Origin of the sequence: Herminiimonas aquatilis, assembly GCF_042665175.1 — a bacterium.
In the GTDB taxonomy this organism is placed as follows: Bacteria; Pseudomonadota; Gammaproteobacteria; order Burkholderiales; family Burkholderiaceae_D; genus Oxalicibacterium; species Oxalicibacterium aquatilis.
In genome coordinates, this window is the sequence record NZ_JBHTCC010000003.1 from 173,015 (window position 1) to 230,685 (window position 57,671).

The 57,671-nt window shown below is 53.1% G+C and carries 54 protein-coding genes (2 of these 54 running past the window's edge); 44 read left to right on the top strand and 10 right to left on the bottom strand.

The features are described from left to right. The 3 genes in view from ligA to def are tightly spaced (each overlapping or abutting the next) and all read left to right on the top strand, a layout consistent with a single transcriptional unit that may run on beyond the window. A protein-coding gene (gene ligA, locus ACFQO0_RS13255; protein WP_382235389.1) for an NAD-dependent DNA ligase LigA crosses the window boundary here: on the top strand, positions 1-68 show its end. The gene continues 2,035 nt to the left of window position 1, outside the view; 68 of the gene's 2,103 nt are visible here — the last part of the coding sequence; the start codon falls outside the window, past its left edge; its stop codon occupies positions 66-68. Beyond that, positions 55-930, top strand: coding sequence for a UTP--glucose-1-phosphate uridylyltransferase GalU (gene galU, locus ACFQO0_RS13260; protein ID WP_382235391.1), 876 nt, complete (start codon positions 55-57; stop codon positions 928-930). Before ligA ends, galU begins: the two co-directional genes overlap by 14 nt. Next, positions 927-1,463, top strand: coding sequence for a peptide deformylase (def, locus tag ACFQO0_RS13265; protein ID WP_382235393.1), 537 nt, complete (start codon positions 927-929; stop codon positions 1,461-1,463). The genes galU and def overlap by 4 nt, the downstream gene beginning before the upstream one ends. A gap of 55 nt (positions 1,464-1,518) precedes the next feature. Here def and ACFQO0_RS13270 read toward each other — a convergent pair whose 3' ends face one another. From ACFQO0_RS13270 to map, 3 genes are all read right to left on the bottom strand, one after another. Further along, positions 1,519-2,265 (bottom strand): pseudouridine synthase, encoded by a 747-nt coding sequence (locus ACFQO0_RS13270; RefSeq protein WP_382235395.1) that lies wholly within the window; start codon positions 2,263-2,265, stop codon positions 1,519-1,521. 87 nt (positions 2,266-2,352) lie between these two features. Beyond that, on the bottom strand, positions 2,353-4,905 hold the full coding sequence (locus tag ACFQO0_RS13275) for a [protein-PII] uridylyltransferase (RefSeq protein WP_382235397.1): 2,553 nt from the start codon (positions 4,903-4,905) through the stop codon (positions 2,353-2,355). 6 nt (positions 4,906-4,911) lie between these two features. Continuing rightward, a complete protein-coding gene (map, locus tag ACFQO0_RS13280) occupies positions 4,912-5,748 on the bottom strand; it encodes a type I methionyl aminopeptidase (RefSeq protein ID WP_382235399.1) in 837 nt (278 codons plus the stop codon). A 293-nt stretch (positions 5,749-6,041) separates the two neighbouring features. Here map and rpsB point away from each other — a divergent pair, with 293 nt between their 5' ends. From rpsB to ACFQO0_RS13360, 16 genes are all read left to right on the top strand, one after another. Then, positions 6,042-6,788 carry a 30S ribosomal protein S2 gene (rpsB, locus tag ACFQO0_RS13285; RefSeq protein WP_382235401.1) on the top strand — a complete coding sequence of 249 codons (747 nt, stop codon included), beginning with the start codon at positions 6,042-6,044 and terminating at the stop codon, positions 6,786-6,788. 140 nt (positions 6,789-6,928) lie between these two features. After that, entirely contained in the window at positions 6,929-7,810 is an 882-nt protein-coding gene (gene tsf, locus ACFQO0_RS13290) for a translation elongation factor Ts (RefSeq protein ID WP_382235402.1), read from the top strand. 186 nt (positions 7,811-7,996) lie between these two features. Continuing rightward, positions 7,997-8,713, top strand: coding sequence for a UMP kinase (pyrH, locus tag ACFQO0_RS13295; RefSeq protein WP_382235404.1), 717 nt, complete (start codon positions 7,997-7,999; stop codon positions 8,711-8,713). Positions 8,714-8,815: 102 nt separating this feature from the next. Next, a complete protein-coding gene (gene frr / locus ACFQO0_RS13300; protein ID WP_382235406.1) occupies positions 8,816-9,376 on the top strand; it encodes a ribosome recycling factor in 561 nt (186 codons plus the stop codon). 49 nt (positions 9,377-9,425) lie between these two features. Next, the gene (gene uppS, locus ACFQO0_RS13305) at positions 9,426-10,190 is read left to right on the top strand and encodes a polyprenyl diphosphate synthase (RefSeq protein ID WP_382235408.1); all 765 of its coding nucleotides are present in this window, start codon (positions 9,426-9,428) and stop codon (positions 10,188-10,190) included. Then, positions 10,184-11,002 carry a phosphatidate cytidylyltransferase gene (locus ACFQO0_RS13310; RefSeq protein WP_382235410.1) on the top strand — a complete coding sequence of 273 codons (819 nt, stop codon included), beginning with the start codon at positions 10,184-10,186 and terminating at the stop codon, positions 11,000-11,002. Before uppS ends, ACFQO0_RS13310 begins: the two co-directional genes overlap by 7 nt. A gap of 19 nt (positions 11,003-11,021) precedes the next feature. Beyond that, the gene (gene ispC, locus ACFQO0_RS13315) at positions 11,022-12,200 is read left to right on the top strand and encodes a 1-deoxy-D-xylulose-5-phosphate reductoisomerase (protein ID WP_382235412.1); all 1,179 of its coding nucleotides are present in this window, start codon (positions 11,022-11,024) and stop codon (positions 12,198-12,200) included. A gap of 2 nt (positions 12,201-12,202) precedes the next feature. After that, the gene (gene rseP, locus ACFQO0_RS13320) at positions 12,203-13,570 is read left to right on the top strand and encodes an RIP metalloprotease RseP (protein WP_382235414.1); all 1,368 of its coding nucleotides are present in this window, start codon (positions 12,203-12,205) and stop codon (positions 13,568-13,570) included. A 56-nt stretch (positions 13,571-13,626) separates the two neighbouring features. Continuing rightward, the gene (gene bamA, locus ACFQO0_RS13325) at positions 13,627-16,026 is read left to right on the top strand and encodes an outer membrane protein assembly factor BamA (RefSeq protein WP_382235416.1); all 2,400 of its coding nucleotides are present in this window, start codon (positions 13,627-13,629) and stop codon (positions 16,024-16,026) included. A 57-nt stretch (positions 16,027-16,083) separates the two neighbouring features. Then, positions 16,084-16,602: an OmpH/Skp family outer membrane protein gene (locus tag ACFQO0_RS13330; protein WP_382235418.1), complete on the top strand. Its 519-nt coding sequence runs from the start codon at positions 16,084-16,086 to the stop codon at positions 16,600-16,602. A 15-nt stretch (positions 16,603-16,617) separates the two neighbouring features. Next, a complete protein-coding gene (gene lpxD / locus ACFQO0_RS13335; protein ID WP_382235420.1) occupies positions 16,618-17,685 on the top strand; it encodes a UDP-3-O-(3-hydroxymyristoyl)glucosamine N-acyltransferase in 1,068 nt (355 codons plus the stop codon). After that, complete coding sequence (gene fabZ, locus ACFQO0_RS13340; protein ID WP_382235422.1) at positions 17,678-18,196, top strand: 3-hydroxyacyl-ACP dehydratase FabZ; 519 nt, start codon at positions 17,678-17,680, stop codon at positions 18,194-18,196. Before lpxD ends, fabZ begins: the two co-directional genes overlap by 8 nt. Further along, positions 18,196-18,984, top strand: coding sequence for an acyl-ACP--UDP-N-acetylglucosamine O-acyltransferase (gene lpxA / locus ACFQO0_RS13345; RefSeq protein WP_382235424.1), 789 nt, complete (start codon positions 18,196-18,198; stop codon positions 18,982-18,984). The genes fabZ and lpxA overlap by 1 nt, the downstream gene beginning before the upstream one ends. Beyond that, positions 18,968-20,149 (top strand): lipid-A-disaccharide synthase, encoded by a 1,182-nt coding sequence (gene lpxB, locus ACFQO0_RS13350; protein WP_382235426.1) that lies wholly within the window; start codon positions 18,968-18,970, stop codon positions 20,147-20,149. Before lpxA ends, lpxB begins: the two co-directional genes overlap by 17 nt. A 39-nt stretch (positions 20,150-20,188) precedes the next feature. Further along, a complete protein-coding gene (gene rnhB, locus ACFQO0_RS13355) occupies positions 20,189-20,803 on the top strand; it encodes a ribonuclease HII (protein ID WP_382235427.1) in 615 nt (204 codons plus the stop codon). A gap of 54 nt (positions 20,804-20,857) precedes the next feature. Beyond that, positions 20,858-21,655 (top strand): TrmH family RNA methyltransferase, encoded by a 798-nt coding sequence (locus tag ACFQO0_RS13360; protein ID WP_382235429.1) that lies wholly within the window; start codon positions 20,858-20,860, stop codon positions 21,653-21,655. A 6-nt stretch (positions 21,656-21,661) separates the two neighbouring features. On the opposite strand, the gene ppsR is transcribed toward ACFQO0_RS13360, so the two are convergent. Further along, positions 21,662-22,507 (bottom strand): posphoenolpyruvate synthetase regulatory kinase/phosphorylase PpsR, encoded by an 846-nt coding sequence (gene ppsR / locus ACFQO0_RS13365; RefSeq protein WP_382235431.1) that lies wholly within the window; start codon positions 22,505-22,507, stop codon positions 21,662-21,664. A 180-nt stretch (positions 22,508-22,687) separates the two neighbouring features. On the opposite strand from ppsR, the gene ppsA reads away from it, so the two are divergent. The 3 genes from ppsA (at position 22,688) to ACFQO0_RS13380 (ending at position 26,759) form a co-directional block, all read left to right on the top strand. Next, the gene (ppsA, locus tag ACFQO0_RS13370; protein ID WP_382235433.1) at positions 22,688-25,123 is read left to right on the top strand and encodes a phosphoenolpyruvate synthase; all 2,436 of its coding nucleotides are present in this window, start codon (positions 22,688-22,690) and stop codon (positions 25,121-25,123) included. 172 nt (positions 25,124-25,295) lie between these two features. Next, on the top strand, positions 25,296-25,748 hold the full coding sequence (locus ACFQO0_RS13375; RefSeq protein ID WP_382235435.1) for an NfeD family protein: 453 nt from the start codon (positions 25,296-25,298) through the stop codon (positions 25,746-25,748). Positions 25,749-25,823: 75 nt separating this feature from the next. Beyond that, complete coding sequence (locus ACFQO0_RS13380) at positions 25,824-26,759, top strand: SPFH domain-containing protein (protein WP_382235437.1); 936 nt, start codon at positions 25,824-25,826, stop codon at positions 26,757-26,759. A 72-nt stretch (positions 26,760-26,831) separates the two neighbouring features. Here ACFQO0_RS13380 and smpB read toward each other — a convergent pair whose 3' ends face one another. Then, a complete protein-coding gene (smpB, locus tag ACFQO0_RS13385) occupies positions 26,832-27,281 on the bottom strand; it encodes an SsrA-binding protein SmpB (protein ID WP_382235439.1) in 450 nt (149 codons plus the stop codon). 63 nt (positions 27,282-27,344) lie between these two features. Here smpB and ACFQO0_RS13390 point away from each other — a divergent pair, with 63 nt between their 5' ends. Both ACFQO0_RS13390 and ACFQO0_RS13395 read left to right on the top strand, forming a co-directional pair. Next, positions 27,345-27,776 (top strand): type II toxin-antitoxin system RatA family toxin, encoded by a 432-nt coding sequence (locus tag ACFQO0_RS13390; RefSeq protein ID WP_304931767.1) that lies wholly within the window; start codon positions 27,345-27,347, stop codon positions 27,774-27,776. Continuing rightward, positions 27,760-28,095, top strand: coding sequence for an RnfH family protein (locus ACFQO0_RS13395; RefSeq protein WP_382235441.1), 336 nt, complete (start codon positions 27,760-27,762; stop codon positions 28,093-28,095). Before ACFQO0_RS13390 ends, ACFQO0_RS13395 begins: the two co-directional genes overlap by 17 nt. A 44-nt stretch (positions 28,096-28,139) precedes the next feature. Here the strand turns inward: ACFQO0_RS13395 and ACFQO0_RS13400 are convergent, their stop codons facing one another. Continuing rightward, positions 28,140-28,646: a DUF4124 domain-containing protein gene (locus ACFQO0_RS13400; protein WP_382235443.1), complete on the bottom strand. Its 507-nt coding sequence runs from the start codon at positions 28,644-28,646 to the stop codon at positions 28,140-28,142. A 162-nt stretch (positions 28,647-28,808) separates the two neighbouring features. On the opposite strand from ACFQO0_RS13400, the gene guaB reads away from it, so the two are divergent. From guaB to thpR, 4 genes are read left to right on the top strand one after another with little or no spacing between them, the layout of a single operon-like run. After that, a complete protein-coding gene (gene guaB / locus ACFQO0_RS13405; RefSeq protein ID WP_382235445.1) occupies positions 28,809-30,269 on the top strand; it encodes an IMP dehydrogenase in 1,461 nt (486 codons plus the stop codon). A 15-nt stretch (positions 30,270-30,284) separates the two neighbouring features. Next, positions 30,285-30,749, top strand: coding sequence for an RING finger protein (locus ACFQO0_RS13410; RefSeq protein WP_382235446.1), 465 nt, complete (start codon positions 30,285-30,287; stop codon positions 30,747-30,749). Between the two features lie 32 nt (positions 30,750-30,781). After that, positions 30,782-32,401 (top strand): glutamine-hydrolyzing GMP synthase, encoded by a 1,620-nt coding sequence (guaA, locus tag ACFQO0_RS13415; protein WP_382235448.1) that lies wholly within the window; start codon positions 30,782-30,784, stop codon positions 32,399-32,401. A 6-nt stretch (positions 32,402-32,407) separates the two neighbouring features. Then, positions 32,408-32,950: an RNA 2',3'-cyclic phosphodiesterase gene (gene thpR / locus ACFQO0_RS13420; RefSeq protein ID WP_382235450.1), complete on the top strand. Its 543-nt coding sequence runs from the start codon at positions 32,408-32,410 to the stop codon at positions 32,948-32,950. Between the two features lie 48 nt (positions 32,951-32,998). On the opposite strand, the gene ACFQO0_RS13425 is transcribed toward thpR, so the two are convergent. The 3 genes from ACFQO0_RS13425 to ACFQO0_RS13435 all read right to left on the bottom strand — a co-directional run bounded on the left by ACFQO0_RS13425 (position 32,999) and on the right by ACFQO0_RS13435 (position 34,643). After that, positions 32,999-33,400, bottom strand: a complete 402-nt coding sequence (locus ACFQO0_RS13425) for a group III truncated hemoglobin (protein ID WP_382235452.1) — start codon at positions 33,398-33,400, stop codon at positions 32,999-33,001. Beyond that, a complete protein-coding gene (locus ACFQO0_RS13430; protein WP_382235454.1) occupies positions 33,390-33,815 on the bottom strand; it encodes a VOC family protein in 426 nt (141 codons plus the stop codon). Before ACFQO0_RS13430 ends, ACFQO0_RS13425 begins: the two co-directional genes overlap by 11 nt. A gap of 132 nt (positions 33,816-33,947) precedes the next feature. Further along, on the bottom strand, positions 33,948-34,643 hold the full coding sequence (locus ACFQO0_RS13435) for a hypothetical protein (protein WP_382235456.1): 696 nt from the start codon (positions 34,641-34,643) through the stop codon (positions 33,948-33,950). A gap of 216 nt (positions 34,644-34,859) precedes the next feature. On the opposite strand from ACFQO0_RS13435, the gene cydD reads away from it, so the two are divergent. The 15 genes from cydD to nadC all read left to right on the top strand — a co-directional run bounded on the left by cydD (position 34,860) and on the right by nadC (position 51,916). Continuing rightward, positions 34,860-36,560 carry a thiol reductant ABC exporter subunit CydD gene (gene cydD, locus ACFQO0_RS13440; protein ID WP_382235458.1) on the top strand — a complete coding sequence of 567 codons (1,701 nt, stop codon included), beginning with the start codon at positions 34,860-34,862 and terminating at the stop codon, positions 36,558-36,560. Further along, positions 36,557-38,269 (top strand): amino acid ABC transporter ATP-binding/permease protein, encoded by a 1,713-nt coding sequence (locus ACFQO0_RS13445; RefSeq protein ID WP_382235460.1) that lies wholly within the window; start codon positions 36,557-36,559, stop codon positions 38,267-38,269. Before cydD ends, ACFQO0_RS13445 begins: the two co-directional genes overlap by 4 nt. A gap of 54 nt (positions 38,270-38,323) precedes the next feature. Then, complete coding sequence (locus ACFQO0_RS13450; protein ID WP_382235462.1) at positions 38,324-39,925, top strand: cytochrome ubiquinol oxidase subunit I; 1,602 nt, start codon at positions 38,324-38,326, stop codon at positions 39,923-39,925. Further along, positions 39,922-41,076 carry a cytochrome d ubiquinol oxidase subunit II gene (cydB, locus tag ACFQO0_RS13455; protein WP_382235464.1) on the top strand — a complete coding sequence of 385 codons (1,155 nt, stop codon included), beginning with the start codon at positions 39,922-39,924 and terminating at the stop codon, positions 41,074-41,076. The genes ACFQO0_RS13450 and cydB overlap by 4 nt, the downstream gene beginning before the upstream one ends. 76 nt (positions 41,077-41,152) lie before the next feature. After that, positions 41,153-41,275, top strand: coding sequence for a cytochrome bd-I oxidase subunit CydX (cydX, locus tag ACFQO0_RS13460; protein ID WP_382235466.1), 123 nt, complete (start codon positions 41,153-41,155; stop codon positions 41,273-41,275). 154 nt (positions 41,276-41,429) lie between these two features. Continuing rightward, entirely contained in the window at positions 41,430-43,073 is a 1,644-nt protein-coding gene (locus ACFQO0_RS13465) for a Na+/H+ antiporter (protein WP_382235468.1), read from the top strand. Between the two features lie 267 nt (positions 43,074-43,340). Beyond that, complete coding sequence (gene queE, locus ACFQO0_RS13470; RefSeq protein WP_382235470.1) at positions 43,341-43,976, top strand: 7-carboxy-7-deazaguanine synthase; 636 nt, start codon at positions 43,341-43,343, stop codon at positions 43,974-43,976. 81 nt (positions 43,977-44,057) lie between these two features. After that, complete coding sequence (gene queD / locus ACFQO0_RS13475; protein WP_382235472.1) at positions 44,058-44,507, top strand: 6-carboxytetrahydropterin synthase QueD; 450 nt, start codon at positions 44,058-44,060, stop codon at positions 44,505-44,507. A gap of 6 nt (positions 44,508-44,513) precedes the next feature. Continuing rightward, a complete protein-coding gene (gene tadA, locus ACFQO0_RS13480) occupies positions 44,514-45,026 on the top strand; it encodes a tRNA adenosine(34) deaminase TadA (protein WP_382235474.1) in 513 nt (170 codons plus the stop codon). Positions 45,027-45,187: 161 nt separating this feature from the next. Continuing rightward, positions 45,188-45,988: an esterase/lipase family protein gene (locus ACFQO0_RS13485; RefSeq protein ID WP_382235476.1), complete on the top strand. Its 801-nt coding sequence runs from the start codon at positions 45,188-45,190 to the stop codon at positions 45,986-45,988. 36 nt (positions 45,989-46,024) lie between these two features. After that, positions 46,025-46,948: an alpha/beta fold hydrolase gene (locus tag ACFQO0_RS13490; protein ID WP_382235478.1), complete on the top strand. Its 924-nt coding sequence runs from the start codon at positions 46,025-46,027 to the stop codon at positions 46,946-46,948. Between the two features lie 4 nt (positions 46,949-46,952). Further along, complete coding sequence (gene ldcA / locus ACFQO0_RS13495; RefSeq protein ID WP_382235480.1) at positions 46,953-47,915, top strand: muramoyltetrapeptide carboxypeptidase; 963 nt, start codon at positions 46,953-46,955, stop codon at positions 47,913-47,915. A gap of 184 nt (positions 47,916-48,099) precedes the next feature. Next, positions 48,100-49,701, top strand: coding sequence for an ABC-F family ATPase (locus ACFQO0_RS13500; protein WP_382235482.1), 1,602 nt, complete (start codon positions 48,100-48,102; stop codon positions 49,699-49,701). A 206-nt stretch (positions 49,702-49,907) separates the two neighbouring features. After that, on the top strand, positions 49,908-51,047 hold the full coding sequence (gene nadA / locus ACFQO0_RS13505; RefSeq protein WP_382235484.1) for a quinolinate synthase NadA: 1,140 nt from the start codon (positions 49,908-49,910) through the stop codon (positions 51,045-51,047). Then, a complete protein-coding gene (gene nadC, locus ACFQO0_RS13510; RefSeq protein ID WP_382235486.1) occupies positions 51,044-51,916 on the top strand; it encodes a carboxylating nicotinate-nucleotide diphosphorylase in 873 nt (290 codons plus the stop codon). Before nadA ends, nadC begins: the two co-directional genes overlap by 4 nt. A gap of 168 nt (positions 51,917-52,084) precedes the next feature. Here nadC and ACFQO0_RS13515 read toward each other — a convergent pair whose 3' ends face one another. Beyond that, positions 52,085-55,288: a bifunctional diguanylate cyclase/phosphodiesterase gene (locus ACFQO0_RS13515; RefSeq protein ID WP_382235488.1), complete on the bottom strand. Its 3,204-nt coding sequence runs from the start codon at positions 55,286-55,288 to the stop codon at positions 52,085-52,087. 344 nt (positions 55,289-55,632) lie between these two features. Here ACFQO0_RS13515 and ACFQO0_RS13520 point away from each other — a divergent pair, with 344 nt between their 5' ends. Next, positions 55,633-57,671, top strand: the 5' portion of a protein-coding gene (locus ACFQO0_RS13520) for a DUF1631 family protein (RefSeq protein WP_382235489.1). Its footprint extends 448 nt past the window's final position; the window shows 2,039 of its 2,487 coding nt (coding positions 1-2,039); it begins with the start codon at positions 55,633-55,635; its stop codon lies off the right edge, out of view.

The following is a 57,671-nucleotide window of genomic DNA, read 5'->3' on the forward strand; positions in this document are numbered from 1 at the left end:
AGCTGGGCGTGACGATACTCGACGAAACCGCATTCCTTCAATTATTGGATAGTGATGAACAAGATTAAAAAAGCAGTTTTCCCGGTGGCTGGCTTGGGCAGTCGTTTCTTGCCTGCTACCAAGGCGCAACCAAAGGAAATGCTGCCTATCGTCGACAAACCGCTGATTCAGTATGCAGTGGAAGAAGCCGTCGCCGCCGGGATTACCGAGATGGTGTTTATCACCGGCCGTAACAAGCGCGCGATCGAAGATCATTTCGATACGGCCTACGAGCTGGAGGCAGAACTGGCGGCAGCCGAAAAGAATGCATTGCTGGATCTAGTGCGCAATGTCATTCCCAAGCACATCAACTGCATTTACATACGTCAGTCGGCACCGCTGGGTCTGGGGCACGCAGTGTTGTGCGCGCGTCCTGTGATTGGCAACGAGCCTTTCGCGGTCTTGCTGGCAGATGACTTCATGGATACCGAACCAGGGACCCGCCCGGTGCTGGCACAGATGACAGATATCTTCGAGCGCGAAGGCCACAGCATCCTGGCGGTGCAGGATGTGCCGCGTGCCGAAACCAAGCAATACGGCATTGTCAGTGCAACGCCGTATCAATCCAATCTGGAATTGGTCAACGCGATCATTGAAAAGCCGCAACCCGATGTTGCGCCATCGACGCTGGCGGTGGTTGGACGTTACGTTTTGACCAACAAGATATTTGAACACCTGGAAAAAATCGGCAAAGGTGCGGGTGGCGAAATTCAATTGACCGACGGCATTGCATCCTTGATGCAGGCGGAAAAAGTGCTGGCTTATCGTTACACCGGACAGCGCTATGATTGTGGTTCCAAGCTGGGTTATTTGAAGGCGACGATGGCGATGGGGCGCAAGCATCCGGAAACCGGCGTCGCATTTGAAGAGTATTTGAAGGCAATGAAATGAGCGTCAGAGAAATCCTGAAGATGGGCGATCCGCGTCTGTTGCGGGTGGCGGAACCGGTGACCGAGTTCAACACGCCGGAACTGCACAGCTTGATCGCCGATATGTTCGATACCATGCACGCGGCCAATGGGGCCGGTCTGGCCGCACCACAGATAGGCGTGAATTTGCGTTTGGTGATCTACGGTTTCAAGCAAAATACGCGTTATCCGGATGCGCCACCAGTGCCGGAAACGGTCTTGATCAATCCTAAGTTTCGTCCGCTTTCAGCAGAGCGCGACGAAGGTTGGGAAGGGTGTTTGTCCGTGCCGGGGTTGCGCGGTGTGGTACCGCGGTTCAGTGCCCTGCATTACGAAGGTTTTGATCAATTTGGTAATCTGATTAGCCGCGATGCAGAAGGCTTTCATGCGCGTGTCGTGCAGCATGAGTGCGATCATCTGGACGGCATTTTGTATCCGATGCGTATCGAAGATTTCACGCAATTCGGTTACGTCGACGTGCTGTTCCCGGAGATGGATCCCAATGAGGATGACTGATTTTTCAGACTTGAAGCGGTGAATTTCTTCGCTACGAAGCCATTCAAAACTTCACTCAAAATTCTTCGCCTTCATTCAGGTAACGCCATTCACCCACAGGCAAATCCCCCAGTTTAACGCGCCCTATGCGCACCCGTTTCAAGCCCACTACTTTCAGGCCGACGATCTCGCACATGCGGCGAATCTGGCGTTTTTTGCCTTCACGCAAAATGAAGCTCAGCTGATCCTCGTTCTGCCATTTGACTTGTGCCGGCAGCAGTTTTTTTCCATCCAGTACCAGCCCATGATTAAGTCGCTTCAGATCCGATTCAGGCAATGTTCCCGGTTTGATGTATTGCACGCGCACCAGATATTCTTTTTCTACGCTGGTGGTTTCGCCGATCAGATGTTTTGCAATACGGCCGTCTTGCGTCAGCACCAGCAACCCAATGGAGTCGATATCCAGACGTCCGGCAGGAACCAGGCTACGTAACTGCGTGGGATGAAATTGCGTGGTCGACTTGTCTTCTTTCCAGCGATTTTCTGCCTTGATTAACGCGACGGCTGGCTTGTAACCGTCTTCCGCTTGGCCGCTGACGTAGCCCATAGGCTTGTTGATCAAAATCGTCACGCGTTTTGATTGCTCCGCGGCGGCTTGTCTTTCAACCGTGACTCGTTGCGTCGGCAGGATTTTGGTGCCGAGTTCGGAGACGACTTTGCCATCCACTCGGACCCAGCCCCGCGCGATCCATTCATCGGCTTCGCGACGCGAGCACAGGCCAAGTTCGGACATGCGTTTGGAAAGGCGTAAAGGTTCTGTCATGGTGATACGTTTTATAAAATTAAAAATAGTGATGGAAGGCAGCGCTGGATATCCAGTCTGAGCAAGACGGTGACACGAATGCCGACTTCAGACGCGTAATGCATCCAGCAGATCGCTTTCGAGCTGGATCTGGCTGCGTGGATTGTTCAGGGCCGGGCCATCGATGAGGAAGACGTCTTCGACACGTTCGCCCAGCGTCATGACTTTGGCAGTATGCAGATTGACTTTGTACTTGGTCAGTACATTGGCGATTGAATATAGCAAACCATTTCTGTCATTGGCGGACACGGTCAGCAAATAATATCGGCCCCGTTCATCAGGCCGCAGATCGACGGTCGGCGTCGCCGGGAAGTTACGGCACAAGCGTGACAAGCGACCTTTGCTGGGCAAAGGCAGATCACTTTGTACAGTCAGCATTTTGGTCAGATCATGCTCAATCAAACTGATCAAATCGCGATAGCTATCGGCGAACGCAGGCTCGGTAATCAGGAACGTATCAAGCGCATAACCATGTTTGGTGGTGTGAATCTTCGCGTCGAGAATGCTGAAATTCTTGTGGTCGAAATAACTACAGATACGTGCGAACAGATCGGGTTGATCTTTGACATAGACGGTTACCTGCAGGCCTTCGCCTATTGGTGCCAAGCGACATTTGACCACGGGTGTTGCGCTGTCAATTTTGTCGTACAGCACGCGCGTCTGCCATGCAATATCGGCCGCATCGTGGCGCAGAAAATAGACGACGTCGAGCTGTTCCCATAACTTTACATGCGCCTTGTCCGACAGGCCGAACAGGCGCAAGGACTTGAGTGCTTCTTCCTGGCGATTCTTGAGCTCGCGATCGGCCGACGGTGCTTGCCCGCCAAACACACGTGAGGTCATGTGATACAGATCTTCCAGCAACTTGCCTTTCCAGGCGTTCCAGACTTTCGGGCTGGTGCCACGTATGTCGGCCACCGTCAGCAAATACAGCGCAGTTAGATGACGTTCATCCTTGACCAGCGTGGCGAATGTGCGGATGACTTCAGGGTCGGATAAATCCTGTTTTTGTGCGACCTGGGACATCGTCAAATGATTCTCGACAAGGAATACAACCATCTCGGTGTCCTCAACTGACAAGCCATGATCCACACAAAAATTGCGTGCATCTTCCATCCCCAGTTGCGAATGATCGCCGCCGCGACCTTTGGCAATATCGTGGAACAGCGCCGCGATATACAGTAGCCACGGCTTATTGAAGTCGGCGGCGAGCTGACTGCAAAACGGGTATTCGTGCGCATGCTCGCTCAGCATGAAGCGCCGCACATTGCGCACCACCATCATGATGTGCTGATCGACCGTATACACATGGAAAAGATCGTGCTGCATCTGGCCGACGATCTTGCGGAAGTTCGGCAGATAGCGGCCCAACACACTGGTCTGGTTCATTCTGCGCAGTGCATGCGTGATGCCTTGCGGTGCCTGCAGGATTTTCATGAACAGCGCGCGATTCGCCGGATCGCGACGGAACTTGTTATCGATCTTGAAGCGCGAATGCCACAACGCGCGGAAGGTGCGCGAGGTCATGCCCTTCAATTCAGGATGTAATGACAACAGGAGGAAAACTTCCAGCATGGCCGACGGTGTCACCTCGAAAGTATCGTCATGCGTAATATCGATAAAACCGTTCACTTCATTGAAGCGCTCGTTGACCGCGACCGGTGACGTCATCTGTGGGAATAATTGCGCTTCGATATTTTGCAGCAGAATCGCGTTCAGTTGCGTGACCGCTTTGGCCGCGAGGTAGTAACGCTGCATCAGATATTCGCTGGCGCGGCGCGTTTCTGTCGACTTGAAGCCGATGGATTCAGCAATTGCAGTCTGGATATCGAATACCAATCGATCTTCGCGACGATTGGCGATGATATGCAAGCGGATGCGAACATCCTTGAGCGCGCGTTCCTTTTGCTTGAGCTGGCGCGCTTCGGTAGGCGTGATCAATCCGCGCTCTGCCAGGGCCGGCCACGAGTCGCCGAGGCCGGCCGCCTTCGCAACCCACAAGATCACTTGCAAATCGCGCAAGCCTCCCGGACTTTCCTTGCAATTCGGTTCCAGGCTGTAAGGGGTATCTTCGTACTTGGCATGGCGCTGGCGCAATTCCAGCGTTTTGTCCTGAAAAAAAGCCCGCGGATCCATTGCGGCGTCGCAGCGTTCTTTCAATAATTCAAATTGCGCCTTGTTGCCCATGATTAGGCGGGCTTCCAGCAGGCTGGTTTGTACGGTGATGTCGGCAGCGGATTCCGACAGGCATTCATCAATGGTGCGTATGCTGTGGCCGATTTCGAGTCCGATGTCCCAGAACAACTGGATCAGTTCTTCCAGCTTGCCTTGCAGTGCTTCGTCGGGCGCATCCTGCAGCAGTATCAGGACATCAACATCGGAGTGTGGAAATAACTCACCGCGACCATAACCGCCGACCGCGACCAGGGCGGCCGATGCCGGCAGGTCAAACGTCGTCCATGCCTTCGAAAGGGCGCTGTCGACTTTGTCTTTTAAATGTGTCAGCAGTTGTTCTGCTTTGCCATCTTGCAGAAATTGATCAATGACGGCTTGTCGTTCGGCTTTGAGCTGTTCTTTCAGTTCGATGGCAAATGACGGCATGGATAATCAGACGTTGGCAGGTTGTGGGATGTCTGTTGGCGGCGCGATAAACGCAGGCGGTGGCGGTGTGCCGGTCGATTGCGTCAGGATTTCATAACCGGTTTCCGTCACCAGTATCGTATGTTCCCATTGCGCGGAAAGACTGCGATCCTTGGTTTTGATGGTCCAGCCATCGCCCATTTCGCGGATCTCGCGACGACCAGCGTTGATCATGGGCTCGACAGTAAAGATCATGCCGGCGGCGAGTTTTTCCAGCGTGCCGGGACGACCGTAATGTAAAACTTGCGGCTCTTCGTGGAATACCTTGCCTATGCCGTGGCCGCAGAATTCGCGCACGACGCTGTAACCGGCTTTTTCCGCATGCTGCTGAATCGCGTAGCCGATGTCGCCCAGATGCGCGCCCGGTTTGATCTTCGCGATACCCAGCCACATGCATTCATAAGTTACTTCGCTCAGGCGCCTTGCCTGGATCGACGGTTCGCCGATCAGGAACATGCGGCTGTTGTCGCCGTGATAACCGTCCTTGATGACGGTAATGTCCAGATTGACCGAGTCGCCGTTTTTCAATACTTTGTCACCCGGAATGCCGTGGCAGATCACATCGTTGACAGATGTACAAATTGCTTTCGGATAGGGCGTGTAGCCAGGCGGGCAGTAGTTCAGCGGCGCGGGAATGGTGCCTTGTACATTGACCATATACTCATGGCAAAGACGATCCAGCTCGCCAGTAGTCACGCCTGCTTTGACGAAAGGGGTGATGTAATCCAGGACTTCAGCGCCTAGCCGGCCGGCAACGCGCATGCCTTGGATATCTTCTGCAGTTTTAATTGATATATTGCTCATGGGAAGCTGAAAAATTCTGAGTTAGATGCTGCGTTATTCGCTGAATTGCCAGCATGAATTAAAAATAGATAGGGAATTATAGACGAGCGCCCACTTATTCGCCCACGAAAGTGGCGCGGTACTTGAAACAAACGGCTATTTCAGGGTAGAATCTCGGGCTTGCCTGAATTGGTTTTCAAGCAAAATTTTTTGTAAATCGCGAATCCGCTCGAAAAGGGTGCCTGAAATCAAGACTGAAATCAGTCTGAGTCCGGTGACTGAGCAGATTCCAGACCCCAACCCTGGAGAAAATTATGTCCGTAACTATGCGTGAAATGCTGGAAGCCGGTGTCCATTTCGGTCACCAAACCCGCTTCTGGAACCCAAAGATGGCCCCTTACATTTTCGGCCATCGCAACAGAATTCATATCGTCAATCTGGAAAAGACCCTGGGCATGTACCAGGAGGCGATGAAGTACATCAAACAATTGTCTTCAAATCGCGGCACCGTGCTGTTCGTTGGCACCAAGCGTCAAGCGCGTGAAACCATCGCCGCTGAAGCAGCGCGCGCTGGCATGCCTTACGTTGACCAACGCTGGTTGGGCGGTATGCTGACCAACTTCAAAACGATCAAGACATCGATCAAGCGTTTGAAGGAATTGGAAGCGTTGATCGAAGACGGCTCCGTGCAAAAACTCAGCAAAAAAGAAGCGCTGATGTTTGAACGCGAAAAAATCAAGCTGGAAAAATCCATTGGTGGCATCAAGGACATGGGCGGCATTCCTGATGCAATCTTCGTGGTTGATGTCGGTTACCACAAAGGCGCAATCACCGAAGCAGCTAAACTGGGTATCCCGGTTATTGGCGTGGTTGATACCAATCACTCCCCAGAAGGCGTTACCTACGTTATTCCAGGTAATGATGATTCGTCCAAAGCGATCATGTTGTACGCTCGCGGCGTGGCAGATGCAATCCTCGAAGGCCGCGCTACCGCGACTAACGATCTGGTTGAATCGATCAAGGGCGGCGACGACTTCGTTGAGGTCAGCGAGCAGGCTTAATACCCTGGCTCTGATGGTTTGAGCGTCAGAAATGAAGGGGCAACAGCAGTTCGCCCCTTTTTTTCGAGCACATTTTGAACGTAATAAGATAGAGCGCGTCAGAACGACGTTCGCTCTTCAGGAATTGTTAGGAGATTGTAATGGCCGTTATTACTGCAGCAATGGTTGGTGAACTGCGTGCGCTTACCGATGCACCTATGATGGAATGCAAAAAAGCATTGACGGAAGCCGATGGCGATCCAGTCAAGGCAGAAGAAATCCTGCGCGTCAAACTGGGTGGCAAGGCATCGAAAGCCGCTTCCCGCGTTACAGCTGAAGGCGTTGTCGCTACTTTCGTGTCCGGCAACGTTGGTGCATTGGTTGAAGTGAATTGCGAAACCGACTTCGTCACCAAAAACGACGAATTCCTGGCATTGGCTAATGCTTGTGCCAAGTTGATCGCTGAACACAATCCGGCTGACGTCGCTGCATTGTCGGCATTGCCGCTTGATGGCTCAACGGTTGAGACCCAACGCGCTGCGTTGATCGGTCGTATCGGCGAGAACATGTCTATCCGTCGTTTCCAGCGTTTTGAAACGACTGGCAAACTGGCCTCCTACCTGCACGGCACCCGTATCGGCGTCATGGTCGATTTCGATGGCGCTGACGAACAAGTCGGTAAAGATGTCGCCATGCATATAGCAGCTATGAAGCCGGTAGCCTTGTCGTCAGACAACGTTCCTGCTGAATTGATCGCTAAAGAGCGTTCGGTTGCAGAATTGAAAGCTGCCGAATCGGGCAAGCCAGCTGAAATCGTCACCAAGATGGTTGAGGGTTCGGTACAGAAATACCTGAAAGAAGTCTCCTTGCTCAACCAGACATTTGTTAAAAACGACAAGCAAACCGTCGAACAAATGTTGAAAGACACCAAGTCCACTGTGAAAGCGTTCACGATGTACGTGGTGGGTGAAGGCATTGAGAAGAAGCAGGACGACTTTGCTGCAGAAGTTGCAGCACAGGTTGCAGCAGCAAAACAGGCGTAAGCGAAAAAAATCGGGCCGGAAGGCCCGTTTTTTTAGCGCCATCAAGTATGCTTCGATGTGCGCCAATAATGATGATTTTGCTTCAGCATCGCCATCCACAATATGGCGATGCTGAAGCAGAATCTGGTAAGAACTGAAGTAAAACCATCGCCTCAGTAAAACCGGATAAAACAAGGAACCCTGCCCATGACAAGCCCAGCCTACAAACGCGTTCTTCTCAAACTTTCGGGTGAGGCGTTGATGGGGGATGACCCGTACGGTATCAATCGCGCCACGATCGAACGCATGGTGGCCGATGTATCGGAAGTCGCGAAATTGGGTGTGGAACTGGCAATCGTGATCGGCGGCGGCAATATTTTCCGCGGTGTGGCGCCAGGTGCGCAAGGTATGGACCGCGCCACGGCAGATTACATGGGGATGTTGGCCACTGTAATGAATTCGTTGGCACTGGCCGATGCGATGCGTCAGGCTGGCATCACCGCACGCGTGATGTCGGCGATTGCGATTGAACAGGTCGTCGAACCGTATGTTCGCCCCAAGGCATTGCAGTATCTGGAAGAGGGCAAGATTGTTGTCTTCGCAGCCGGTACCGGCAATCCATTCTTCACTACTGATACCGCAGCTGCCTTGCGCGGCTCGGAAATCGGTGCGCAAATCGTATTGAAGGCGACCAAAGTCGATGGCGTGTACAGCGCAGATCCAAACAAGGATCCGGATGCAACGCGTTACTCAACCATCACTTTCGATGAAGCCATTTCGAAGCATTTGCAGGTGATGGATGCGACCGCATTTGCATTGTGTCGCGATCAGAAGCTGCCGATCAAAGTATTCTCCATCGTCAAGCCCGGCGCGCTCAAACGCGTGATCATGGGTGAAGATGAAGGCACATTGGTACACGTATAAAATACGTATTCATAAGCGAATTCATATATAAGTTTCGCTGAATGTAGTTGAGTTCAGCGAATTCAATTTTCGTTTAACTCGCAGTAGAAGAGGAGAACAGTAATGACTGTTGCAGAAGCAAAAAAGACTGCTGATCAAAAAATGCAAAAGTCGATCGAGACTTTGCGCGCAGATTTGGCAAAAGTACGTACCGGCCGCGCTCACACCGGCATATTGGATCACGTGATGGTTGAGTATTACGGTAACCCAACCAGTTTGACGCAGGTTGCCAACGTGACGCTGGTCGATGCGCGTACGATCGGTGTTCAACCTTTCGAAAAGAAAATGGTTGCGGTTGTTGAGAAAGCGATTCGTGATGCTGACCTCGGCTTGAATCCATCAACCCAGGGCGAAATGATCCGTGTACCGACACCACCTTTGACTGAGGAACGCCGCAAGGAAATGGTCAAACTGGTAAAGAGCGAAGCCGAAGATGCAAAAATCGCGATTCGTAATATTCGTCGCGACGCCAATGAGACACTGAAAAAGCTTTTGAAAGAAAAAGCCTGCTCGGAAGATGACGAGCGTCGCGCGCAGGACGAAATCCAAAAGCTGACCGACAAGTTTGTGTTGGAAGTCGACAAAATGGTCGTCGAAAAAGAAAAAGAAGTGCTGACAGTTTGAGTCGGCTCTCGATTCTTTTGTCACTCCTTTCATTTCTGGTCTCCCATCCATGACATCGTCAAGCTCAACCCAGGTCGTGCCGGACGTATCACTGGTGCCTCGTCATATTGCCATCATCATGGATGGCAATGGGCGCTGGGCGACCAAGCGTTTCATGCCGCGTGTGGCGGGTCACGTCAAGGGTGTAGAAGCCGTTCGCGGTATCGTCGAGGCTTGTGCGGTGCAAGGTGTCGAGTACGTCACCTTCTTTGCATTCAGTTCGGAAAACTGGCGTCGTCCCGAAGACGAAGTGTCATTGCTGATGCGCCTTTTCGTGACGGCACTGGAACGTGAAGTGTCAAAGATGCATGCGAACGGCATACGTCTGAAAATTGTCGGCGATCTCGGGCGTTTCGACGAAAAATTACAAAAGATGATCGCCAGTGCGGAACGCAAGACCGCTGCCAACAATCGTTTGACGGTGACCATATGCGCCAACTATGGTGGCCGCTGGGATATCATGCAGGCTGTCAATCAGATGGTGGCAGCCAACCCCGGCGCAAGCAATTTCAGCGAAGAGCAACTGGCGCCATACCTGTCACTCGCGTATGCGCCAGAACCTGATCTGTTCATACGCACCGGCGGCGAAGAACGCATTTCGAATTTTCTGCTGTGGCAGCTTGCATATACTGAGCTGTATTTTACCGATACCTACTGGCCAGACTTTGATGCGGCTGCGTTGGAAAAGGCAATTTCATCCTATCAGCAGCGTGAACGACGCTTTGGCCGCACCAGCGCCCAATTGACTGAGCAAACTCCGGCGGCCAAATGCTAAAAACGCGCGTCATCACTGCATTGATTTTGCTGGCAGTGCTGTTACTGGCGATTTTCTCTGGCTCATTTATCGTCTTTGCCGTCTTTACCGGTGTCTTCTTTGCCGCCGCTGCGTGGGAATGTCTACGCCTGTTCGGCAATAAATTTCCGGTGTTTGGCGCAGTGTTGTGGACTGCTGCATTTACCTATCTTGTGGTGACAGCCAGTTTCAAACAAAGCGTGTTGCTGTATGCCATCTGCGTAGCGATCTGGGCTCTGCGTCTGGTGCCATCTCTGGCATTTGGATTGCCTCCGCTTGATGGCTTGCGTAACCGCTTGCTTACCGGGATTTACGGTATCGCAGTGCTTGGCGCATTCGTTGCCATACTCAGTTTGTACAATCGTTCCACGCTGTACATGTTCTCGGTGATGGCACTGGTCTGGATTGCCGACATTGGTGCTTATTTCAGCGGCAAGGCTTTCGGCAAGCGCAAACTGGCGCCTTCGATTTCTCCAGGGAAATCGTGGGAGGGTGCGATTGGTGGCGGTATTCTGGTCTTGCTCGCAGGCGCTGTGACACTGGCTGTGCCCGCCATGAACGATACATTTGCCGTACAGCTTTATCTCAAATGGGGCTGGGCTGGATTCCTGGCTATATTGATATTGATGGTTGCCGCCAGCATAGTCGGCGATCTGTTTGAATCCCAACTCAAGCGCCGTGCCGGCATGAAAGACAGTAGCAATCTGTTGCCCGGTCATGGCGGCGTGCTCGATAGACTCGATGCATTGATCCCGACATTGCCATTGGCGGTGCTGGTTGGTTACTGGATGTAAGGCACAGATGCAGCAACAAATGCAGCACGTCACAATACTCGGCTCTACTGGTTCCATCGGTGTATCGACGCTGGACGTCATCGCGCGTCATCCTGACCGTTACCGTGTTTATGCACTCACCGCGCAAAATCGCGTCGAGGAACTGGCTGCACAGTGTGAGCAGTTTCGGCCGAGTATCGCGGTTGTCGGTAGCGCAGAAGCCGCACAAAAGCTGGAATCGATGCTGCGCCAGCAAGGCTTGCAAACAGACGTCGCCTATGGCACGGCCGCTTTGTGCCAGGTTGCCAGTGCGCCAGAGTGCGATTGCGTGATGGCGGCGATTGTCGGCGCGGCGGGACTTGCCCCGACTTTGGCAGCAGCCCGTGCTGGCAAGAAAGTATTATTGGCCAATAAAGAAGCGTTGGTCATGTCGGGTCCTCTGTTGATGGAGGCGGTTGCTGCCAGTGGCGCGACGCTGATGCCGATTGACAGCGAACACAATGCTATTTTTCAATGTATGCCGGCGGCATATCATGGGCAAGATCAACGTTCACCATCGCAACATGGGATAGAAAAAATTCTGTTGACGGCATCGGGCGGACCTTTTCTGCATCGCGATATCAATACCCTAGATCAGGTCACCTGCGCCGAAGCGATTGCCCATCCTAAATGGGTGATGGGACGCAAGATCTCGGTGGATTCGGCCACGATGATGAACAAGGGCCTGGAGGTGATAGAGGCGCACTGGCTGTTCGGTGTGCCGGCCAGCCAGATCGAAGTCGTCATCCATCCGCAAAGCGTCGTGCATTCCATGGTCTCGTATGTCGATGGTTCGGTGCTGGCGCAATTAGGCAATCCCGACATGCGCACCCCTATCGCCCATGCAATGGCTTATCCGGAGCGTATTGATTCAGGGGTCGCACCTATCGATTTGATCAAGATTGCGCAACTCACTTTCCAGCATCCCGACCTGGTCCGATTTCCATGCCTGAAACTGGCGTATGATGCATTGCAGGCGGGCGGTTCGGCCCCAGCGATCATGAATGCGGCGAATGAAATTGCCGTGCAGGCATTCTTGGATGGTCGTATCGGTTTTCGTGTTATTGATCAACTGATCGCACGCGTAATGGCCGCTTTGCCCTCGGGTCCTGTAATGGATATTGAATCAGTTTTTGAGCAGGATCAGCGCGCGCGCGATATTGCCAACTCTTTTATATAAGCATGCACTTTCTCCAAACCATACTCGCATTTGCGGTTGTTCTCGGCGTCCTGATTATCGTGCACGAGCTGGGACACTATCTGGTCGCGCGCTGGTGCGGTGTCAAGGTGCTGCGTTTTTCCGTCGGCATGGGAAAGGTCGTGTATTCACGTCGTTTCGGCGCTGACCAGACGGAATGGGCGATTTCAGTTTTGCCCCTCGGCGGTTACGTCAAGATGCTGGATGCGCGGGAAGGTGATTTGAGCCACATTTCGCCTGAAGATATGAAACGGGAATTTACCCGTCAATCCGTTTGGCGTCGTATCGCGATTGTGGCTGCCGGCCCGCTCGCCAATTTTCTACTGGCGATCCTCCTTTTTGCCGGTCTCTACCTGTATGGGATTCCAGAACCTGCGCCGAAGTTGCGCGCCCCTGCCGAACAGACGGTAGCATATCAAGCGGGCTTGCGCGGTGGTGAACTGGTTACCGCCGTCAACGGCGAACCTATCCAGATATGGAATGACTTGCGCTGGCAGATGGTGCAAGGGGTAATCAACAACCAACCTGTCAAGCTGGATGTAGAGCGTGTGAATCCCCAGGCTCCTTCTGAAAAATTAATCAGTGTGCTCACTATTCCGGTCGACAGTATTTCTGCTGAAGAGCTGGAAGGCGACTTCCTGGTGAAACTCGGGATTGACTTGGCGCGCCCCCGCGCAATCCTGGGCCAGGTGGTTACGGACGGCCCTGCGATGCTGGCCGGCTTGCAGACAGGCGATCTAGTGACTGCCGTGAATGGCGTGGCGATACCGGATGGCCTTGCCCTGGTGGAAGCAGTGCGCGCATCGCCAGGTAAAACATTGAAAATCGATCTTTTGCGCAATGACAAAGCGCTGAGCGTGAATGTCATACCTGAAGAAGTGAGCAAAGACGGACAGGTTTTTGGCCGCATCAAGGTTGAGGTGCCTATGTCGCCGGATATGGTTCTGGCAAGTCACGGCCCGATTACGGCATTGGTCAAGGGTGTGCAGAAGACCTGGGATACCAGTGCAATGACGCTCAAGATGGTCGGCAAGATGATCGTCGGCGAGGTGTCATGGAAGAATGTAACAGGCCCGATCACGATCGCGGATTACGCAGGACAGACTGCGCGTATAGGCCTGATCAGCTATCTCAGTTTTATCGCCTTTGTCAGTATCAGTTTAGGCGTCATGAATCTATTGCCCATACCAGTGCTGGATGGTGGTCATTTGCTGTATTATGCTGTGGAAGTTTTGACGGGTCGCCCTGTGTCTGAACGCTTTGGCGCAATTGCGCAACGCGCTGGAATAGGGATATTGATGACCTTGATGTTGGTGGCGGTTTTTAATGACATTAACCGCCTGATCTCCTGAACCAGGTAAGTCTTATAACGAACCCGAGTCTGGTAGCCTTTAATCTACGATAGCCAATGAAATTATATTCAGAGCGTTTCTCTTTGCCGACTTTTCCACGTCACCTTATCGCTGTTGCTACCTTGGCATTGTGCTCGGGTTATGTGCATGCGGCTGATCCTTTTACTGTAAAGGACATTCGCGTAGAAGGTATTCAGCGCACTGAGGCTGGCACTGTGTTCAGCTACCTGCCGGTAAGGGTGGGTGAAACGTTCACGGATGAGAAGGGTGCGAAGGCCATCAAGGCGCTGTACGCTACCGGCTTTTTCAAGGATGTGCGCATCGAGGTTGAAGGCGATGTACTGGTGGTCTTCGTTGAAGAGCGTCCGGCAATTGCCAAAGTCGAATTTACCGGTACCAAGGAATTCGACAAGGACCAGTTAACGAAAGCGCTGAAAGAAATCGGCGTTGGTGAATCACGTATCTTTGACAAGGCTTTGGTAGATCGTGCCGAGCAGGAATTAAAACGCCAGTACCTGTCGCGCGGTCTCTATGGCGTCGTCATCACGACGACGGTGACGCCGATAGAACGTAACCGCGTATCGATTACTTTCGCCGTGGATGAGGGTGATGTTTCCCGCATCAAGAACATCAATATCATCGGCAGCAAAGCGTTCACCGAAAAAGAATTGACCAAGATGATGAGCCTGCGTACGCCGGGCTGGTTCACCTGGTACTCCAAGGCAGATCAATATTCAAAACAAAAGCTTGCTGGCGACATCGAAACGCTGAAATCCTTTTACCTGAATCGCGGCTATATCGAGATGCAGGTCGAGTCGACGCAGGTTTCGATTTCCCCGGATAAAAAAGATATTTACATCACCGTCAATATTAAAGAGGGTGAGAAATATACAGTCTCCGATGTCAAACTTGAAGGCGAAATGTTTGGCCGTCAAGAGGAATTGAAGTCGCTGCTGCAATTGAAGAAAGGGGATGTTTATTCCGGTGAAAAACTGACCGCGAGCACGAAAAATATTTCTGAGCGTCTCGGCAACTTCGGCTATGCATTTGCCAATGTAAATGCAAATCCGCAACTGGATCGTGAAAAGAAAGAAGTCGCTTTCACAATATTGATCGATCCGGGCAAGCGCGTTTATGTGCGCAATATTAATATTTCCGGCAACACGAAGACGCGCGATGAAGTGATACGCCGTGAGTTGCGCCAGTTTGAAAATTCCTGGTACGACGGCGAAAAAATCAAGATGTCACGCGACCGCGTGGATCGTCTGGATTACTTCAATGACGTTACTGTCGAAACACCGGACGTTCCAGGTAAAACCGACCAAGTCGACGTCAATCTCGCGGTTACTGAGAAGCCGACTGGCAGCATCATGCTGGGTGCCGGTTTCTCCAGTGCGGACAAGCTGTCGTTGAGTGGTTCGATTAATCAGGCCAATGCTTTCGGTAGCGGTAATACGGTTGGTATTGATGTGAATACCAGTAAATTGAATCGCACTATTGCATTCTCCAGCACGAACCCATATTTCACCGACGATGGCGTCAGCCGCAGCTACGAAATCTTTACACGCACGTCCCGCCCCCCAACTGTGAATACAGGCGATTACCGTATTCGTACCAACGGTGCGAATATTAAGTTCGGTGTACCGTTTTCAGAATATGACAGGGTTTTCTTTGGTGTTGGTCTCGAGCAGACCAGCGTTGAGACTTATACAAACGTTGCTGGTTACAACAATAGTCCCGACGCATACCGTCGTTATGTCGATGATATAAACGGTGTGCCAAATAGTGCCACGAATCCGCGCAGCGCATTCTCAGACGGTCAGCATGATGCTTCCGCCACGGCTATTCCTCTGACAGCAGCTTGGCAGCGTGATAATCGCGACAGTGCATTGGTACCGACCAAAGGGCGTTATCAGCGCGCCAATTTTGAGGTTTCGCCTGCGGGTGATTCGAACTACTTCCGTGCGACTTATCAGCATCAATGGTTCAAACCTTTGTTTGGTAGTAGTACAACGCTGGCATTGAATGGCGAAATCAACTACGGTAAGGGACTTGGCGGAAAAACCTACCCTATTTTCAAAAACTTCTATGGCGGTGGTATCGGTTCGGTGCGCGGCTATGAGAGTTCGTCACTGGGTCCCAAGGCTGCCAACGGTGATCCATTGGGTGGTTCCTCCAGACTGATTGCAAATGCCGAATTGCAATTTCCGTTCCCTGGATCAGGCACAGATCGCAGCTTGCGTTGGTTTACCTTCTTTGATGCTGGTAATGTATACGACGATGGATTTGCTGGCGGTGATTTGAAAACTTCGATAGGTATTGGTTTAAGCTGGATATCGCCGATCGGACCGTTGAAGTTGAGTTTCGGCAAGCCGTTGAATGCGGATGACAGTAGCGATCCGCTTCAACGTGATAAGACCCAGGCATTCCAGTTCCAGTTGGGCACAGGCTTCTAATCGCTTTAAGGCATAATAGAAAACTGGTAATCGAAATTTGAAACGCGGAGAATTATTTTGAAGTCGTTAACTAAACTATCAGTGGCCACCAAGGGCCTGACAATATTTGTAGCAGGACTGTTCTTTGTATCCGGTGTGCAAGCGCAGGAAATGAAAATTGGTGTGGTGAGTACCGAGCGTATTTTCCGTGAGGCAGCGCCCTACAAAGCTGCACAAGTCAAGATCGAACAGGAATTTTCCAAACGTCAAAAAGAATTGCAGGATTTGGCGAACCGTTTGAAAACCATGGCAGACAAGCTGGATAAAGACGCTGCCGTACTGTCGGATTCCGATCGTACCAAACGTCAGCGCGAACTGGCTGAAGTCGATAAGGATTTTCAACGTACGCAACGTGAATTCAAAGAAGATTTGAATCAGCGCCGCAACGAGGAAATGGCCAATGTCATCGATCGTACCAACAAGGTGATCAAGCAGATCGCGGAAGCTGAAAAATACGATATCGTGTTGCAGGAAGCGGTTTATATCAGCCCGCGTATCGACATCACCGACAAAGTGCTCAAGGCTTTGAGCAAATAAAATATAAAGGCAACGATGAGCACTCGGCTGGGAGAATTAGTCGAACGCTTGGGGGGCCGGTTGATAGGCAATGCCGACATTGAAGTTGTCGGCATTGCGCCGTTAAGCGATGCCGATGCATCGCACATCACGTTTCTTTCCAATCCCAAGTTTAGAGCGCAGGCTGCACAAACACGTGCGGCCGCTTTGATTTTGTCTGCTGCAGACGATGATGTCGTGGGCGCGAGTTATTCGGGCACACGAATTATCGCCCCCAATCCGTATGCCTATTTTGCGCATGCAGCGCAATTCTTTGCATCATTGAATGCGCGCGTGCCGACTCTGGGTATACATCCTACTGCCGCCGTTGACCCGCAAGCTCGGGTGGCTGCAAATGCCTCCATTGGACCACATGTCACGATCGACGCAGGCGCGGTGATTGAAGAGGGTTGCGTAATTGGTGCGGGCTGTTTCATTGGTGCCGATGCGAAAGTTGGGAGCGCAACGCTCTTCCATCCACGTGTAACATTTTTGGCAGGATGCCAGATAGGCAAACGCGGGATTATTCATCCAGGCGCTGTAATCGGTGCGGATGGTTTCGGTTTTGCCAATGAAGGCGGGGCTTGGATCAAGATTCCACAGACCGGGGCAGTCAAAATCGGCGATGACGTGGAAATTGGCGCGAATACTTCTATCGATCGCGGCGCATTAGCCGATACGGTAATTGAAGATGGCGTCAAACTCGATAATCAAATTCAGATCGGCCACAATTGCCATATTGGTGCGCACACGGCAATGGCCGGCTGCGTTGGTGTCGCGGGTAGTGCCGTCATCGGCAAGCATTGCACATTCGGCGGGGCAGCGATGGTGTTAGGCCATTTGAGCATTGCAGATCATGTTCACATTTCGTCCGGTAGCATGGTATCGCGCTCGATTCATGAGAAAGGGCAGTACACCGGATTTTATCCACTGGCAAAAAATGCCGATTGGGAAAAATCTGCGGTGATCGTGCGCAATTTACCGACGATGCGTGAGAAAATTCGCGAACTAGAAAAAACAATTAAAGCGCTCAGCGCCAATGAGAGTGAAGAACCAAATGAGTAATGACACAAAAACGAAAATCAACGCGGAAGTTAAAGCAGTGTCAAAAACGCTGGATATCAATCAGATCAAGCAATATTTGCCGCATCGCTATCCGATGCTGTTGGTCGATCGCGTATTGACCTGGGAATCCGGCAAGTCGATTACTGCAATCAAGAACGTTACCGCCAATGAAGAGTTCTTCAACGGGCATTTCCCCCACAAGCCGGTCATGCCAGGCGTGTTGATGATAGAAGCGCTGGCGCAAACAGCAGCCTTGCTGTCATTTTTGACGATGGGTCAAAAGCCTGATGACAATAGCGTGGTTTATTTCATCGGCATCGACGGTGCGCGTTTCAAACGCCCAGTCGAACCTGGCGACCAGTTGAAAATGGAAGTTGAAATTCTGCGTAATGCACGTGGCATCTGGAAGTACAAGGCGACCGGTTCGGTAGACGGCCAACTGGCGCTGGAAGCTGAACTGATGTGCACGATGCGCACCATCAACGAACCAAGTCCAGCCGCGGGGCAGTAATGAGCTTGATTCATCCAACTGCGATAGTCGATCCGAAGGCGCAACTCGATGCGTCGGTCGAGGTTGGCGCGTATTCGGTTATCGGCCCTGATGTAAAAATTGGTGCGCGCAGCAAAATCGGTCCGCATGTCGTGGTCGAAGGCCATACGACGATAGGTGCCGATAATACGATATTTCAGTTTGCCTCCATCGGTGCTGCGCCGCAGGATAAGAAGTACGCCGGTGAGCCGACCGAACTTTCTATCGGCGATCGCAATACGATACGTGAATTCGTCACCATCAATCTGGGCACGACCCAGGATGCGAATATCACGCGCCTGGGCAATGACAACTGGATCATGGCGTATGTGCACATCGCACATGATTGCCAGTTGGGCAGCAACATTATCCTTGCAAATAATGCGACGTTAGCCGGCCACGTTCATCTGGAAGACTGGGTATTTCTCGGTGGCTTTACTTCCGTACATCAATTCTGCCGTATCGGCGAACATGCGATGACTGCCTTTACTGCCGCGGTTAGCCAGGATATTCCGCCATTCGTTACTGCTGCCGGCAACCGCGCTGTTCCTGCAGGTATCAATAGTGAAGGATTGAAGCGCCGTGGCTTCAGCAGTGAACAGATCATGGCCATCAAGCGTGGCTACAAGATTATTTATCGTTCCGGTTTGCCCTTGGAAGAAGCCAAGTCTGCATTGCTGGAAGAAGAAAAGAAATCTCCTGACGCCGCCGCCCATCTACGGCAATTGCGCGAATTCATAGCAGCATCTCCCCGTGGCATCATCCGCTGACGTAACAAGCAAGACCTCGATCGCAATGGTCGCCGGTGAAACTTCCGGTGATTTGCTGGCGGGTCGCTTGCTGTCCGGTTTGCGTCCGCAATTGCCGGATGCATTGATGCATGGCATAGGCGGGACGCATATGGCGCAACATGGCTTCATCAGCGATTTCCCTATGGAGAAATTGTCGGTGCGCGGCTTGTTCGAAGTGCTGGCGCATTATCGAGAAATCAAGGCTATTCAAATTGCACTACGCGATCAATTATTGATAGAGCGGCCAGCCGTTTTCATTGGTGTCGATGCGCCCGATTTCAATTTGGGTCTGGAAGCGCAATTGAAAAGTGCCGGCATCCCCACCATGCACTTCATCGGTCCATCGATCTGGGCTTGGCGTGGCGGACGCATCAAAAAGATTGCACGCGCCGTATCGCACATGCTGGTCATTTTTCCGTTTGAAGAAGAAATTTATCGCAAGGCGGGTATTCCAGCGACCTATGTAGGTCATCCACTGGCGCAAGTCATACCAATGGTTCCGGATCAGGCGGGTGCTCGCGTAGCATTGGGCTTGCCAGCAGCGTCGCCCGTGGTGGCAATTCTGCCTGGCAGCAGGATGTCGGAATTGAAGTACAACTCCGTCCCTTTCGTCGCCGCCGCAAAAATCCTGCTGCAACTAGACGCCACGCTTCAGTTCGTCGCACCTATGGCAGGTGAGGCGCAGCATCGTTACTTTAATGAGTTGATCGAACAGGCGGGATTGCGCGATGTGCCCGTCAAGGTCATCGACGGTCAGTCACATCGTGCATTAGCGGCAGCGGATGCAGTACTGGTAGCATCCGGCACTGCATCGCTGGAAGTGGCGTTGTTCAAAAAACCGATGGTGATTGCCTACAAGATGATGCGTGCCTCTTGGCATGTATTGCGCCATATGGGATATCAGCCGTGGATAGGCTTGCCGAATATTCTCGCGCAGGAATTCCTGGTGCCAGAACTGTTGCAGGATGCGGCGACGCCTGAAGCACTCGCGGAAGCATTGTGGAAACAATTGCAGGATGGCGCACATCGTGAATACCTGCAGCGCCGTTTTACCGACATGCATCGCACTTTATTGCGTGATACCGCGGCAGAAAGCGCGCGCGCAGTGCTGGAGCTGATTGCGCAAACACCACGCGCTTCGTGATGCATTTGTGATGATGCGCGCTGCAACCCATAGATCGCCATGATAAAGAAAATAGATGCCAATCTCTCGCTGTTCACTAGTCTCGATGACGATCTCATCTGCGGCGTGGATGAAGCTGGTCGCGGTCCTTTGGCAGGTCCGGTATTTGCTGCTGCGGTGATTCTCGATCCGATGCATCCGATTGATGGCTTGCGCGACTCGAAGAAACTGACGGAAGTACGGCGTGATGCACTGGCTATCGAAATCAAGGCGCATGCATTATCGTGGTCGATCGCCCAATGTTCGGAAGAAGAAATCGATACGCTGAATATTTTGCAGGCGACCATGCTGGCGATGCGCAGGGCGATTGAAGGGTTGCATATTACGCCTACGCTGGCGCTGATCGATGGCAATCGATGTCCGGTCATGACGGTGCGCGGCGAGGCAATCATCAAGGGTGACGACAAGGTCCCGGCAATTTCAGCGGCATCGATTCTGGCAAAAACGGCGCGCGACCATGCCTTGGGATTGCTGCACCTTGCGTATCCGCATTATGCCTTCGATCAACACAAGGGTTATCCTACGGCTCTGCATATGGAGCGCTTGCGCGAACATGGCGTCTCGCCTGTGCACCGCAAATCGTATGCGCCGGTGCGTGCCTTACTTATTAAATAGTAAGTCAATAATTAGCCGCGGCAACAACCTTCAGATGCAGTTTTGCTTATTATCATGACGCTCAAAACAATTTCCTCGCGTGACAATCCGCTTTATAAAGAGTTGAAGCATCTTGCGACCAGCTCACAGGCGCGTCGCAAGGCGGCCCGCACTTTGCTGGATGGTGTGCATCTTTGCGAAGCGTATCTGCAGCATGTCGGTATGCCGCCCTTGTGCATAGTGAGCGAAACGGCGGTACTCAATAGCGAAGTGACCGTTATTCTGCAGGGATGCGCTGATAGCGCTGCAACGCAAAGTATCGTGTTGCCGGATGCCTTGTTTCACGCCTTGAGTCAGGTCGAGCATGGTATCGATATTTTATTTGTCATCGACACCCCGGAACAGAAAGAACCGCAGCGCCTGATGCAGTCGGCGGTCTTGCTCGACAAAGTGCAGGACCCAGGCAACTTCGGTTCTATCGTGCGTAGCGCAGCTGCCGCCGGCATCAGGCAAGTATTCTGCAGTCCGGGAACCACCTTCGCATGGTCGCCCAAGGTATTACGCGCCGGGATGGGGGCCCATTTCCTGATTGAGATATTTGAAAATGTCGATCTCGAGGCATTGATTCAGCGCGCAGATATCCCGGTGATTGCCACCAGTTCTTATGCAAAGCAACGCATTTACGATCTGGATCTGACCAAGCCGGTGGCTTGGTTGTTCGGGCATGAAGGGCAGGGTGTTGCCGAGCATTTGCAGGCATTGTCCACGCATCAGGCTACGATTCCGCATCTGGGCGCGATTGAGTCATTGAATGTCGCTGCAAGCTCCGCCGTGTGTTTCTTTGAACAAGTGCGGCAGCAAACGTCAGACTAATTTTTCTTAATCAGGACGCTGTTCTGATTTGATTTCCTGCAATATCGTCGCCGCAATTTCCTCGATGGATTTTGTGGTTGATGACATCCAGCGTATGCCTTCACGACGCATCAGTTTTTCTGCCTCATTAATTTCATAACGACAGTTTTCCAGCGCTGCGTATTTGCTGCCCGGTAATCGCTCATTGCGGATTTCCGCCAGCCGGTCGGCTGCAATCGACAGGCCGAATATCTTGCTCTTGTAGGGCACCAAGCCGCTGGGCAATTTCTCTCTTTCAAAATCATCAGGGATCAAAGGATAGTTCGCTGCCTTGATGCCGTACTGCATGGCAAGGAACAGGCTGGTCGGTGTCTTTCCTGAACGCGATACACCCACCAGTATCACATCCGCTCCCGAAAGATTCTTGTTGGACTGACCGTCGTCATGCGCGAGTGAAAAATTAATCGCCTCGATACGATTCTTGTATTCTTCAGAATCGGTACTGGTATGACTGCGTCCTATCGTATGCGTGGATTTGACACCCAATTCCTGTTCCAGCGGCTCAACAAAGGTTTGTATCAGATCCATGTGCATGCCTTTGGATAAGCGCACCACGTCAGATAGCTCTGCTTTGACCAGGGTTGAAAACACAATTGGACGTTGACCATCGATCGCGAATGCATCATTTATTTTGCGCAGTGCATCATGCGCCTTGTCCAGCGTGTCGATGAACGGTAAACGTATCTGCTTGAAGCGCAGATCGAACTGCGTCAAAACTGAATGGCCAAAGGTTTCTGCAGTGATACCAGTGCCGTCGGAGACAAAAAATACGGTGCGTGCACTAACGGTACTGCGATCGACTGATGTAGGCATGGTGGATATGTAAGGCTGATGTAAGTTAAAAAAATGCTGCAGTGCGGTGCGCATTCGAACCGGATTCTGTAAAATGGCGGCCAACAGTTCTTTACGTAGAGCGGCTCTCGAAGAATAACAAAAACTGTCGCCTAAGAAAGGCACGCATGAAGATTTCTTGTCATCAAAGCAGAGGTTGTTATGTCGAATGTTATAAACACTGGGAGCAAGCCTGACCAGATAGAGGGAAGCTATGTCGTATCCTTCGAACATCTACGGATGTCTGACGTGGATTCGGTGGGAGGTAAAAACTCTTCACTCGGAGAAATGATCAGTCAGCTCGCGGAGGCTGGTGTCAGAGTGCCGGGCGGTTTTGCCACCACGGCACAGGCGTTCAGGGATTTTCTTGAACATACTGAAAGCGGTGGGCTGAGTCTGGCGCAACGCATTGCAGATCGGCTCGCTGGTCTGGATATCGACGATGTACGCTCGCTCGCACAAGCTGGCGCAGAGATTCGTAACTGGATCGTGGAGACACCATTCCAGCCGCGACTTCTTGCCGAAATCAAACAGTACTATCAAAACCTTTCTGCCGATTCGTCCAAGGAAATGTCATTTGCCGTGCGTTCCTCCGCCACTGCAGAAGATTTGCCAGACGCATCATTTGCTGGCCAGCAGGAAACCTTCCTTAATGTAGTCGGCATCGATAATGTGCTGGAAGCCATCAAGCACGTGTTCGCGTCGCTCTACAACGACCGCGCTATCTCGTATCGCGTACACAAAGGCTTTACCCATGCTGAAGTTGCCTTGTCGGCTGGTGTGCAGCGCATGGTGCGTTCTGATCTGGGGTCTGCCGGCGTGATGTTTACGCTGGATACCGAGTCGGGTTTCACTGATGTGGTCTTCATCACTTCGAGCTATGGTCTGGGCGAAACAGTGGTGCAGGGCGCAGTCAATCCCGATGAGTTCTATGTGCACAAGCCTATGCTGGAAAAAGGCAAGCTGCCTATCATTCGTCGCAACATCGGTTCCAAGCTGATCAAGATGGAATTCACTGCTGAAGCGAAAGCCGGCCGTTCAGTGCAAACCGTCGACGTACCTATCGGTATGCGCAATCGCTATTCGCTGACTGATGAAGAAATCGTACAGCTCGCAAAATACGCTGTCATCATTGAAAAGCACTACGGTCGCCCGATGGACATTGAATGGGGCAAGGACGGCTTGGATGGTCAGCTCTACATCCTGCAAGCGCGTCCTGAAACCGTCAAGTCGCAGCAAAAACCGACTGATGTGCAGCAACGGTTCAAGATGAAAGGGAGCGGCACTGTATTGACCGTCGGTCGCGCCATCGGTCAAAAGATTGGTGCTGGTCCTGTGCGTGTAATTCTTGATGCTGCAGATATGGAACGCGTGCAACCAGGCGATGTATTGGTTGCGGACATGACCGATCCCAACTGGGAACCGGTCATGAAGCGCGCATCCGCTATCATTACCAACCGAGGTGGTCGTACCTGTCACGCAGCAATTATCGCGCGTGAGCTGGGTGTGCCGGCTGTTGTTGGTTGTGGTGATGCTACCGAACTGTTGAAGGACGGTGCACTGGTAACTGTATCGTGCGCTGAGGGTGATGAGGGCAAAGTCTATGACGGCTTGCTGGAATCCGAAGTAACCGAAATTGCACGCGGCGATTTGCCAGAACTGCCATTGAAGATCACGCTCAACGTCGGTAATCCTCAACTCGCATTTGACTTCCAGTCGATTCCCAATGCAGGTGTTGGCTTGGCGCGCCTTGAGTTCATCATCAATAACAATATCGGCGTACATCCAAAAGCAATTCTGGAATATCCGCACATCGATCCGGATCTCAAGAAGGCCGTCGAGTCGGTCGCGCGCGGTCATGCCTCACCGAAGGCCTTTTACATCGACAAACTGGCCGAAGGCATCGCTACCATCGGTGCTGCATTCTGGCCGAAGCCAGTGATTGTACGTCTGTCGGATTTCAAATCGAACGAGTACAAGAAGCTGATTGGCGGTTCACGCTACGAGCCGGATGAAGAAAATCCTATGCTCGGTTTCCGTGGTGTGGCGCGTTACCTCGCACCGGATTTTGCTGAATCGTTCGAGATGGAATGCAAGGCGATGAAGCGCGTGCGCGATGAAATGGGACTGACTAACGTCGAGATCATGGTGCCGTTTGTACGTACCCTGGGCCAGGCTGAAAAGGTCATCGATTTGCTGGCGAAGAATGGTTTGAAGCGGGGAGAGAACGGCTTGCGTATCATCATGATGTGCGAAGTGCCATCGAATGCAATTCTGGCGGAAGAGTTCCTGAATTACTTTGACGGCTTCTCCATTGGTTCCAACGATTTGACCCAGCTGACGCTGGGACTGGATCGTGATTCCGGCATGGAAATTCTGGCTGCCGATTTTGATGAACGTGATCCTGCTGTGCTGGCCTTGTTCTCGCGTGCCATTGCAGCTTGTCGCAAGCAGGGTAAGTATGTCGGCATCTGTGGTCAGGGTCCATCGGATCATCCTGATTTTGCAGAGTGGTTGATGAAAGAAGGTATTACCTCGCTTTCCCTCAATCCCGACTCCGTCATTGAAACATGGCAGAACCTGGCCAAGCGCCTGTAATACGGCTGTAGCCAACGGTCGGGGCATTCGATTTTATTTTGCAGTCCGGTTTTTTAGACTAGACTGTATGCACCCGACCGGCTGACACAGAACAAGCTTTATCGTGGTTTTCAACCCTCGTTGCCCAACGGACTCCGAGGGTTTTTGTTTTTACGCGCTGAAAGGAATGCTGATGACTGACTGGATGATTTGGTTTGCGGTGGCATCTGTACTGATCATATTGGAAATGGCAAGTGGGACTTTTTATTTGCTGATGATCGGCGCAGGGGCCGCGGCCGGCGGTGTCGTTGCACTTGCCGGCGGTAGCGGCAGTTGGCAATGCATAGTTGCCGCCGCTGTAGCAGCCATCGCTACTTTTGCACTGCGTCGCAGCCGCTTTGGGCGATCATCAAATATCAACTCGGCACGCGATTCAGGTATCAATCTCGATATCGGGCAAACCATTGAAGTTGCCGAATGGCGTAAGGTACCCGGAGCGACCAGCCAGGCGCGCGTAATGTATCGCGGCGCACTGTGGGATGTGGAACTTGCCAGCAACGGTACTGCTGTGCCTGGCGTGTTTCGTATCCAGGAGGTGCGGGGCAATCATTTGATTCTTATCAATAACGACACGGTAGACGATTAAGGTACTGCCATCATTCCGTAACATCCTGTTCAACACATAAACGTATTTAGCAGAAATATTACAAAAGGAGTTCATATGTTCGGTACCACCAGCACTACCATCATTTTTCTATTATTTTTGGTGATTGTCTTTGTCGTCAAGACCGTCAATGTCGTGCCTCAGCAGCACGCATGGGTCGTGGAACGCCTCGGCAAATACCATGCGACGCTGGGCCCCGGTTTGAAGATCGTGTTGCCCTTCATAGATCGCATCGCCTACAAGCATTCGCTCAAGGAAATTCCACTCGATGTGCCCATGCAAGTCTGTATCACCAAGGACAATACGCAACTCGAAGTCGATGGCATTTTGTATTTTCAGGTGACCGACCCTATGCGTGCATCGTACGGCTCATCGAATTATATTTCTGCTATTTCGCAATTGGCGCAAACGACCTTGCGCTCGGTTATCGGCCGCATGGAACTGGATAAAACCTTTGAAGAACGTGATCTCATCAACCACAGTGTCGTCGGTGCAGTGGATGAATCAGCTGCCAACTGGGGTGTGAAAGTCTTGCGTTACGAGATCAAGGATTTGACGCCCCCCCGTGAAATTTTGCACGCGATGCAATCGCAAATCACTGCCGAGCGCGAGAAGCGTGCGCTGATCGCCGCCTCCGAAGGGCGCAAACAGGAGCAGATCAATATCGCTACCGGTGAGCGCGAAGCATCGATCGCACGTTCGGAAGGCGAGAAGCAGGCGGCGATTAATCGTGCGCAGGGTGAAGCTTCGGCGATTCTGTCGATTGCGGTGGCGAGTGCCGAGGCAATACGTAAAACAGCGGCTGCAATTCAGGAACCCGGCGGTTCCGATGCAGTGAACCTCAAGGTGGCGGAGCAGTATGTGGAAGCCTTCGGCAAGCTGGCGAAGACAAACAATTCCATCATCATCCCGGCAAATCTGGGCGATATGGGTAGTTTGATTGCGACGGCGATGCAAGTGGTGAAATTCCAAGCGCCGCAAACCAAGTTGTAATTTTCCGGGATTGCCTGAGGTTTCATACCTCGGTTTCGAGCATAAAAAAACGGCGCTTCGAGCGCCGTTTTTTTATCTTCGATTTTGTTTCATCACCGATTGAATCTCGCGCTGGGTATCGCGCTGCTTTTCGGTATCGCGTTTATCGTGTTGCTTCTTGCCCTTTGCCAGTCCGATCTCGCATTTGATATACCCTTTTTGATAATGCAGGTTAAGCGGCACCAGCGTATAGCCCGCGCGTTCGACCTTGATCGTTAGTTTCTTGATTTCCTCCGACTTCAGCAGCAGCTTGCGCGTGCGTACCGGATCGGGTGTCACATGCGTGGAGGCGGAGGATAAAGGACTGATGTGTGCGCCGAACAGGAAAATTTCATCATTGCGTACAATGACGTAGGCTTCCTTCAACTGCGAACGTCCGGCGCGTATCGCCTTGACTTCCCAACCCTGCAATACGATGCCGGCCTCGAAGCGCTCCTCGATGAAATAATCGTGGAATGCTTTTCTGTTATCAACAATGCTCATGAGTTTCGGCTAATGGTCGGTTAAAATGGCAACTCTGCGATTCTATCAAACGGTTCTTATTCGATGGCAGTAGTGCACAAAACAGTTTTACTTGGTTACAGCGCCGAACAGATGTTCGCGCTGGTCGATCGGGTTGAGGATTATCCTCAGTTCTTGCCATGGTGCGGCGGCGTAGACGTCAAGCAGCGCGAAGAAGGCAGGCTGGTCGCCAGCATCATGATCAATTATCACGGCATCAAACAAAGCTTCACGACCGAAAACACAACGGTGCGGCCGGTGTCGATGACGATGCGTTTGCTGGAAGGACCATTCAAGGAGTTGCATGGTACATGGGTATTCAAGCCGCTGCGGGAAGATGCCTGCAAGATTGAATTCGACCTGCAGTATGAATTCTCGAATCGGCTGATCGAATCGATTATCGGGCCGGTATTCAATATGATTGCGACCAGCTTCGTCGATTCGTTCAGCAAGCGTGCGGATGAAGTATATGGCTGACCTACATTTGCCCGGCTCGACCGCCACCGGCATACATATCCAGATTTGCTATGCGCGGCCGGACAAGCAGTTTTTACTAGAGCAAACGGTTGCGGATGGCACCACCATCCAGCAGGCGATCCAGAGTAGCGGAATTATCCAACAAGCGCCGGAAATCGATGTCAGCGTCTGGCGCGTCGGGATTTACGGCAAATTGAAAACACTGGATACGATTCTGCACGAGCATGACCGGATTGAAATCTACCGGCCGCTCATCGCAGACCCCAAAGATTCACGCAGAAAACGCGCTGAAAGCAAGGACGCCAAAAACAAGGCCTGACATTGCCGATTCAAGTCGGACAGTTTTTACCCAACCTCGGCACTTTATTTACAGTCTTCCATGATGCGGTTGTTGTTGCGCGTTTCTTGCCTGCGCTCTTCATCTGTCATAAAGGAACGCTCCCCTGATTTATCCATGCGGCTAATGCGTTCTCCCGAATCCAGTACGCGTTTGTAATTGCCGGCCTGCTCGCAGCCCTTCTTTTTGTCGGCTGCCTGTTTTGCCTTGGCGGCCGCTTCCTTGTCTTTTTCGGCCTGTTCCATCTTGCGTTTATTGAAATCGGCGTTTTTTTCAGCGATCGTTTGCGGCGCCTTCTTGGTCGCGTCAACGTCGCCGGCTGGTTCTTCCGCTGCTTTGGCCGAAGTGCTGGCCTGCGTAGAGCCATGCGGCGATTTCAGGATTTTGCTGTTAGGTACCGATGCGGGCGGCGGTGTGTCGGAGTATTGTTTCACGCCTTTGTCGTTCAGCCATACGTATTGCGCCATGGCGGCGCCAGCACAGCCAGCTAAAAAGACGGCAACAGTAAAGCGTTTCAAACCGGATGCATGCATGACAAATCCTCAAGAAAGGGCTGGGTGAATACTTGTGCGATTTCGCCATGCTTGACCTTATCTGTCAATGTAAAAGGAAATTTTGCAGAGACTTTGTCGCAAGGGCGGGACGCATGAAACGGATTTCTGTATAATTCGCTTTTGCGCCACTAGGAAAATACTATGCGTCTATTACAAAAAGCACTCACATTCGATGACGTGCTGCTGGTCCCGGCTTATTCCGACATTCTCCCAAAAGATACTTCTCTTGTTACGCGCCTGTCGCGCAACATCACATTGAATATCCCTTTGCTGTCCGCAGCAATGGATACCGTCACTGAAGCGCGCCTTGCGATCGCCATGGCGCAAGAAGGCGGTATCGGCATCATCCACAAGAATTTGACCGCCGCCGAGCAGGCGCGCGAAGTTGCCAAGGTCAAGCGTTTCGAATCCGGTGTGGTGCGTGACCCGATCACGATTGCGCCAACGACCAAGATCCGTGACGTCATCGCCTTGTCGCAACAGCACGGTATCAGCGGCTTCCCGGTAGTTGAGGGCAAAATCGTCGTCGGCATTATTACCAACCGCGATCTGCGTTTTGAAAACGAACTGGATGCACCGGTCAGTGCCAAGATGACGCCCAAGGACAAGCTGGTGTTTGTATCCGAAGGTGCAGATCTGGTTGAGGCCAAGCGCCTGATGAACAAGCATCGCCTCGAACGCGTATTGGTCGTCAACGACGCCTTCGAGTTGCGTGGTTTGATTACGGCCAAGGATATTCAAAAAGCAACGGAGCATCCGATCGCGTCGAAAGACGGATTCGGCAAATTGCGCGTAGGCGCAGCGGTTGGTGTAGGCGCCGACAACGACGAACGTATTGACTTGCTGGTCAAGGCTGGCGTTGACGTCATTGTTGTCGATACCGCACACGGTCATTCCAAAGGTGTACTGGATCGCGTCCGCTGGATCAAGGATAACTACAAAGGCGTTGATGTCATTGGCGGCAATATTGCAACGGCAGCAGCAGCCAGGGCATTGGCAGATCATGGCGCAGACGGCGTCAAGGTCGGCATCGGCCCTGGTTCGATCTGTACCACGCGTATCGTCGCGGGTGTAGGCGTGCCGCAGATCACGGCGATCTCGAACGTGGCAGATGCGCTCAAGGGCACGGGTATTCCGTGTATCGCTGACGGTGGTATCCGCTTCTCCGGTGATATTTCGAAAGCACTGGCAGCCGGCGCATCGACGGTCATGATGGGTAGCATGTTCGCTGGTACTGAAGAAGCGCCGGGGGAAGTGATTCTGTTCCAGGGTCGCAGCTACAAATCATATCGCGGCATGGGTAGCCTGGGCGCGATGGCCGATGGTTCTGCCGATCGCTACTTCCAGGATGCAGCCAATAATGTTGACAAGTTCGTACCAGAAGGCATCGAAGGACGCGTTCCTTACAAAGGCAGCGTGATCGCGATCCTGTATCAACTGGTCGGCGGCGTGCGCTCATCGATGGGCTACTGTGGTTGCGCAACGATAGACGACTTCCGCGAACAGGCAGAATTTGTCGAAATCACCTCGGCCGGTATGCGCGAATCGCATGTACATGACGTGCAGATTACGAAGGAAGCGCCTAACTACCGCGCTGAGTAAGGTTGTCGCTGTTATATGTCCGCCTCTAGTGCTGATGTGACGAACCCGGGCGAACAGCAGCATGAAAGTTTTGCTGATGCTGTTGCCCGTATCGAGCGCCTGGGCAAAAGCCTGTTCGGTGTCACCGCTTGCGTCGTACATTTGCATGACCAGGGCTATGGGCTGCATACGCCAGCACACCAATATTGTGCGCAACTGCCTTTAAGCGCAGCGTTGCATGTAATGCCGGAGAAGTCTTCGCCCTTCAGCCCACCTTTGGGTAAGGTCGACAACTTTGAAGTCAGGTTTTACGCCTTGCATCCTTTACGTAATCGCACAGGCAATGTAGTTGGCCGAGTGGCGTTGTTACATGAACGTACACGTGCCTTCACGGCGGGCGACGCGCACTGGATGACGGATCTGGTGGCGCTGCTGGAGCGTGAAATGCGCTTCTCCGTGCAAGAAGCCGAACTGGCCCATGCAGACCCCCTAATTGAATAACTGTTCACTCTTGAAACGCTAAGCTCACTCACATGCATTCGAAAATTCTCATCCTCGATTTCGGTTCACAGGTTACCCAGTTGATCGCACGCCGCGTGCGCGATGCCGGCGTTTTTTCAGAAGTCTATCCTTACGACGTCAGCGATGAGTTCGTGCGCAATTATGGCGCCGCCGGGGTGATTCTTTCCGGTGGTCCTAATTCCGTGATTGAAGGTGACGATACGCCGCGCGTACCACAAGCCGTATTTGAATTGGGCGTGCCTGTACTCGGTATCTGCTACGGCATGCAGGCGATGGCCGAGCAACTCGGTGGCAAGGTCGAAAATGGCAAGGTGCGCGAATTCGGTTACGCCGAAGTTCGTGCCCATGGTCATACCGCATTGTTGAAGGACATCAGCGACTTCACCACGCCTGAAGGCCACGGCATGTTGAAGGTCTGGATGAGCCACGGTGACAAGGTCGACGAATTGCCGCCCGGCTTCAAGCTGATGGCGTCTACGCCTAACTGCCCGATCGCTGGCATGGCGGACGAAGCGCGTCGCATGTATGCATTCCAGTTCCATCCGGAAGTCACGCACACGGTACAGGGAAAAGCCATCATTGCACGCTTTGTACACGAGATTTGCGGCTGCAAATCAGATTGGAACATGCCGGATTACATCGCCGAAGCAGTCGAAAAAATTCGCCAGCAAGTCGGTACTGATGAAGTGATTCTCGGTTTGTCCGGTGGCGTAGACAGCAGCGTTGCGGCGGCTCTGATTCATCGCGCGATTGGCGACCAGTTGACTTGCGTGTTCGTCGATCACGGTCTGCTGCGTCTCGATGAAGGCAAGATGGTGATGGAGATGTTCGCCGAAAATCTGGGCGTCAACGTGATCCGCATCGATGCAGTTGATCAGTTCATGGGTCATCTGGCCGGCGTGAGCGATCCGGAAGCCAAGCGCAAGATTATCGGACGTGAATTTGTTGAAGTGTTCCAGGTTGAAGCGGGCAAACGCAAGAATGCCAAGTGGCTGGCACAAGGCACGATTTATCCAGACGTCATTGAGAGCGCAGGCAAGGGCAAGAAGGGTCATACCATCAAGAGCCACCACAATGTAGGCGGCTTGCCGGAAACATTGAATCTGCAATTGCTGGAACCATTGCGCGAATTGTTCAAGGATGAAGTGCGTCAGCTCGGCGTCGCACTCGGCCTGCCGCACGACATGGTATACCGCCATCCATTCCCGGGTCCCGGCCTGGGCGTGCGCATACTCGGTGAAGTGAAGAAAGAATTCGCCGATCTGCTGCGTCGTGCCGATGCAATCTTCATTGATGAATTGCGCAAGACGCCATTCGTGCTTGCAGCCGGCGCATCGGAAGCAACCGACAACGGTATTCCGCACCGCAACTGGTATGACGCCACCAGCCAGGCATTTGCCGTCTTCCTGCCGGTCAAATCGGTAGGCGTGATGGGTGATGGCCGCACTTACGAATATGTGGTGGCCTTGCGCGCCGTGCAGACGCAGGATTTCATGACTGCACACTGGGCGCATTTACCGCACGAATTGCTCGGCAACGTTTCCAATCGCATCATCAATGAAGTGCGTGGGATCAATCGTGTCGTGTATGACATCTCAGGTAAGCCACCAGCGACTATCGAGTGGGAGTAATGGACGGTGACGGAAAGCCTGTTTTTTGCCTTGCAGCCTGACGTCACTGCCATCACGCAGATCCAGCAAGTCAGTGCTGGTTTGTGTGCTCAGCACGATCTTTCCACGCGTTTCATCACCGCGGACCGGCTGCATGTAACTTTGCATTTTGTGGGAGATCTTGCCGCACTTTCACAGGATCAGCTGGAGCATGCGCATGCCGCCGCGGCTGCCATAAAACTGCCTGCGTTTGAGCTCAGTTTCGACAAGGTACTCAGCTTTCGATCTGCAAAATCTGAGCGGCCATTGGTACTGGCAAGTAACGCCTCCATGACCGCGCTGCAGTTATTTCGCTATGAACTTGGTGATCAGCTTCGCAGGCGCGGCGTTCCTGCAGATAAAACAGTTTTCACTCCTCATATCACGCTCGCCTATGACAAATATGCAGTTGAGGAGCAGATTCTCGCAGTCCCGGTAAAGTGGACCGCCAGAGAATTTGTACTGATCAAGAGTTTTGTCGGGAAAAGTCGTTACGAAGTCTTGGGGCGCTGGCCTTTGGGCGCAGCTTAAGCCGTCGCTGACTTCGCTGATAGCTGTTCAATAATCAATTCGATCCGGCTACTCGGGTAAATCTGCAGGAATGCCATTCGGATTCCGCGCCATCTGATAACCATACCAAAGACTTTGCGCAATCCTTTGCGCTGAAGCGGTGGCGCGGTTGCTCATCGCCTGATTGGCCTGTTCTTTTGCTGTCTTGTCAAAGAGTGCCAGCCAGCGTTTGAAAAGCGTTTCGTCCAGATGCGGCATGGCGGCGTGTTTTTGCATCGGTGTGCCCGTATAGCTACCGGTACCGCGCAGTATCGATGACCAGAAATTGACCAGCGTTACCAGGTGATGATCCCAGTCATGTACCTGAGCGTTAAAGATCGGCCCGAGCACCTCATCCTGTCGCACTTTGGCGTAAAAGGCATGCACCAATTGCGACACTTCTTCTTCCGTGCACAGATCGCTATTGAGCATTTTTATCTCCGGATGCTATTGCGCCAATAAGATTGGAATCTGCTTGTGCACTTACAGGTGCATCGGCCTCCGACCACACCGCAAATTCATTGCCGCCGGGTTCAATAAAATGAAAGCGGCGTCCGCCAGGAAAGGCAAAAATCTCTTTGTTGACGATGCCGCCTGCGGCTCTGACTTTCTGCTCGGTAGATTCCAGGGTGCGGCTGTAAAAAACCAGCAAGGCTGCACCTGTCGCGGTGTTGGATGCCAATTCAGATTGGTAGAAGCCGCCGTCCAGGCCCTGGTTAGAGAAGGCGGAATAGTCAGGGCCGTAATCGATAAAGTGCCAGCCGAAGGCAGCTTCAAAGAAATGTTTGGTCGCTGCAATATCCCGCGATGGATATTCAACGTAGTTGAGTTTTTCATGCGCATTCATGGCTAATTTTCCTTGATGCTTGGCAATATCAGTATTCTTCACAGATTATATTGCCTGGCGTCGCAGGCGGCCATGCAGTGTGTACTGAATCCGGAGAATAAAAATCGGACCGTACAACCTACCGGATGGGCATCAACCGTCAACAGCAGTTTTTGTCATGTTTTTCTTCAGCTCCACATCTGCAAATGGATCGTCCTTGTCAGATTCGCTGGAGACAGCGTGCTTGACCATGTACTTTGCATAAGCGTCGATCAATTCTGCTGTGAAGCTTGCCTTGTCTTTTACCGGGATCCAGCCTTGGCCGCTTTTTTCTTCAAGCTTGATATCCGAACCGTTGAATTTGATACTGATTTCCTTGTCTTTTTGCGCTAACTCGAACTGATCGAGAAATTGACTGACAGATGCACTCGGATTGCTGCCTGCAAAATCAGCCATCGCATTGTGTAGCGCTAATTTGCGCTCCAGCGTTGCGCTGCTGATCATGTTCGCCATGCCGTCACGCAATGCAGGGTTTTCATTCAGCATTGTCTGAAACTTCACGTTGCGATTATCGCCGCTGAGCTCGTAGCCGTTTTTGCCGGATGTAATGCGGAGAGCGGGAGGGACATTGATCCCGTAGGACTGCAAGGCGGTATTCAAACTATCCTTGAAGTTCACGTTCGACGCTGAAGACGCGGGCGTGATGGCTGCCGCAGTAACGGCTTTGTTAACCGCATTGGCGAGCAAATCGCCAAATGCGGCGTTGGACGACTTATTCGCTTGCGCTGAAATGAAGTTGTATTGGGAGTTTACGCTGCCAATGCTGCGATCGTTTGAAAGTTTTTCCATACTTTTTTCTCCGTCGATTTATTCAATTTGTATGCGTCAAAATGCTGGCTCTGGATGCCATTGCTAGCGCGTCAGATTAGCAGTGGCCATTCACGTTTAATTGGACGATTAAAAGTGTTAAATGCCGCTACTTCGGCGAACAATATCGGATTGACGAACGCACGAGTCCATGTAAATTTGATCTGGCGCAAGAATTCCGTGTGGCAATGCAGCATAATGAAAACCACTATGCATCCAGCTTCAAACTCTTCCCATCGCTTACGGTCTGCACAAGGACTCGATAAGGGAGCGGTTCTGCAAACACTCGCATCGCTGCTGTGGCTGCCGCAAGCAGGGTTGCTGGCTTATGCGGTACAGGGTCTGGCAAATGGTGGTGGTTTGGAGGGCGTCAAGCTTCCCGCACTGTTCCTGCTGTTATTCGGCCTGCTACGATCAGCATGTGAAGCCTCAGGTTCTCGGCTTGTATTCAAAACTGCACGCACCCACTTGTCCGCGCTGCGCGCGCAAGCTGCCACGGCATTAGCCTCACGTTCTCCGCTGGATATTGACAGGCCTGCGTCGGGGCTGGCCGCCAGCGTGATGGCTGAGCAGGCAGAAGCCATCATCCCTTATCTGACTCGGTATCGCCCTGCGCGTTTGCGTTCCACCCTAGTCCCCATTGCTATTCTGCTTGTCGTATTTCCCTTGTCCTGGATTGCGGCACTGGTTTTGTTGGTGGCGGCGCCCCTGATTCCGCTTTTCATGGCGCTGGTCGGCTGGCGTGCGAAAGCCGCGAGCGAGGCGCAGATGCTGGAGATGGGCGGCATGAACGCTTTCCTGCTGGATCGCTTGCGCGGGCTGGCAACCCTGCGCACATTGGGAGCAGTGCAGATGACGGCATTGCGGCTGCGCGATGCCGCGCAATCCCTGCGTCGGCGCACGATGGCGGTGTTGCGGATTGCGTTTTTGTCTTCTGCCGTGTTGGAGCTGTTCGCCGCATTGGGTGTGGCGATGATCGCGGTGTATGTGGGCTTTCATCTGCTGGGACAACTGGAGTTTGGCGCGTGGGGAAATCGCCTGAGTCTGGGACAGGGTTTGTTTATCCTGTTATTGGCACCGGCATTTTTTGAGCCTTTGCGCGATTTGTCGGCGGCCTGGCATGACAGGGCGGCAGGGGAGGCAGCGCTGGATGCATTGGATCGCTTATCGGATACCGGTTTGCTGCTGCCGGATGTATCTGGTGCACAAATTTCTCCTGTTTCCAAAGACTTGGAGCCACCTTCTGTCGCCATCACCGGTTTGCTGTTCTCGCACCGCCTTGCTTCAGCGCCGGTGTTCGACGATTACGCCCTGTATGTGGAAGCAGGTGAACACATTGCGATTGTTGCTCCCAGCGGCGGCGGTAAATCTACCTTGTTGTCGCTGATCGCCGGTTTGGTATCGGCGCAGTCTGGTGATATCAAAATCAATGGCATATCCCTTTCGGCAAACACGATAGCGGGGCTGCGCAGCCGCATGGCGTGGATAGGACAGAAGCCGCATATTTTTGCCGGTTCAGTGCGCGCCAATATTGCGCTGGGACGTGCCGGCGTCGAGGCCGAGGACGTCGCAATGGCCTTGCAGTTCGCCGCACTGGATGCGGTGCCGCAAGCGCAGCTCGGCGTGGCACTGGGCGAGGGCGGTGGCGGATTGTCGGGAGGTGAAGCAGTACGTCTGGCCCTTGCGCGTGCGATGGTTGCCGGTTATGCCAATGCCGATCTGCTGCTGGTGGATGAACCGACTGCGCATCTTGATAGCACCACAGCCAAACAAGTGACGGACGCCTTGCTGCAATTGGCACAAGGCAAAACCATGATTGTTGCCACACACGATCCGGTGCTGGCGGCGCGCATGCAGCGCGTGATTGTCTTGCATGCACATGCCGAGGTGGAGGCATGAGGATCTGGCGCGATCTGTATCCGGTGCTCGCTTTGTTTATGGCCAGCCATAAAAACAAATTATTGATAGGTGCCTTGTTGGCAGCTGTCACTGTATTGTCGGGCATGGCCTTGCTGGGATTGTCGGGCTGGTTCATCACGGCGACCGCGATTGCCGGCTTGAATGTGTCGCTGGCATTCATGTTCGACGTCTTCATGCCTTCCGCCGGGATTCGATTGCTGGCGTTGGGTCGCACCGCATTACGCTATGCCGAAAGATTGGTTACGCATGATGCCACGCTGGCAGTGCTGGCAGATCTGCGCGAGCGGCTATTCCTAGGCTGGGCACGGCCCGAAGCAGCGCGTCGTTTGCTGGCGCGACCTGCGCAATTGCTGTTCCGCCTGACGGGCGATATCGATGCATTGGATACGCTGTACTTGCGGATTCTGGTGCCGCTCGGATCGGCGCTGGCCGCAGCGCTTGTTACCGGCATTGCATTGAGCTTCATGGATGTGTGGCTTGGAGCCGGCATCGCAATCTGGCTGATAGTCACAGGACTCGGGATTGCATACGTGATTGCGCGCGCAGCGCATAGGGCTGCTCGCCGTCGCAGCTATGGTATGGAAGCCCTGCGCGCGCGCAGCATCGATCTGGTCGCCGGACAAACTGAATTGCTGATGGTTGGCCGACTGCATGCGCAGACTGTATCGCTGGCTGCGGCCGATGGCTATCTCGCGCGTGCCGACGACGCACTGAACAAGCTGGAAGCGCGTGCCGGCGCAGCCTATGGCGTGATCGGCAGTTTGACGCTGTTGGCAACCTTGTTGACGGTCGCGCTGCTGATGGAAAAAGGCGCGATAGGCGTGCCAGTTGCAGCCCTAGCCTTGCTGCTGGTGCTGACCGTGATGGAACCCTTTGCCGCCGTGCGACGTGGTGCATTGGAGCTTGGCCGCACCCTGTTGGCTGCCCGTCGCCTGGCGCCGCGCTTGCAGGACGATGCTCCTGCGGTGGTGCCTGCTCAGGCTGCTGTACTGTTTTTGCCGGAAGATCTGATCCTTTCCTTGCAGCACGTACGCGCGCATCCTGCAGGTACACAGGCATCTGGTGCTTCGGTTCTGCAGGATATCTGCCTGACTATGGACAGACATCAACGCGTGGCACTGATAGGTGCCAGCGGCGCGGGAAAATCTACCTTGATGGCGGTGATTGCCGGCGAACTGGCCGCACAGGCAGGCACAGTGCAGGTTGCCGCACATAGCTTGCTGACGCAAAGAACAGAGTTATTTCAGGACAGCCTGCGCGATAACCTGCGCCTGGCCGCTCCCGCCGCGAACGACAGTCTTTTGTGGGACGTCTTGCAGACAGCCGGTTTGGCCGACGATGTTGCAAAAATGCCGAACGGACTGGATACAAGGCTGGGCGAGGGTGGACTGGGTTTGTCAGGCGGACAACTGCGTCGCCTGGCGTTGGCGCGCTTGCTGCTGCGCGATGTGCCGCTGTGGTTGCTGGATGAGCCGACCGAAGGGCTGGACCCGCAGACCGCGCGCGATGTGTTGCAGCGTCTAGCCGCACAGGCTTCCGGTCGCAGTATCTTGCTGGCAACGCATGTGCGGCGAGAGGCCGCGTTGGCGGATCGCTTGGTTTGTATGGAGCATGGGCGTATTGTTAAGGACGTGATGCGTGGCGATACGGGTTTCGACCTGCTATTGAACACACTGCGACCGGATTGAATTTCGACCCCGAACAATACGCGGTAAAGAATTTAAGTCTTAAAAGGGAGCACCATGGAACTCGATATTGTTTCGTTATCACGGTTACAGTTCGCCACTACGGCGCTGTATCACTTTCTGTTTGTCCCGCTTACGCTGGGGCTCTCCATCCTGCTGGCGATCATGGAGACGGTCTATGTCATGACCGGGCGCGTCATCTGGCGCGACATGACCAAATTCTGGGGCACGCTGTTCGGCATCAATTTTGCGATGGGCGTCGCGACCGGGATCGTGATGGAGTTCCAGTTCGGCATGAACTGGAGCTACTACAGCCACTACGTCGGCGACATCTTCGGCGCGCCATTGGCCATTGAGGGCTTGATGGCCTTCTTCATGGAAGCCACTTTCGTCGGCCTGTTCTTCTTTGGCTGGGACAAACTATCCAAAGTCGGTCATCTGACGGCAACCTGGGCAGTTGCAATCGGGTCCAATTTTTCTGCGCTATGGATACTGATTGCCAATGGCTGGATGCAAAATCCGGTTGGCTCTGCCTTCAATCCCGAAACCATGCGGATGGAAGTGACCGACTTCGCCGCTGTCTTGACCAACTCGGTGGCACAAGCCAAATTCGTACACACGGTTTCTGCCGGTTATGTGACCGCCGCGATTTTCGTACTGGGCATCTCTGCGTGGTATCTGCTGAAAGGACGTCACCTTGAGTTGGCAAAACGCTCGATGACGGTCGCTGCCTCATTCGGGCTGGCCGCTGCGCTGTCTGTGGTCGTGCTGGGTGATGAAAGCGGTTACCTGTCGACCGAACATCAAAAGATGAAGCTGGCCGCGATTGAAGGGATGTGGGAAACCCAGGATGCACCGGCTTCCTTTACGCTGGCCGGTTTCCCAAATCAGGAAGCACGCGAGACGCACTATGCGATTCATATCCCGGCTTTGATGGGGCTGATCGGGACGCGTTCGCTGGATACGGTGATTCCCGGAATTAACGAGCTGGTGCAACGTGCCGAATTGCGCATTCACAACGGCATCAAGGCTTACGACGCACTGCAGAAAATTCGCTCCGTAACAAGTCCGGATCAGATCACGCCTGCGATGCGTTATGCATTTGAAGAAACCGGTCACGATCTCGGTTATGCATTGCTGCTCAAACGCTATGTAGACGATCCGCGGAAAGCGACGCCCGAGCAGATATCCAAAGCGGCTTTCGACACGGTGCCGCAGGTAGCGCCGCTGTTCTGGCTGTTCCGCATCATGGTGGCGATCGGCATGTTCCTGATCCTGCTGACCGGCGTGTTCTTTGTGCTGTCGGCAAAACGACAACTGGATAAACACCGCTGGCTGCTGAAGCTCGCAGTGTTTGCGATTCCCTTGCCTTGGATTGCGATTGAAGCCGGCTGGCTGGTGGCAGAATTCGGTCGCCAACCCTGGGTGATTGAAGGCGTCTTGCCTACCGCGGTTGCAGTCTCAAATCTGGGTATCAAGACTTTGCTGATCACGCTGGCTGGCTTCGTGACGATTTATACCGTGTTGTTCATCATTGAGATGAAGCTCATCTTCAAGGTCATACGAAAAGGGCCGGAGATAGAAAGTTCGCCGCAAGCAGGGGCATACGGCAAACCTGGTGCCGCGTCCATTCCCGCACCTAAACCGGAGCCACTATGATTCTGCACACACTTATTGATTACGACATCCTGCGTTTGATCTGGTGGAGTTTGATCGGCGTACTTTTGCTGGCGTTTGCCATTACCGACGGTTTCGATCTGGGCACGGGAATCCTGCTGCCTTTCGTTGCCAAAACAGATATCGAACGACGTGTGGTCATCAACAGTGTCGGCCCGGTATGGGAAGGCAATCAGGTCTGGCTGATACTCGGCGGCGGCGCGATTTTTGCTGCTTGGCCGCAGTTGTACGCAGTTGCTTTCTCCGGCTTCTATCTCGCGATGTTTGCGATTTTGGTTGGTTTGATTTTGCGTCCGGTTGCATTCAAGTTCCGTAGCAAACGCGAAGAACCAGAATGGCGTGCGCGCTGGGATTGGGTACTGTTTTTCTGCGGCTTCGTACCGACGCTGATCTTTGGCGTTGCCCTGGGTAATGTGCTGCAAGGTGTGCCTTTCCGCCTGTCGTCTGACATGCATATTTTTTATGACGGCAGTTTTTTCGGCTTGCTCAATCCTTTCGCAGTGTTGTGCGGGCTGGTGTCGGTCGCGATGCTGGTCATGCATGGAGCGGCATGGCTGCAACTGAAGACAGAAGGCGCCATTGCGGAACGCACGCGTTTCCTCGGTAGCGTCGCCGCCCTGGCCACGTTTGTTCTGTATGCCTTTGCCGGTGTGCTGCTGTGGGCTTACATCGATGGCTATCGCATCACCAGCGTGATCAATCCCATCGGTCCTTCGAATCCCTTGCTGAAAACTGTCGATGGTCATGTAGGCGCATGGTTCGTCAATTACGCTGCGCAGCCATGGACATTGGCGGCACCTGCGTTGGGCTTGCTCGGTGCAATTGGCGCATGGCTGGGTTTGCGCATGCGACGCGAGATTTTCACGATCTTGAGTAGTGCGGTAAGTGTAAGCGGCATCATTCTCAGCGTAGGTGCATCGATGTTCCCGTTCATCCTGCCATCGTCCATCGATCCGCGCGCCAGCCTGACAGTGTGGGATTCCTCATCGAGTCATCTCACCCTGTTCATTATGCTGGTGGTGACGGCCGTATTCATTCCAATCATCGAGGCGTACACGACATGGGTGTATCACGTGTTGTGGGGCAAGGTGGATGAACAGGCGATACGCGATGAAAGTGGCCACGCCTACTAAAGCATTGATCGAGACAATTGAATTTCAATTTCCGCCACCGTCACGCGATGGTGGCATTTAAAGACAAGGATAAATCATGTGGTATTTCGCTTGGATACTTGGTCTGCCGCTTGCCGCTGCTTTCGCAGTGCTGAATGCAATGTGGTACGAACTGATGGATGATGAAGCAGTCCGCAAAGAGAATCTCCGTCGCTCATAATAAGGAGCGCGCAAGGCTGTATGCGCTTGGAGGAGGTTTCGCTAAAATGAGGCTTGATTTTAAAACTTGAAGTGCAGCATCAAGGGGTGTCGCAGTCGCTGAACTTCATGCGTTTTAAAAAACAGTGTTCGCCGCCAAAGAGATTCCAGCCTAGATGCATACCGTTACAATCGCCCTGATTTTATTGCTGGCCGTGCTGGCCAGCGGATTTTTCGCACGACTCTTGCCGATCAAGGTGCCTTTGCCGCTGGTGCAGATTGCAACCGGCGCCGGCCTCGCGTACGGTTTCGGCATCAACGTGCCGCTCGATCCTGAATTTTTCTTCCTGTTCTTCATTCCACCTCTGCTGTTTCTGGATGGCTGGCGCATACCCAAAAGCGCCTTCTTCCGCGATGTGCGGCCAATCACGACGCTGGCGATAGGGCTGGTCCTGTTTACCGTGCTCGGCATGGGCTACTTCATACACTGGATGATTCCGTCGGTGCCACTGGCCGCCGCGTTTGCGCTGGCTGCGATTCTGTCACCCACCGACCCGGTTGCCGTGTCAGCCATCGCTTCCCAGAGCCCGATTCCGCCGCGTCTGATGCACATACTCGAAGGCGAAGCCTTACTCAACGATGCATCCGGTCTGGTTTGTTTTCGCTTCGCCTTGGCGGCGGTGATTACCGGGACGTTTTCTTTTCTGGATGCATCGATGGAATTCCTGTGGGCGGCAGGCGGCGGCTTGCTGGTCGGTATTCTTGTCGCCTGGCTGATTGGTGTCGCGAATAAATGGCTGGTAGTGTTTGCCGGTGAAGATCCCGGCAGCCAGATTCTGATCAGCCTGCTGCTGCCATTTGCCGCTTATCTGCTGGCAGAACACCTGCAGGTTTCCGGCATTCTTGCCGCTGCTGCTGCGGGCATCACCACGCACTACACGGATATGGTGGGGCGTCGATTGGCCGCCACGCGCATGCAACGCCGCGCAGTGTGGGACACGATTCAAATGGCGCTTAACGGTGTGATTTTTGTGATCCTCGGTGCGCAATTGCGCACCACGATGGATGGCTTGCCGTTGGTGGCGAACAATATGGGATTGAACAGCGCATGGTGGCTGGCGCTCTACGTAATCGCGATCGGCGTTGCCTTGACCGTGCTGAGGTTTATATGGGTATGGAGCTCGCTGCGATTTACCCTTTTCAGAAAACGCCGCCAACCCGGTGATATAAAACCGTCTATACGCATCCTCTTGCTGACAGCATGCGCGGGCGTGCGGGGCGCAATTACGTTGGCCGGTATTTTGACTTTGCCTTTGCTTATGCCGGATGGGTCTGCTTTTCCGGCGCGCGACCTGCTGATTTTTCTGGCAAAAGGCGTGATTCTGCTCTCGCTATTGAGCGCGAGTGTGGCTTTGCCTTTGTTGAGCAAGGGCGTCAAATTCAGGCCCGAGCCATTGTTGGGCATGGATGAGGGGCACGCCCGCGTCGCTGCGGCAGAAGCCGCGATACGCCACATCAAATCGGTAAGCGATGCTGCGCCAGTCGATGCAGAAAACAGTGGTCATACGGAAGCCGCCATGCGTGTTACCGAACTCTATCGACGACGACTCGACTATGGTTTGAGAGAAGGCGAAGAAGCGGCACGGATACAGTTGCTGGCAGAAAAAGAACGCGAACTGCGCTTGTCTGCGATTCGTGCCGAGCGCGATGAATTATTTCAGATGTGGTTGCACAACAAACTTGATGACACCTTGCATCAGCGCTTGTTGCGCGAGCTGGATTTGATTGAGGGTGCGCTGACACGCAATAGTCCTCCTTGAGTATTCGTTGTCGATCACCTAAAAGATCGCTTCCTGCTTGGCGCAATGCATCTGAATGAGTGTTGCGCCATTTCCATTGTCAAGGTGGTATCGAATTGGCCCGTGCGCATGGCGGCAACGCATGGTCTATGTTTGGTCGCATAAGCCGTAGCCGCTCTGGTCTATAATGATGGCCCGCGATACCCATGCAACGCAGCATAATTCCGCATTCATTGCCGATCTGCGCTTTGCTCGCGACCTTGCATCAACCTTCATTCGGCCATCATTTTGACTTACAGCATAAAAGAGATTTTCTACACACTACAGGGCGAGGGCGCGCACGCCGGGCGGCCTGCCGTGTTTTGTCGTTTCTCCGGCTGTAATTTGTGGACAGGGCGCGAGAGCGATCGTGCGACTGCGGTGTGCCAGTTTTGCGATACTGATTTTGTCGGCACCGATGGCGAAGGCGGCGGCAAGTTTGCCGATGCGACCAAACTGGCGCATACCATCAACGCCTTGTGGCCTGAGTCTTACGTCGCCAGCAAATACGTGGTCTTTACCGGCGGCGAACCCTTGTTGCAACTCGATACGGAGTTGATCCATGCAATGCATGCGGTCGGTTTTGAAATCGCCATTGAAACCAATGGCACCTTGCCGGTGCCTGCCGGTGTCGACTGGATTTGCGTCAGCCCGAAGATGGGTTCGAAACTGGTCGTCCATAAAGGCAGCGAGTTGAAGGTCGTGATCCCGCAACTGGGGCAATCGCTGGCAGCCTATGAACAGCTGGATTTCGAACACTTCTTCGTGCAACCGATGGACGGCCCCTTGGCAGAACAAAATACGCGGCTTGCGATCGATGTCTGCAAACGCAATCCGAAATGGAAGCTGAGCTTGCAGACCCATAAACTGTTGCAGATCCCTTGACGCGCTCGCATTTGCAGCCTTGTCGATAGCCTTACTACTTGCCTCACTAATTGCCTCACTGATAGCTTTACCGATAAAACCATGCTGACAATCACCCGCAAACTTGAATTCGATGCCGGTCACCGTATTCCAGACCACAAGAGCCAGTGCCGCAATCTGCACGGCCATCGCTACACGCTCGAAATCACGCTGGTTGGCAATGTGATCGATGAAGAGGGTAGTTCCGATAACGGCATGATCATGGATTTTTCCGATATCAAATCGCTGGCGAAGCAGCATCTGGTCGATGTCTGGGATCACTCGTTTATCGTCTATGAAAAGGACGCAAAGGTACGTGAATTCCTCGAAAGCATTCCCGGTCATAAGACCGTAATCATCGACCGCATTCCCACTGTCGAAAATCTGGCGCAAACCGCTTTCAATATCTTGAATGCGGCTTACAAGGATCATTACGGTACCGGCTTGCGCCTGCATAAGCTGGTGCTGCACGAAACGCCCAATTGCTGGGCCGAAATCACGGCAGAAGGCTGATCGCTGATGCCGGACGAAGGCCAAGATATCATTCAGGACGCAGTCTGGATGCGCCAGGCGCTGGATCAGGCGCATAACGCCTGGGCGCTGGGCGAAGTGCCGGTAGGTGCCGTGGTCGTCAAGGATGGCCAAGTGATTGCAACCGGTTTCAACCAGCCTATCGGCACGCACGATCCCACTGCACACGCAGAAATCATGGCCTTGCGCGCTGCCGCAACCATCCTTGGTAATTACCGTCTTCCTGGTTGTGAGTTGTATGTGACGCTGGAACCTTGCGCGATGTGTTCGGGTGCAATGATTCATGCACGACTATCGCGCGTGGTGTTTGGCGCGTCCGATCCGAAAACCGGCGCTTGCGGTTCCATTGTCAATCTGTTCGAACAAAATCAACTCAATCACCATACCCAACTGACCGGCGGCGTGCTGGCGCAGGAATGCGGCACCTTGCTGAAGGACTTTTTTGCGGAACGTCGCAAGGCATCGCAAGCGACCAAAGTGGATGGTTCTAGTACCATCTGATGATTTTTTAAGCTCCCTCCTGGAGTGCCCAGCGCTTGTCCCAGCGTTTTCTCATTTCTTACTCCGCTTCCTGATTTGCATATTTGAACCAGATTGCCTGGGCGCACTCCAATTGAATAGTCATGGCTTGTTTGCCATTATTCGACAGGGGGAACGTCCTCATGAATGCACCGCAAGACACTGAAGGCAACGCTCAGAATAAAGGACTCAAGCCACCCAGCTTATTTCTGCTTGCACTAGAAAGTCGTGTTCCGCTGGAATTTGCCGCCTCCTTGCTATCGTTTCCTCTATTGAAAAATGTGCCCCGTGGCGACGGCCATCCGGTGATGGTCTTGCCGGGTCTAATGGCGGGAGATGCATTGACTTTATTCCTGCGTAAATTTTTGCAAAGCAGCGGTTACACGGCCTATGCATGGGAACAAGGTTTGAATCGCGGACCACGCGATGGTGTGCTGGACGCTTGCATTGCACGCGTCAAGGTGTTGAGTGAAAAGCATGGTCAAAAAGTCAGCCTGATCGGCTGGAGTCTGGGTGGGATTTTTGCACGTGAAATTGCAAAAGCATTACCGAACGATGTGCGCCAAGTGATTACTTTGGGATCGCCATTTGCCGGCCATCCTAAGGCGAATAATGTGTGGCGCATGTATCAGGCAGTTAGTGGAAAAACGGCCACCGATGATGTGCAAATTGCAGAGATCAAGAAGCCGCCACCAGTTCCATTCACCTCGATTTTCAGTCGCAGCGATGGTATTGTGTCGTGGCAATGTTGCGTCGAACAAGAAGGCGAGCAGTCTGAAAATATCGAGGTGCATGGCAGTCATACCGGTATGGTCGTCAATCCGATTGTTTTGTATACGATTGCCGATAGGCTCGCGCAAGCGGATGGGCAATGGCGACGCTTCGATAGCGGCGGTCATGAAGGGATTAAAAAGTATATTTATCGCGATCCAATGCGCGCATAAGTCCGCAACGATTAACCAATTTTTGAAAGTTTCAGCTTGCCCATTGCTAAAGTAAATGATCTCGACATCTGGTACGACACGCAAGGCGATCCGGCACATCCTCCGCTTTTATTGATTGTCGGTTTGGGGATGCAATCAGTCTCTTGGCCAGATTCTTTTTGCAACGGTTTGGTCGAGCGCGGTTTTTATCTGATTCGTTTCGATAATCGTGACAACGGTTTATCGACCAAGCTGCATCATCTGGGCAAGCCGAATACGCTGCTGGCCGTGATGAAAATGGCGCTGAGGATGAAGCTCGCCGCTGGCTACAAACTTGACGACATGGCGGCTGATGCGATCGGCCTGATGGATGCGCTTGATATTCCGAGAGCACACATCGTTGGCGCTTCTATGGGCGGCATGATCGCGCAAATCGTTGCGGCGCGTTATCCGGAACGCGTGCTAAGCCTGACTTCCATCATGTCTACCAGCGGCCGTCGCGGCTTGCCAGGACCCACGCGAGCAGCGCGGAAAGTACTTTTTTCGGCTGCTCCCGATCCGACCCAGCATGCTGCGCTCGTTGAACATTTCGTGCATACGATGCAGGTAATTGGCAGCCCGGCTTATCCAACGTCGTCAGAGATTTTGCGCGAACGCGTATCGCGCACCATAAAGCGCAGTCTGGAGCCGATCGCCACGACACGACAATTGCTGGCCATCGGCGCGTCCGGCGATCGGGTCGAACTTTTGAAACACATTGGGGCGCCAACTTTGGTCATACATGGCATTGACGATCCGCTGGTGCCGATTGCCGGAGGACGCGACACTTCACGCTTGATACCGAATGCAGTGATGGTGGAGATCCCGGGCATGGGACATGACTTGCCGGATCAACTGGCGGAAGAAATCACACAGAAAATTGCTGCACATTGCCATGCTGCCGATGCAGTCAGCGTGACCGTCGCTGCAATGGCTGAATAAATACATGAGCATTGCATTAAATCAGGATGTACGGCAATTGCTGCTTGCTCACAAGCCGGAAGGCCCGCTGGTCGCCATCGTTGCGCCTAGCGGCTATGCGCCGAATCCCGCTGCTGTTGAGTGCGGTCTCGCGACCCTGCAAGCGCAAGGCTGTCGCGTACGTAACTACACGGATGCATCGGGCAAGTTTCAACGCTTCGGTGCCAGCGACGACGCGCGCATTGCGCAACTATATGCGGCTGCGCGAGCCCCTGAAGTCGATGTCGTGCTGGCCTTGCGCGGCGGCTATGGCTTGACCCGTTTGTTGCCGGATCTGGATTTCGGCATGCTGGCCGCGAGTGGAAAATTGTTCGTCGGCCATAGCGATTTCACTGCATTGCAGATGGGTCTGCTGGCACAGACGGGGGCGACCAGTTTTTCCGGACCGATGTTGTGTGATGATTTTGTGCGGGATGAGTTGAGTGATTACACGATCAATCATTTTTGGCAGTGTTTGACGCAGTCTTCGCACACGGTTGTCGGTCATTCTGAAGACAATTCGCAGCTCTCCGTTACGGGCACTCTCTGGGGCGGCAATCTGGCGATGCTGACGCATCTGGTTGGTTCGCCGTGGTTGCCAAAGGTGCAAGGCGGTATTTTGTTCGTCGAAGACGTGAATGAACATCCGTATCGTGTGGAACGCATGATGTTGCAGTTATTGCATGCGGGTCTGCTGGACGATCAGCAGGCGATATTGCTGGGGGACTTCTCATCGTATCGGCTGACGGATTACGATAATGGATATGACTTTGCGCAGATGGTGGAGTATTTGCGGAAGCACTTGCCGGTGCCGGTGTTGACGGGCTTGCCGGTTGGACATGGCCCGGATAAGGCGACGATGGTGGTCGGTTCTCGTGCTGAGCTGGACTCTTCCAATGGGGCATTTTCTTTGACCATGAGTGGGTATCGTTCGTTGGCTGCTTGCTGATACTTTCTTTCTTCGTTGTTGACGTGTCGACCCCGCCGGCAGCTGAGCCAGCTAAAGAAAAATATAGATTTCAGCATCAAATCACCGCAAAAGGCAGCAAAAGCCACCGCCAAGCGCAGCCGACCCACCTCCACAATGGTAAAATGCCCGCCTATCCGAATTAATACCTCCAAAGGCTTTATCAGTGCTTTCCACAGCTAATATCACGATGCAGTTCGGCCCCAAGCCGTTGTTTGAAAACATTTCCGTCAAGTTTGGCGACGGCAACCGTTACGGCCTGATTGGTGCCAACGGCTGCGGCAAGTCCACTTTCATGAAAATCCTCGGCGGCGATCTGGATTCGACCGCAGGTACTGTCATGCTCGATCCGAACGAGCGCTTGGGTAAATTGCGCCAGGATCAGTTTGCTTTTGAAGAAATGCGCGTGTTGGACGTCGTGATGATGGGCCACACTGAAATGTGGGCAGCGATGGCAGAGCGCGATGCAATTTACGCGAATCCGGAAGCGACTGACGACGATTACATGAAGGCCGCGGATCTGGAGGCCAAGTTTGCCGAATACGACGGCTACACTGCGGAATCGCGTGCGGGTGAATTGTTGCTTGGAGCTGGCGTGTCTATCGACTTGCATCAGGGGCCGATGAGCAATGTGTCGCCAGGCTGGAAGTTGCGCGTGTTGCTGGCGCAGGCGCTGTTCTCGAATCCTGATATTTTGTTGCTCGACGAACCGACCAACAATCTGGACATCAACACGATTCGCTGGCTGGAAGATGTGCTCAACGAGCGCAATTCCACCATGATCATCATTTCCCATGATCGCCATTTCTTGAATCAGGTATGTACGCACGTTGCCGATATGGATTACGGTACCTTGAAGATTTATCCGGGTAACTACGACGAGTACATGTTTGCCTCAACGCAGGCGCGCAACCAGCAACTGGCAAACAACGCGAAAGCGAAAGACAAGGTTGCCGAGTTGCAGGAATTCGTACGTCGTTTTGCAGCGAATAAATCCAAGGCACGTCAGGCGACGTCGCGCGCCAAACAGATCGAGAAGATCAAGGTCGATGACATCAAGCCGTCGTCACGCGCTTATCCATTCGTGCGTTTTGACGGCGAGAAAAAATTGCATCGTCAAGCCGTTACGGTCGAAGGTATTTCGAAGGCATTTGATCGACAGTTGTTCAAAAACTTCAGCATCACTGTAGAGGCCGGTGAGCGCGTTGCGATCATCGGTGCCAACGGTGCCGGTAAAACTACCTTGTTGCGTTGCATAGGCGGCCAGGACATTGCAGGACTGGATGCTGATGGCGGCAGGGTCAAATGGGCGGAGAACGCCAATGTCGGCTACATGCCGCAAGATCCGACTGAAGATTTCGCAAGCGACAAAAACCTGACCGACTGGATCGGACAATGGACGCAAGAGGGCGACGACGATCAACAGGTTCGGTCGATTTTGGGGCGCTTGCTGTTTGGCGGCGACGACGTCAAGAAATCCGTCAAGGTATTGTCCGGTGGTGAAAAAGGCCGCATGACTTACGGCAAGCTTATGCTCGGTCGTCACAACGTCTTGCTGATGGATGAGCCAACCAATCACATGGATATGGAATCCATCGAGTCGCTGAACATTGCTCTGGAAAAATACGCCGGCACCCTGATTTTCGTTTCGCATGATCGCGAGTTCGTATCATCGCTGGCGACGCGCGTGCTGGAAGTGAAAGAAGACGGAATCGTCGACTTCCAAGGTACATACGAAGAGTATTTGACCAGCCAAGGCATTGATTAAAAAGCAGTCAGGGAAAAGCGCGACGTGGAAATCCCCGTCGCGCTTTTTTACGTTTGCATTGATATGCGCCAACGTCTTTCCCCCAAGTTTTACGGCAAATTCTCCTTGCTCCGAGGCATTCAACCTCAACATCAGAATGACGCTACAATTTGACTTCAATATCGTCACAGCCTAACAAGTTCATCGTGTTCAATCACTGACCAGCCATGCAAATCCAGCCAATCAAAACCATTGAGTTCGAACGTCCAGCGATGGACAACGGCAGCAGTTGTGTCGCCCACGCATGGGCCCGCACGCCTGCCACACCTACACCAGAAGAAAAAGTTGCCTTGAAGGAGCGCATCAAGCACTTGTTGAAAGAGCGCGAAGCCGTACTGGTCGCGCATTACTACGTGGATGCAGACTTGCAGGACCTGGCCGAGGAAACCGGTGGCTGCGTATCCGATTCGCTAGAGATGGCGCGCTTCGGGCGCGATCATCCAGCCAAGACGCTGGTGGTTGCAGGCGTCAAGTTCATGGGTGAAACGGCAAAAATTCTCAGCCCTGAAAAAACCATTTTGATGCCGGATCTGGATGCGACCTGTTCGCTCGATCTCGGCTGTCCTATCGATGAATTCAATGCCTTTTGCGATGCACATCCTGATCGCGTGGTCGTCGTGTATGCAAACACCAGCGCTGCAGTGAAGGCGCGCGCGGACTGGATGGTGACCTCGTCTATCGGCTTGAAGATTGTTGAGCATTTGCATGCACAGGGAAAGAAAATCCTGTGGGCACCGGACAAGCATTTGGGCGGCTATATCCAAAAGCAGACCGGTGCCGACATGCTGTTGTGGCAAGGTTCCTGTCTGGTGCATGATGAGTTCAAGGCAGTCGAGCTCGAACTGCTGAAGAAAGAACATCCTCTGGCAAAAGTACTGGTACATCCAGAATCGCCGGCTGCAGTGGTTGCATTGGCAGATGCCGTTGGTTCGACCTCGCAATTGATACACGCTGCACAAACCATGGATGCGCCCGAGTTTATTGTCGCGACCGACAATGGCATTCTGCACAAGATGAAAGCCGCCGCACCGGGCAAGATATTCATCGATGCGCCAACCGCCGGCAATAGCGCGACTTGCAAGAGCTGCGCGCATTGCCCGTGGATGGCAATGAATGGCTTGCAGAATCTGGCTGACGTGCTGGAATCGGGCCGTAATGAAATTCATGTCGATCCCGAACTCGGCCGCAAGGCAACCGTCTGTATCGATCGCATGCTGGATTTCGCAGCGGCGCAAAAAGCCAATGTGCGTCCATCCAGCGATCTGGCCAAAGAACAAAAACTGTTTTCAGGAATAGGTCCGGCATGAGTCTGTTGCGCAATCCATTTGCTCCTTTCGATGCTGCACTCAGGGCTGCATTTGAAGCCAATATCGAGACGGCGCTGGAAGAGGATGTCGGTACCGGCGACGTTACCGGCAAGCTGGTGCCCGAGCAGGAGATCGTCAACGCGCACGTGATCGTGCGCGAAGCAGCAGTGCTGTGCGGCGCGCCGTGGTTTGAAGCGGTCATGAAGCAGGTGGATGCGCATATCAAGATTGTCTGGCGTTATGCCGAAGGCGATCTGATGGCTGCTGATAGCGAAGTCTGCGCGATTGAAGCACCGGCGCGAGCCTTACTGACGGCTGAACGCGCAGCCTTGAATTTTTTACAGTTGTTATCGGGTGTTGCCACAGCCACGCGCGAATATGTAGTACTGGTTGCCGGTACCAAGGCAGCGATTCTGGATACGCGTAAAACGCTGCCCGGCTTGCGTCTGGCTCAGAAATACGCAGTGCGTGTAGGCGGCGGCAAGAATCAGCGCCTGGCCCTGTATGACGGCATCCTGATCAAGGAGAATCACATTGCTGCAGCTGGTGGCGTGAAGGCTGCCATGCAGGCCGCGCTGGCTTTGAATGCTGGGGTCACCATACAAATAGAGGTGGAAGACTTGCAGCAATTGCAGGATGCACTGTCGGCAGGTGCGCAATCGGTATTGCTGGATAATTTTTCGTTGCAGATGATGCGCGAAGCTGTCTCGCTGACAAACGGACGTGCGGTGCTGGAAGCATCGGGCGGTGTCAATCGTGATTCGGTCAGGGCGATTGCAGAGACCGGTGTTGATCGTATTTCGATTGGCGGTTTGACCAAGGATGTGCGGGCTACGGATTATTCTTTGCGGATAATCGAAGCTAAATAGGATGTGTGTTTTTTGAACAAGCCGCTTTATGCGGCTTTTTTATTGCTATTGTGGTTTTGAAGTTTGATTTTAGTTGCTGATTCCGACATTTTTTCATGGCTAATGGCTGGAGAGAGCCTGGCGAAGAAATAAACGCGTCAACTCCCTCAATACGCAAAACATCAAACATCAAAACCACTCGGCAGAATCTTCGATCCCGCCAGGCACATTCGCAGCCGCATCCTGTTCCATTTTCAACCAAATCTCGAACTGCTCCGCCGGCATAGGTTTACCAAAGTAGTAGCCCTGCAACTCATCGCAGCCGGCGGCACACAGCAGGTTGACGTCCTGCTCCAGCTCCACGCCTTCGGCGACGACTTGAAGGCCCAGAGTATGGCCGAGGCCGATGATGGCGTTGGTGACCGCCAGGTTATGCGATGAGATGTGGATGTTTTGCACGAAGGATTTGTCAATTTTCAGACGGTCGATCGGGAACTGATACAGGTAGTTCAGGCTGGAATAACCGGTGCCGAAGTCGTCGATCGACAAGGAGAATCCCAGCGCCTTGATTTCTTCCAGGGCCTTGATCGTGGCCGGTACGTTGTCCATCAGGATGGATTCGGTCAATTCAAGCTCGATATGGCGAGCATCCGCAGGAATATCTTTCAGCGCGTGTTCCAGCACTTTCAGCAAACCGCCTTCTTTCAGTTGCACTGCTGACAGATTGATCGATACCGGTATCTGGCCGAAACCGCTGGCGTTCCACGCGACGTGCTGGCGCATCGCTTCGCGTATGATCCACGCGCCTATCGGGACAATCAGACCGGATTCTTCCGACACGGGGATGAAGTTTGCCGGCAGGATCATGCCTTCACTCGGATGCTGCCAGCGCACCAGACTTTCGACGCCGGCCAGCCGGCCTGTCATCGCATTGATGCGCGGCTGATAATAGAGCACCAGTTCGTTGCGCTCTACGGCATGGCGCAGATCGCTTTCCAGATGCATGCGTTTGACGACGCGGTCATTGAGTTCGGCCGTAAAGAACTGCGCATTGTTGCGGCCGCTTTCTTTGGCCTGATACATCGCGGAATCGGCATGGCGCATCAGCAAGTCGATGTCGCCGCCGTCGTCCGGGTACAGCGCTATTCCTATGCTGCACGAGATATATAGTTCCATGCCATCGACAATGTGCGCCTGTTGCAGGCGCGGGATCATGCGTTGCTCGACCAGCTTGCCGACTTCTTCCGCGCTTTCCACGTTGTTGAGAACGATGACGAATTCATCGCCACCGAGGCGGCTGACGGTGTCGCCTTCGCGCACGGTATCGACCAGACGACGTGCGACAGAAATCAGCAAGCCGTCGCCGATGTGATGACCCATGGAGTCGTTGATATTTTTGAATCTGTCTAGGTCAATAAACAAGACTGCGACCATGCTGTCGGCGCGCCTGGCTTGCTGGATCGCCATCTGCAGCCGTTCATCGAACAGAAAACGATTTGGTAATGCCGTCAGTACATCATGATGCGCAAGATAGTGAATGCGCTGTTCATTGGCCTTGCGCTCGCTGATATCGAGCGACATCGCGATGTAATGCTGGATTTCTCCCTGTTTGTCGCGCACGGCATTCATCACCAGCCAGGCCGGATAAGATTCGCCATCCTTGCGGTTTATCCACATTTCGCCTTGCCATGAGCCCTTGGTCGATGTCGTGTGCGCCAGTGTCTTTGAAAAGTTTTTTTGATTGCGGTTCGACAACAGCATCATGCTGTATTTGCCGATCAGCTCATGCAATTCATAGCCTGTGTTACGGGAGAATGCGCGGTTGACGGTGACGATGCGACCGCTGGCATCGATGATGACGATGCTCTCGGACGAGGCTTCAAATACTTTGGCCCACAATTCCAGCCGCCGTTCCAGGTACTTCATGTGATTAATCGGCGTAAAAGTCGTCAGTACCGCAGGTTGACCCTGATAGTCGAGACAGCGTGCAGACACCAGCGCCCACGAAGGTTTTTCGCCGCCGGTCCAGCGCACTTCAAATTCATCGACGGTATCGGTATCATGCAAGCGCTGGAAAAATCGTGCTCGCAGCGCGGGTAGCATGCCGGTTTTCCACGGGTTTTCATCGCGCCCTCCCAGCCAAGCGCGGGCGGCGTCGTTTGCATGCAAGACCGCATGGTCGGGAATCGACGTCACCATCAGCGGAATCGGAATCGCTTCGACCAGTTCATGCTGCGCTTGCGCTGCACGTGTCTGCGCGACCATTTCCTGTTGCGCGATGCGGTGCTGATCCAGTTGCTGCAACATGCCGTTGAAGCCGGTAACCAGACGGCCAATTTCATCGGTGCTGTCCCAAGATGAGCGCAAGGAGTAATCGCCGGAACGCCGCACATTGTCTGCCACGCGTGCCAGGTTGCGGATGGGTAGGGCGATCTGGCGTGCGACAAAAAATACCAGACTCAGAATTACCAACAGTAGCAATGCAGCGGTACCCAGATGTTGCCACATGCGGCTATACGCTTGCGCTATACGTTCTTCCAGCAGTCTGTGCATCTGTCGGTCGGCAGCGATCCATGCAGTGTGCAAATCGCGTATCGCAGCAATTCTCAATGCTTGATAGTCGGCATCGGTTTCATCGACATTGATGATGCCGGCCATGGCTTGGCTGGCCACGCGAAAACGCTGGATGGACACCAGCAAATCATGACGTGATTTATCCAGTTCAGAGTGCAGTGTCGGACGGCTGGCGGCGAATGCCTCATCGTAATCGCTCTGAATTCCCTTGGTCGTGGCATCCAGCCTACCTTCGAGAATCAGAAAGCGTGTCTGTTGCACAGGCCTATTTTCGTCGTAGATTTTTGGCAGTTGCGCGGCCAGGTCGCCGGTACGGTCCAGCAATTCCAGTAATTCCGGAAAGCGCAGAACAATCAGCGACATTGTGTAATAGCTGTCCAGATCGGGGTCCAGAATCAGATTGGACTGGTTGCCTATGCGTGTCAGCAAGGCGCGGCCTTGCGCGAAAGCATCGTCAGTTTGGGTCAGCGTATCGCGCCCTGGTTGCGTTGCCTGCAGGGATTTGGCATAAATCTCTGCCAGCTCACTACTCCCCATTTCATCGCCGTATTTTTTTTCCGCAGCGCGGATTGCTTGTGCGTGTTGTGCCGCCTTTGGCTTATCGTTTGCGAGTTGTACCGACGCGATTAGCGCTTCACGGACGGCCGCGATGTAATAATTACCGATGATTTCTTTGTTGGAGAAATTGATGGCGATGAATTTTTCATGAATCAGGATGCCGGAAATGAAGATGACCGCGGTCAAATCGAGAAAGTAAATCAGTGCCAGCTTGCGCCCGACTGTCAGACCACCGATTAATTTTGTAATACTTTTCTTCATTTTGACTATCAGCCAACAGAGGTATGTTCTTTATCAGCAATGGGCGTGCCATCGATTCCGATTGCGAAGTGAGGATATGGGGTTGATCCAATCCCATAACGGTGCGTGAATCTGCAGCAATAATTTCTTTTGCGCAATTTTCGTGCGCCGTCGAGGATACAGGAAAATAGTGGCCATTTTCGCACCTTAGCGAGGCGTGCAGGCAATTGTGTCTGTGAGATTTTTAAATGTTAATTTCCGTTAAAGATAGACGGTAACGGAAAATTTGAATGTCGCATGCAGCCTTGATGCGATATGATTAATTTCATGTTTGCATCATATTTTCATTGGAAAGAAGTTCGTTAATGCACGCCATCAAACCTGTGATTCAACTGGCCAAGGAACGTGCGCTATTCCGATTTTCAGCTCTAGCTGCTCGCATGCTGCAGGAAGCGAATGCCAGCATCCGACAAGTAAGCCCCAGCGCCGGCTCGGCGAACGAACAAAAGACACTTTCGGCTGCGAAGGAATGGCTGGCAACTCAGGAAGTTCCTTTTCTCAAGCGCTTGAATGCAAGTTATTCCGGTTATGTTGAGCGCGGCATGCAAACCATGTATCGCGATCTGCGGCACGAATTGCAGGATGCATCCGTCAATACCTGGGCTCTGATCGACGACGAAACCATTACCCGCCAGATCGAAGTGGAACGCCGCGTGCTACGTTTGCGCGATGCCGATCAACTGAGTCTCGGTCGTTTGAATTTGATGATCGCGCAACTGCATGATGAGCATGACGTGCGGGAGCGGGAAAACCCTTTCCGTCCGTATCTGATGGCGCGTGCCTTGCACGATGTATTGTGTTCCATGTGCAGCACCAGCGATCTGTGTGCGATGTTGTTCGATCACATGTCGGGGGCACTGGCAACCGAACTGCCGGAATACTTTGCTGCTATCCGGGAAGTGTTTGAATCGAACGGCGTGCATGCGCGCCTGCTGGCGCGTCCAGCCTCCATGAATCGCCGCGATCGTGCAATGCTGATGCCGCAGGGGCAGAATTTCCCGCAAGTGATCTATGCTGGAACCCCGTCTGCCGGTGGCGATCAAGCCGCGCATCCGGGTATGAGTTCAGGTGGCAGTTCGGGTGGCAACGCAGTGAGCAACGCAGGCAATCTTTCTGGAAGTTCTGCGACTTCTTATCAGAGTAATTATTCCTCTAACCACGCAGGCAACCAGGCCGGACACTATCCGTCCGGTTTTTCCTTGCCGCCAGCACTGGAACAGATGTTGGCGCTGATGCAGCAACGCTCATCCGATGCAGATAATGTGTTGCGCACGCCAGAGCAGGACGGGCAGGCTGCTTTGCAGGATTTTGTCTGGAAGATATTCAGTCAGGTTGCGCCTGATCGGATCCCATCCCATCCGCGTCATGCGGATAAAGCTCCCGACGAATTTCGCCCGGTTACTGATGACGACGTGTCCAAGCCGCATCCGTTGACCGGTCAATTGCATCGCTTGCAACAGGAAGCCATCGCGCGTGACGATTCCACTGAGTTGCTCGATCTGCACAGCGCACTGGAAACTGAAAGACTGAGCGAGATGGAGCGCATGGCGATGGATGTGGTCGCGATGCTGTTCACGTTCATCGCCAATGATGTGTCGATACCAGGTGCATATCGCGTCACGATCACGCGTTTGCAAGTGCCTTTCCTGAAGGCTGCGTTGCTAGTGCCACGTATTCTGGAACAAGCTGATAACGCGCCGAGAAAATTACTCAATCGCATGGCATCGCTGGCCATCGGACTGGATGTCTCGACCCCACTGGGGATTGAAATTCATGCCGAGATGGTTGCTACCGTCGAAAAAATCCTGAATGATTTCAAGACCGATTTGATTGTTTTTGCCGATACATTGGCGCAATTTGATGAGGCAATGGCGAGAATCCTGCGGGAATCCGATGCGGAAATACTGCGTGTCATCCAGGCGCTGGACGAAGCTGAAAAAGATCCGCAACGTTATGACGTATTGATTGTTGAAACCGTCAATGTGCTGCGTGAGCGGCTGCAGACGATACAGACAGATAAACGTGCCGTCGATTTCCTGATCACGATTTGGTCACGCGTACTGGTGCATGCAAATGAAGATGAGAACATCGACAGCCAGCCTTACCGCGATGTCATTCCCGAACTGATCTGGAGTGTGCATCAGCACGATTTGACTGAGCGCAGTGCGCTGATGAAGCTATTGCCCAAGCTGGTAAGGCAGGTCAAGCAGGGAATGAAACTGATAGCGCTGCCTGAGGTAGAAACCAAGCAGGCGATCGATGATCTTATTGCGATGCATGCAACTGTGTTGGGGATGATACAAGCGACGCCGCTCAAGGCCTCGGTCAAGCTGGAGACCCTGCA

Coding starts and splice junctions, on each gene's coding strand:
- galU (WP_382235391.1), top strand. CDS start 55: ATGAACAAGATTAAAAAAGCAGTTTTCCCGGTGGCTGGCTTGGGCAGT.
- def (WP_382235393.1), top strand. CDS start 927: ATGAGCGTCAGAGAAATCCTGAAGATGGGCGATCCGCGTCTGTTGCGG.
- ACFQO0_RS13270 (WP_382235395.1), bottom strand. CDS start 2,265: ATGACAGAACCTTTACGCCTTTCCAAACGCATGTCCGAACTTGGCCTG.
- ACFQO0_RS13275 (WP_382235397.1), bottom strand. CDS start 4,905: ATGCCGTCATTTGCCATCGAACTGAAAGAACAGCTCAAAGCCGAACGA.
- map (WP_382235399.1), bottom strand. CDS start 5,748: ATGAGCAATATATCAATTAAAACTGCAGAAGATATCCAAGGCATGCGC.
- rpsB (WP_382235401.1), top strand. CDS start 6,042: ATGTCCGTAACTATGCGTGAAATGCTGGAAGCCGGTGTCCATTTCGGT.
- tsf (WP_382235402.1), top strand. CDS start 6,929: ATGGCCGTTATTACTGCAGCAATGGTTGGTGAACTGCGTGCGCTTACC.
- pyrH (WP_382235404.1), top strand. CDS start 7,997: ATGACAAGCCCAGCCTACAAACGCGTTCTTCTCAAACTTTCGGGTGAG.
- frr (WP_382235406.1), top strand. CDS start 8,816: ATGACTGTTGCAGAAGCAAAAAAGACTGCTGATCAAAAAATGCAAAAG.
- uppS (WP_382235408.1), top strand. CDS start 9,426: ATGACATCGTCAAGCTCAACCCAGGTCGTGCCGGACGTATCACTGGTG.
- ACFQO0_RS13310 (WP_382235410.1), top strand. CDS start 10,184: ATGCTAAAAACGCGCGTCATCACTGCATTGATTTTGCTGGCAGTGCTG.
- ispC (WP_382235412.1), top strand. CDS start 11,022: ATGCAGCACGTCACAATACTCGGCTCTACTGGTTCCATCGGTGTATCG.
- rseP (WP_382235414.1), top strand. CDS start 12,203: ATGCACTTTCTCCAAACCATACTCGCATTTGCGGTTGTTCTCGGCGTC.
- bamA (WP_382235416.1), top strand. CDS start 13,627: ATGAAATTATATTCAGAGCGTTTCTCTTTGCCGACTTTTCCACGTCAC.
- lpxD (WP_382235420.1), top strand. CDS start 16,618: ATGAGCACTCGGCTGGGAGAATTAGTCGAACGCTTGGGGGGCCGGTTG.
- fabZ (WP_382235422.1), top strand. CDS start 17,678: ATGAGTAATGACACAAAAACGAAAATCAACGCGGAAGTTAAAGCAGTG.
- lpxA (WP_382235424.1), top strand. CDS start 18,196: ATGAGCTTGATTCATCCAACTGCGATAGTCGATCCGAAGGCGCAACTC.
- rnhB (WP_382235427.1), top strand. CDS start 20,189: ATGATAAAGAAAATAGATGCCAATCTCTCGCTGTTCACTAGTCTCGAT.
- ACFQO0_RS13360 (WP_382235429.1), top strand. CDS start 20,858: ATGACGCTCAAAACAATTTCCTCGCGTGACAATCCGCTTTATAAAGAG.
- ppsR (WP_382235431.1), bottom strand. CDS start 22,507: ATGCCTACATCAGTCGATCGCAGTACCGTTAGTGCACGCACCGTATTT.
- ppsA (WP_382235433.1), top strand. CDS start 22,688: ATGTCGAATGTTATAAACACTGGGAGCAAGCCTGACCAGATAGAGGGA.
- ACFQO0_RS13375 (WP_382235435.1), top strand. CDS start 25,296: ATGACTGACTGGATGATTTGGTTTGCGGTGGCATCTGTACTGATCATA.
- ACFQO0_RS13380 (WP_382235437.1), top strand. CDS start 25,824: ATGTTCGGTACCACCAGCACTACCATCATTTTTCTATTATTTTTGGTG.
- smpB (WP_382235439.1), bottom strand. CDS start 27,281: ATGAGCATTGTTGATAACAGAAAAGCATTCCACGATTATTTCATCGAG.
- ACFQO0_RS13390 (WP_304931767.1), top strand. CDS start 27,345: ATGGCAGTAGTGCACAAAACAGTTTTACTTGGTTACAGCGCCGAACAG.
- ACFQO0_RS13395 (WP_382235441.1), top strand. CDS start 27,760: ATGAAGTATATGGCTGACCTACATTTGCCCGGCTCGACCGCCACCGGC.
- ACFQO0_RS13400 (WP_382235443.1), bottom strand. CDS start 28,646: ATGCATGCATCCGGTTTGAAACGCTTTACTGTTGCCGTCTTTTTAGCT.
- guaB (WP_382235445.1), top strand. CDS start 28,809: ATGCGTCTATTACAAAAAGCACTCACATTCGATGACGTGCTGCTGGTC.
- ACFQO0_RS13410 (WP_382235446.1), top strand. CDS start 30,285: ATGTCCGCCTCTAGTGCTGATGTGACGAACCCGGGCGAACAGCAGCAT.
- guaA (WP_382235448.1), top strand. CDS start 30,782: ATGCATTCGAAAATTCTCATCCTCGATTTCGGTTCACAGGTTACCCAG.
- ACFQO0_RS13425 (WP_382235452.1), bottom strand. CDS start 33,400: ATGCTCAATAGCGATCTGTGCACGGAAGAAGAAGTGTCGCAATTGGTG.
- ACFQO0_RS13430 (WP_382235454.1), bottom strand. CDS start 33,815: ATGAATGCGCATGAAAAACTCAACTACGTTGAATATCCATCGCGGGAT.
- ACFQO0_RS13435 (WP_382235456.1), bottom strand. CDS start 34,643: ATGGAAAAACTTTCAAACGATCGCAGCATTGGCAGCGTAAACTCCCAA.
- cydD (WP_382235458.1), top strand. CDS start 34,860: ATGAAAACCACTATGCATCCAGCTTCAAACTCTTCCCATCGCTTACGG.
- ACFQO0_RS13445 (WP_382235460.1), top strand. CDS start 36,557: ATGAGGATCTGGCGCGATCTGTATCCGGTGCTCGCTTTGTTTATGGCC.
- ACFQO0_RS13450 (WP_382235462.1), top strand. CDS start 38,324: ATGGAACTCGATATTGTTTCGTTATCACGGTTACAGTTCGCCACTACG.
- cydB (WP_382235464.1), top strand. CDS start 39,922: ATGATTCTGCACACACTTATTGATTACGACATCCTGCGTTTGATCTGG.
- cydX (WP_382235466.1), top strand. CDS start 41,153: ATGTGGTATTTCGCTTGGATACTTGGTCTGCCGCTTGCCGCTGCTTTC.
- ACFQO0_RS13465 (WP_382235468.1), top strand. CDS start 41,430: ATGCATACCGTTACAATCGCCCTGATTTTATTGCTGGCCGTGCTGGCC.
- queD (WP_382235472.1), top strand. CDS start 44,058: ATGCTGACAATCACCCGCAAACTTGAATTCGATGCCGGTCACCGTATT.
- tadA (WP_382235474.1), top strand. CDS start 44,514: ATGCCGGACGAAGGCCAAGATATCATTCAGGACGCAGTCTGGATGCGC.
- ACFQO0_RS13485 (WP_382235476.1), top strand. CDS start 45,188: ATGAATGCACCGCAAGACACTGAAGGCAACGCTCAGAATAAAGGACTC.
- ldcA (WP_382235480.1), top strand. CDS start 46,953: ATGAGCATTGCATTAAATCAGGATGTACGGCAATTGCTGCTTGCTCAC.
- nadA (WP_382235484.1), top strand. CDS start 49,908: ATGCAAATCCAGCCAATCAAAACCATTGAGTTCGAACGTCCAGCGATG.
- nadC (WP_382235486.1), top strand. CDS start 51,044: ATGAGTCTGTTGCGCAATCCATTTGCTCCTTTCGATGCTGCACTCAGG.
- ACFQO0_RS13515 (WP_382235488.1), bottom strand. CDS start 55,288: ATGAAGAAAAGTATTACAAAATTAATCGGTGGTCTGACAGTCGGGCGC.